39 protein-coding genes and 2 pseudogenes are annotated in these 44,596 nt (G+C 70.7%); 12 read left to right on the forward strand and 29 right to left on the reverse strand.

The genetic code is table 11. The features are described from left to right. Positions 1-360 precede the first annotated feature (360 nt). The 7 genes from CFP66_RS40475 to CFP66_RS40500 form a co-directional block, all read right to left on the reverse strand. Complete coding sequence (locus CFP66_RS40475) at positions 361-894, reverse strand: hypothetical protein (RefSeq protein ID WP_094930667.1); 534 nt, start codon at positions 892-894, stop codon at positions 361-363. A gap of 85 nt (positions 895-979) precedes the next feature. Then, positions 980-1,273: a hypothetical protein gene (locus tag CFP66_RS40480; protein ID WP_094930668.1), complete on the reverse strand. Its 294-nt coding sequence runs from the start codon at positions 1,271-1,273 to the stop codon at positions 980-982. A gap of 18 nt (positions 1,274-1,291) precedes the next feature. After that, positions 1,292-1,477: a hypothetical protein gene (locus tag CFP66_RS47575; RefSeq protein ID WP_143517543.1), complete on the reverse strand. Its 186-nt coding sequence runs from the start codon at positions 1,475-1,477 to the stop codon at positions 1,292-1,294. 91 nt (positions 1,478-1,568) lie between these two features. Continuing rightward, positions 1,569-1,940 carry a DUF6283 family protein gene (locus CFP66_RS48790; protein ID WP_198962007.1) on the reverse strand — a complete coding sequence of 124 codons (372 nt, stop codon included), beginning with the start codon at positions 1,938-1,940 and terminating at the stop codon, positions 1,569-1,571. Next, complete coding sequence (locus CFP66_RS40490) at positions 1,937-2,764, reverse strand: hypothetical protein (protein ID WP_094930669.1); 828 nt, start codon at positions 2,762-2,764, stop codon at positions 1,937-1,939. The genes CFP66_RS48790 and CFP66_RS40490 overlap by 4 nt, the downstream gene beginning before the upstream one ends. A 91-nt stretch (positions 2,765-2,855) precedes the next feature. Beyond that, positions 2,856-4,688 (reverse strand): VWA domain-containing protein, encoded by a 1,833-nt coding sequence (locus CFP66_RS40495; protein WP_094930670.1) that lies wholly within the window; start codon positions 4,686-4,688, stop codon positions 2,856-2,858. Between the two features lie 38 nt (positions 4,689-4,726). Further along, on the reverse strand, positions 4,727-5,962 hold the full coding sequence (locus CFP66_RS40500) for an AAA family ATPase (protein ID WP_094930671.1): 1,236 nt from the start codon (positions 5,960-5,962) through the stop codon (positions 4,727-4,729). An 810-nt stretch (positions 5,963-6,772) separates the two neighbouring features. Here CFP66_RS40500 and CFP66_RS40505 point away from each other — a divergent pair. Then, a complete protein-coding gene (locus CFP66_RS40505) occupies positions 6,773-7,222 on the forward strand; it encodes a helix-turn-helix domain-containing protein (RefSeq protein ID WP_094930672.1) in 450 nt (149 codons plus the stop codon). A gap of 26 nt (positions 7,223-7,248) precedes the next feature. On the opposite strand, the gene CFP66_RS40510 is transcribed toward CFP66_RS40505, so the two are convergent. The 12 genes from CFP66_RS40510 to CFP66_RS40560 all read right to left on the reverse strand — a co-directional run bounded on the left by CFP66_RS40510 (position 7,249) and on the right by CFP66_RS40560 (position 18,531). Next, positions 7,249-10,095 carry a transcriptional regulator gene (locus CFP66_RS40510; protein WP_143517544.1) on the reverse strand — a complete coding sequence of 949 codons (2,847 nt, stop codon included), beginning with the start codon at positions 10,093-10,095 and terminating at the stop codon, positions 7,249-7,251. 147 nt (positions 10,096-10,242) lie between these two features. Then, entirely contained in the window at positions 10,243-10,695 is a 453-nt protein-coding gene (locus tag CFP66_RS40515) for a pilus assembly protein TadG-related protein (protein WP_369805272.1), read from the reverse strand. Then, complete coding sequence (locus tag CFP66_RS40520) at positions 10,692-11,156, reverse strand: TadE/TadG family type IV pilus assembly protein (RefSeq protein WP_094930674.1); 465 nt, start codon at positions 11,154-11,156, stop codon at positions 10,692-10,694. Before CFP66_RS40520 ends, CFP66_RS40515 begins: the two co-directional genes overlap by 4 nt. Then, positions 11,153-11,590 (reverse strand): TadE/TadG family type IV pilus assembly protein, encoded by a 438-nt coding sequence (locus CFP66_RS40525; protein ID WP_094930675.1) that lies wholly within the window; start codon positions 11,588-11,590, stop codon positions 11,153-11,155. The genes CFP66_RS40520 and CFP66_RS40525 overlap by 4 nt, the downstream gene beginning before the upstream one ends. Further along, positions 11,587-11,835 (reverse strand): hypothetical protein, encoded by a 249-nt coding sequence (locus CFP66_RS47580; protein ID WP_143517545.1) that lies wholly within the window; start codon positions 11,833-11,835, stop codon positions 11,587-11,589. Before CFP66_RS47580 ends, CFP66_RS40525 begins: the two co-directional genes overlap by 4 nt. 33 nt (positions 11,836-11,868) lie before the next feature. After that, the gene (locus tag CFP66_RS40530) at positions 11,869-12,807 is read right to left on the reverse strand and encodes a type II secretion system F family protein (protein ID WP_094930676.1); all 939 of its coding nucleotides are present in this window, start codon (positions 12,805-12,807) and stop codon (positions 11,869-11,871) included. Continuing rightward, positions 12,804-13,814, reverse strand: coding sequence for a type II secretion system F family protein (locus CFP66_RS40535; protein ID WP_143517546.1), 1,011 nt, complete (start codon positions 13,812-13,814; stop codon positions 12,804-12,806). The genes CFP66_RS40530 and CFP66_RS40535 overlap by 4 nt, the downstream gene beginning before the upstream one ends. Next, positions 13,811-15,307: a CpaF family protein gene (locus tag CFP66_RS40540; protein ID WP_094930677.1), complete on the reverse strand. Its 1,497-nt coding sequence runs from the start codon at positions 15,305-15,307 to the stop codon at positions 13,811-13,813. Before CFP66_RS40540 ends, CFP66_RS40535 begins: the two co-directional genes overlap by 4 nt. Continuing rightward, entirely contained in the window at positions 15,304-16,185 is an 882-nt protein-coding gene (locus tag CFP66_RS40545; RefSeq protein ID WP_094930678.1) for a chromosome partitioning protein, read from the reverse strand. Before CFP66_RS40545 ends, CFP66_RS40540 begins: the two co-directional genes overlap by 4 nt. After that, positions 16,182-16,883: an SAF domain-containing protein gene (locus tag CFP66_RS40550; protein WP_094930679.1), complete on the reverse strand. Its 702-nt coding sequence runs from the start codon at positions 16,881-16,883 to the stop codon at positions 16,182-16,184. The genes CFP66_RS40545 and CFP66_RS40550 overlap by 4 nt, the downstream gene beginning before the upstream one ends. A 137-nt stretch (positions 16,884-17,020) precedes the next feature. After that, positions 17,021-17,776 carry a hypothetical protein gene (locus tag CFP66_RS40555; RefSeq protein ID WP_233160118.1) on the reverse strand — a complete coding sequence of 252 codons (756 nt, stop codon included), beginning with the start codon at positions 17,774-17,776 and terminating at the stop codon, positions 17,021-17,023. Between the two features lie 227 nt (positions 17,777-18,003). Next, complete coding sequence (locus CFP66_RS40560) at positions 18,004-18,531, reverse strand: hypothetical protein (protein WP_233160119.1); 528 nt, start codon at positions 18,529-18,531, stop codon at positions 18,004-18,006. A 184-nt stretch (positions 18,532-18,715) separates the two neighbouring features. On the opposite strand from CFP66_RS40560, the gene CFP66_RS40565 reads away from it, so the two are divergent. Continuing rightward, positions 18,716-19,402 carry a prepilin peptidase gene (locus tag CFP66_RS40565; RefSeq protein ID WP_094930680.1) on the forward strand — a complete coding sequence of 229 codons (687 nt, stop codon included), beginning with the start codon at positions 18,716-18,718 and terminating at the stop codon, positions 19,400-19,402. A gap of 177 nt (positions 19,403-19,579) precedes the next feature. Here CFP66_RS40565 and CFP66_RS49600 read toward each other — a convergent pair. Beyond that, positions 19,580-19,735, reverse strand: a pseudogene (locus tag CFP66_RS49600) (IS1634 family transposase); the annotation flags it as partial. Between the two features lie 290 nt (positions 19,736-20,025). Here CFP66_RS49600 and CFP66_RS40575 point away from each other — a divergent pair. The 4 genes from CFP66_RS40575 to CFP66_RS40590 all read left to right on the forward strand — a co-directional run bounded on the left by CFP66_RS40575 (position 20,026) and on the right by CFP66_RS40590 (position 23,345). Next, entirely contained in the window at positions 20,026-21,354 is a 1,329-nt protein-coding gene (locus CFP66_RS40575; RefSeq protein WP_198962008.1) for a radical SAM protein, read from the forward strand. Further along, complete coding sequence (locus tag CFP66_RS40580) at positions 21,351-22,067, forward strand: 3'-5' exonuclease (RefSeq protein ID WP_094930681.1); 717 nt, start codon at positions 21,351-21,353, stop codon at positions 22,065-22,067. Before CFP66_RS40575 ends, CFP66_RS40580 begins: the two co-directional genes overlap by 4 nt. Then, a complete protein-coding gene (locus CFP66_RS40585) occupies positions 22,064-22,678 on the forward strand; it encodes an AAA family ATPase (RefSeq protein ID WP_158228411.1) in 615 nt (204 codons plus the stop codon). Before CFP66_RS40580 ends, CFP66_RS40585 begins: the two co-directional genes overlap by 4 nt. A gap of 235 nt (positions 22,679-22,913) precedes the next feature. Beyond that, positions 22,914-23,345: a hypothetical protein gene (locus CFP66_RS40590; RefSeq protein ID WP_094930683.1), complete on the forward strand. Its 432-nt coding sequence runs from the start codon at positions 22,914-22,916 to the stop codon at positions 23,343-23,345. A gap of 417 nt (positions 23,346-23,762) precedes the next feature. On the opposite strand, the gene CFP66_RS40595 is transcribed toward CFP66_RS40590, so the two are convergent. From CFP66_RS40595 to CFP66_RS40610, 3 genes are all read right to left on the reverse strand, one after another. Beyond that, positions 23,763-24,191 carry an NADAR family protein gene (locus CFP66_RS40595; RefSeq protein ID WP_094930684.1) on the reverse strand — a complete coding sequence of 143 codons (429 nt, stop codon included), beginning with the start codon at positions 24,189-24,191 and terminating at the stop codon, positions 23,763-23,765. A gap of 3 nt (positions 24,192-24,194) precedes the next feature. Beyond that, positions 24,195-25,655 (reverse strand): helix-turn-helix transcriptional regulator, encoded by a 1,461-nt coding sequence (locus CFP66_RS40600; RefSeq protein ID WP_094930685.1) that lies wholly within the window; start codon positions 25,653-25,655, stop codon positions 24,195-24,197. A 716-nt stretch (positions 25,656-26,371) separates the two neighbouring features. After that, complete coding sequence (locus CFP66_RS40610) at positions 26,372-27,262, reverse strand: IS630 family transposase (protein ID WP_233160120.1); 891 nt, start codon at positions 27,260-27,262, stop codon at positions 26,372-26,374. A gap of 772 nt (positions 27,263-28,034) precedes the next feature. Between CFP66_RS40610 and cas7u the strand changes: the two genes are divergently transcribed. Continuing rightward, complete coding sequence (cas7u, locus tag CFP66_RS40615) at positions 28,035-29,249, forward strand: type I-U CRISPR-associated RAMP protein Csb1/Cas7u (RefSeq protein ID WP_094930687.1); 1,215 nt, start codon at positions 28,035-28,037, stop codon at positions 29,247-29,249. Between the two features lies 1 nt (position 29,250). Beyond that, the gene (gene csb2 / locus CFP66_RS48800) at positions 29,251-29,835 is read left to right on the forward strand and encodes a type I-U CRISPR-associated protein Csb2 (RefSeq protein WP_198962009.1); all 585 of its coding nucleotides are present in this window, start codon (positions 29,251-29,253) and stop codon (positions 29,833-29,835) included. 328 nt (positions 29,836-30,163) lie between these two features. Here the strand turns inward: csb2 and CFP66_RS40630 are convergent, their stop codons facing one another. Beyond that, positions 30,164-31,435, reverse strand: a complete 1,272-nt coding sequence (locus CFP66_RS40630; RefSeq protein ID WP_198962010.1) for an ISL3 family transposase — start codon at positions 31,433-31,435, stop codon at positions 30,164-30,166. Between the two features lie 300 nt (positions 31,436-31,735). Between CFP66_RS40630 and CFP66_RS47585 the strand changes: the two genes are divergently transcribed. Continuing rightward, positions 31,736-32,986: an IS4 family transposase gene (locus tag CFP66_RS47585; RefSeq protein WP_158228412.1), complete on the forward strand. Its 1,251-nt coding sequence runs from the start codon at positions 31,736-31,738 to the stop codon at positions 32,984-32,986. Between the two features lie 28 nt (positions 32,987-33,014). Here the strand turns inward: CFP66_RS47585 and CFP66_RS49605 are convergent. From CFP66_RS49605 to CFP66_RS40660, 4 genes and pseudogenes are all read right to left on the reverse strand, one after another. Further along, positions 33,015-33,962: pseudogene (locus CFP66_RS49605) on the reverse strand (acyltransferase family protein); the annotation flags it as partial. Between the two features lie 330 nt (positions 33,963-34,292). Beyond that, complete coding sequence (locus CFP66_RS40650; protein WP_094930690.1) at positions 34,293-34,535, reverse strand: hypothetical protein; 243 nt, start codon at positions 34,533-34,535, stop codon at positions 34,293-34,295. 71 nt (positions 34,536-34,606) lie between these two features. After that, the gene (locus tag CFP66_RS40655; protein ID WP_233160121.1) at positions 34,607-35,578 is read right to left on the reverse strand and encodes an ATP-dependent 6-phosphofructokinase; all 972 of its coding nucleotides are present in this window, start codon (positions 35,576-35,578) and stop codon (positions 34,607-34,609) included. Positions 35,579-35,697: 119 nt separating this feature from the next. Beyond that, positions 35,698-37,044 carry an IS110 family transposase gene (locus CFP66_RS40660; protein ID WP_233160122.1) on the reverse strand — a complete coding sequence of 449 codons (1,347 nt, stop codon included), beginning with the start codon at positions 37,042-37,044 and terminating at the stop codon, positions 35,698-35,700. Positions 37,045-37,336: 292 nt separating this feature from the next. On the opposite strand from CFP66_RS40660, the gene CFP66_RS40665 reads away from it, so the two are divergent. From CFP66_RS40665 to CFP66_RS50070, 3 genes are all read left to right on the forward strand, one after another. Continuing rightward, positions 37,337-40,783, forward strand: a complete 3,447-nt coding sequence (locus tag CFP66_RS40665) for an ATP-binding protein (RefSeq protein WP_094930691.1) — start codon at positions 37,337-37,339, stop codon at positions 40,781-40,783. Then, the gene (locus CFP66_RS40670; protein WP_143517548.1) at positions 40,783-41,994 is read left to right on the forward strand and encodes a Wadjet anti-phage system protein JetD domain-containing protein; all 1,212 of its coding nucleotides are present in this window, start codon (positions 40,783-40,785) and stop codon (positions 41,992-41,994) included. The genes CFP66_RS40665 and CFP66_RS40670 overlap by 1 nt, the downstream gene beginning before the upstream one ends. A 412-nt stretch (positions 41,995-42,406) precedes the next feature. Beyond that, entirely contained in the window at positions 42,407-42,541 is a 135-nt protein-coding gene (locus CFP66_RS50070; RefSeq protein WP_255413935.1) for a hypothetical protein, read from the forward strand. Positions 42,542-42,616: 75 nt separating this feature from the next. Here the strand turns inward: CFP66_RS50070 and CFP66_RS40675 are convergent, their stop codons facing one another. After that, complete coding sequence (locus CFP66_RS40675) at positions 42,617-44,392, reverse strand: DUF6119 family protein (protein ID WP_094930693.1); 1,776 nt, start codon at positions 44,390-44,392, stop codon at positions 42,617-42,619. Positions 44,393-44,596: the final 204 nt, after the last annotated feature.

Genomic DNA, 44,596 nt, shown 5'->3' on the forward strand with positions numbered 1-44,596 from the left:
CACCGGGGTGCTCGCCCGCCTCGCCGCGCGTCCACGACGTTCCGCGCCGCCACCCACGGCCTACCGTCCCTGACCGGACCGGTCGCACACGCCGCGCCGGGCTCGCGTGGCTCCACGCGCGCAGCGTCCTCCGCAACGCTTGGCCCGCCTCCCCACGCGAAGCAGCAGCGTGCCCAGCAGTCGCCACGGCCCCCGTGGCGTAGTCCATCGCCGGGAATCAGGAGCTGGCAGCCACGCCCGCACCAAGGGTCACGCCCACGTCGTCGACGTGCCCCGCTGCGGCGATCTGGAGAACGTGTCGATCCCCAGCTTCTCCGCGCGCACCGGCCGACCCGCGCCCTTGGAGGCGTCGTCGATCAACTACCGCAGTCGGGCGTCCCGCATTTCGTCGCGCCATGCCTCGATGACGCGGAATCCGTGCACATGGTTCAGGAGCACCTGCACCCGTCGGCCGTCGCGCGTCTCATAGAGTGCCGCACCCAGCCGGGGGTGGTCGCGGACCCGGGCGCCGAGCGGGATGCCCCATCGCCCGCTGTGCGGGTAGTACTCCCACGTCGCGGCGGCGTCGACCTCCCAGGCGTACCGCACGACGGTGCGCCCGCCCGGCTCCGGGATCCCTAGCAACAGCCGCCGGGGCACCGTGTCCGGATCGCGCAACCAGCCCGCCACTCGCGCGGCGGCGATCGGCCAGCACCTCCTGGCCCGGGCACGCGCCTCGGCGTCGGTCCACGGGTTGAGCGGGTCCCAGCCTCGCCGTACGGTCGAGTCAGGGTCCTCGTCGAGCAGTTCGATCGCCACGATCTGGTCCTCGTGGCCGGCGAGGGCCGCTGGGAGCGACGAGTTCCTGATCATCCGCTGGCCGGGCTCGACGAGTTCAGTCTCGGTGCCCTTCACCAGGATCTCGGTGTGGGACGCCGGCGACTCTCGGTGCGTCTCGGACTCGACGGTCTGATCCGTCCCACCCTGCGGGAGATCCTGCTCAGTCGTCTCGGTGAAGATTGAAATGCTCGCGCAGCCAGACGAATCCCGCGTACCGCCCCGGGGTGGCGTTGGTCAACGGCGGCCGCCCGGCGGCGGCGAGGGCCGCGTCAACCGCGTCGATCGCGAAGGCTTCGGCCTCGTAGGCGTCGTCTCCGTCCACGTAGCCGGCCGAAAGCCGAATCGCGGAGACCTGCTGGCCGCGGTCGAGGATCTTGCGGATCCGCTCGGCCTTGCTCGAGCGACGCTCGCGCCGCTCGAGCTCCTCCTGCTCGCGGACCAGGGCCGCGTGCACGTCCTTCTCGTGGAACGCCTACCGCGAGCCCTTCCCTTTCCCGACGTAGAAGATGCTCAGCAGCGGGTCGTCGCCGGTCTCGCGAAGTGCCCGTGGATCGACCAGGCCGTAGATGTAGTAGCCGTCCCGCACGCGCTCCTCGTGGCTACGCTTGCTACCTCGCCCGGAGGAAGCGTCGACGGCGTCCGTGGTGTCCCCGCTCACAACGAGTCACCGTAGCGGGCATACGCCCGGACCTGGGTCGACCCGGTGCTTCAGGGAAGAAGGGAACCGCTCGGCGGTCGCTCCGCATGGGCTACGGGTGCAGGTCGTCGCCGTTGGCGCGGAACATCTCGTCGAAGGACTCATACAGGTCGGGCCAACCCGGCGCCCGAGTCAGCGCGGCCGGGTCCAGCCGGTCGCCGACCACCGCCAGCCGCACCCCGACGTGCCCGGCGCCCTCCACGGCCAACCACCCTGCACACGCGCTCGGCGCCTCGGGTGGGGTGCGGTGGCAGGCGAACAGCGGGGCACCGATCGGCGCCGACCCGCCGGACCCCTCCACGGTGTCGCGCAACGACTCGAACCGGTCCGCCGTGAAGCGTCCGGTCGGCTGGTCACGTCGCCACGGGCACTCCGAGCACGGACGCCGCACCCGCGGCAGCGGCCCCGCCTCGCCGTACGTCACGTCCCCGCGCCGTCCGCGTCGGCACCGCAGCTTCCGGCCCGTGGCGGACGACCGCTGGCGACCTGGGGTGTCCACGTGGTCGCCCGCCATTGCCGCGCGGGGCGGGTCGCGACCAACTCGGCCTCGCCCCCGGCCCCGAGGGTCTCCAGTGCCTCGGCCACGACGTGCAGGGGCAGGTGCAGTTCGTGGGCGAGCCGGTCGGCCGTGTAGGCCTCCAGTGAGGGTGACGCCGCCAGGTACGCGGCGACCGCACGGAAGTCCTGCGCGTCCGGCCGAGCGGCGGGACCGCCGGACCCGCCCCCGGCGGCCCGGCCGGGCGCCGCCAGGACTCGGCCGATGGCGCAGTGCCCATGGTGTCCGGGGTCGCCGAAGAACTCCTCGGGCAGGTCGGGGCGGCCGTTCTCCTCGTCGTCGGGGTCAAGGGCGCCGCGCGGGACGGGTTGGGTCGCGGCCAGATAGCGACCGAGGTCCGCCAGCCCGGCCACCGTCGTCATGGGCACCCCGGGCGCTGTGCAGTCTGGGCACTCGTCGAGGAGGAGGTAGAGCCCGCCCAGCCCGACCTCGGGGACGAGCCGGTAGACCGGGGCGGGGTCGTCCGGGTCGTGCACGGTGATCAGGTGCCAGGCGTGCCCGCCGTAATAGCGGACGAGGTCGTCGGTGACGATCACGCGGGCGGCGGGCACGCCCAGCATGACCGCCACGTCCCGGGCCATCCGGGCCCGGAGGCGCCGCACGTGTGCGGCACCGCCTCCGGTGGCGGCCGGGTCGGCTGGTTCGGGATGGGCGTCGAGGGCGAGCGCTGCTGCTGCGGCGGCGGCGATCATGGTCGGCTCCGTTCAGGTCGGTGGTCGGAGGTCGGTGTGCCGGGCCGCCCGGGCGGCCCGGGCGGCCCGGGCGGCCCGGCGCCCGGGACGGTCAGCGGGTCGCGCGGAGGGCTGCGGTGGCCGCGCGGGCGATCTCCCGCGCGGTGGTGGCCGGGTCGGTCAGCGGGACGACGGTGGCGCCGTTCAGCGGCTCGACCGGGCCACGCGGGGCGAGCCACAGCACCCCGCACCCGGCCGCGCGGAGCCGGTCGACCCGGCCCTGCGCGGCCGCGCGGGGGGTCGGGCAGAAGATGCCGTCGGACACCACGACCAGCAGCCGCGCCGCGCCCGAGGCGGACAGTCCCAGGGCGCCATCGAGGGCGGCGATGGCCTCGTCGATGACCTCGTACCCGTCCGGGGCGCGGAACCGGGTCACCCGATCCGGCACCGCGCCGGGGCGGGTGATCGCATGCACCGCCTCGCCGAAGGCGACGGTGGCCGTGGTCGCCGGGACCCGGGTGTGGGCGGCAGCGTGCGCGAGGATCCACGCCGCCGAGGTGACCGGGCGCGCGAACTCGCGCATCGAGCTCGACACGTCGCACGCGATCCCGAGGCGCAGCGGTGGGGTCGGCACCGCGCGGCGGGTGGTGCGGGTGAACGGTTCCGCCGTCGGCATCGCCCCGGCCGCGCGCTGCGCGTCGGCGGCCAGCGCCCCGCGCATCCGCAGCCGCCCGGGCGGCAGCGCCGAGGTGGTGCGGGTCGCGACCCGGTCCCGGACCCCAGCGGTGTCCAGCGCGCGGCCGACCTGCCGCGCGGCGCGCCGCTCGTCGGCGGTGGGCGCGCGGGTGCCCGCGATGACGTCCCGGGCACCACCGCCGGGGGCGCCGGTGGTCGCCACCGCTCCCGTCCCGTCGTCGGTGGCGGGGCCGAACACCCGGGCTGCGGCGGCCCCGGCGGCCGGGTCACCGGCCGGGCCGGTGGCAGGGGCGGCTGCGGGGGCACCGTCGGCGGCACCGGGGACCGGCTCGTGCGCGACGGACGCATCGATCCGGCGCAGCGCGTCGGAGATCGCGCCGCTCATCGGCGACGGCCCGGCGGCCGGGCCCGAACCGTCACCGGGGCCGTCCCCGGTGCCGGGGGCACCGTCCGGCGTCCGGTGGGCCGTGTCGATCCCGGCGTCGGGGTCGACGCCGAGGGCGTCGCACCACCGGCGCCCGAGGTCGACCATCGCCTCGGCATCGTCGTCCGGGGTGGCGTGCGCGGCCGTCCAGATCTCCCGCAGCGCGGTCACGGTGTCCTCGCCGAGGACGTCGGTGACGACCCGGGCGACCGGCTCGACCTCGCACGCGTTGAGGATCCCGGCATCGACCCGGGCGAGCAGGAGCGCGGCGGCCCGTCCGGCGTCCGCGCGACTCACGCCGAGCGTGCGGGTGGGGTCGGTCAGACCGGACTCGTCGAGGATCAGGTGGGTGGCCGAGGCGCGCAACCAGCGCCGGTCGTCCGGGCGCCGTGCGACCTGCACGGCCTCGATACGGGACTCCTCGAGCTCCTCGGCCGCCGCGACCGCGCCCGGTGGCGCGCCCGGGGGTGGCTCCCAGACCGAGTGCGCGGCGTGCGCGCACTCGTGCACCAGGAGGCCCCACGCGGGCCCGTAGCGGGCCCGATCCCCGAGCCGGTGCGGGGTGACGGTGGCGGGGTCGACCCCGCCGAGGTGATAGCCGTTGACCTCGATCCGGGCCAGGGTCGGCAGGAAGCACGCAGGGGCACCACGCCCGGCACCGGGGGCGATGGTGACCAGCAGGTCGTCACGATCAGCGATGACCGGAACCTCGTCGGTCATCGCCGCCGACAGAGCGAGCCAGGCCGGGTCGGTCACGGTCACGGCCGGGGTGGTCGGGTCGGTGGTCGGGTCGGTGGTCGGCTCGGTGATCAGGTGGGTGCTCATGATGGGCTCCTCCGGGGGCGGGCGGGTTGGCGGGGTGATCAGATGCGGTTGCCGAGGGCGAGGGGCGCGTACTCGGCACCGAACGCGTCGCGGACCACGGTGGCGACGATCTCCCGGTCCTCCTCCGGGGCGACCCCGACGAGGTTCCCGGCGGCCGCCTCGACCCCGAGGACCTTCGCGATGCGGTCGAACGCGATCAGCTCCCGCAGTTGCGGGGCCCACCCGACCTCGCCGCGCCGCTGCCGGGTCGCGAGGTTCCGGGCCGCCCGCACCGCCCGCCGGTCGATCTTCAGCTGCACGGCGAGGTCGTAGTCCGACGACACCTGGATCTGCGCGGAGAACCGTGACGACAGGGCGTCGGTGAGGACCGCGCCGTGGACCCCCGGGTTGTGTCCGGCCACCACGTAGAACCCCTCGGCGGCGTCGACGACCTCGGCCCCGTTGGCCTTCACGATCACCTGACGGCGTCCGTCCATCGCGGGGTAGAGGGTGGCGAGGACGTTGGGCGGGATCAGGGTGGCGTCGTCGACGAACAGCGGGCGGCCCTCGCGCATGGCTCGGATCAGCGGGCCGTGCACGAACACGTAACGGCCATCCGGGGTCTGGGTGTACTCGCCCACGAGGTCCGCGACCGTGGTGTCGCCGTCACCCGGCACCGTGATCAGGTCACCGAAGGCCGCCTCGACCACCGAGGTCTTCCCCGTCCCGGGCGGGCCGTAGAGCAGGGCGGGCACCCCGGCCGCGCGCAACTTCCGCAGCGCCGTCACGTCCGGCACCCCCGCCACCGTCCGCGGGTGGTAGAGCTGCCCGTTCGGACGTGCTACCGGCCCCGTCACGGGCCCGTCGCCGGACGTCGTGACCGCCCCGGGGCTGGTTGCGGCGGGCCCCGCGGGCGGGAGGGCGGGCGGGCAGGACGGTTCCGGGGTCGGCGCCGGGGCCGGGGTCGACGGGCAGGCCGGGGCGGGGCGGGCCGGGGCGGGCGGCACGGAGGCGAGACGCCCGGTGCCCGGGGTGGCGCGGTAGCGGGCGGGCCGCTCGGAGACGAGCTCGGCCTCGCCGTGCAAGGCGAGCACGGCCAGCGCGTTGGCGACGGCACCGGACGACCGGCTCAACGCCCGGGCGATCTCCCCCGCGGTGAACGTGTCGGTGGGCGCCTCGTCGAGGTGGACCGCCACTTGACGGCGCAGCTCGCCATTGGGCAGGCGGCCGGGGCGCCCGGTCGGAGTGGTGGTCGGAGTGGTGGTCGGGGCGGGGGCTTCGGCGGGTGTGGGCACGGCACGAGTCCTTTCGCGTTTCCGGTGAGGCGCAGAAACCGAGGCGATCGGGTCGAAACTCGTCGACCCTACGACGGTTGACACATTCCCCGGGCCGGGGGTTGCCTCTGCGACGACCTAAATATAGCTCTGCCACAACCACTCCTCAACCCCTTTCCGACACCATTTCAGGGCCTCTTGACGACCCCTAGTTGATTGAAAGCCCAACGCGATAAGCGGCCGACGCGGCCCCGGTCGCCGGCAACCGAGCGGCCCTATTCGCCAAAAATCACCTGCGGCGACCCGAACGAACGACGAAAGGTGGCGATTGAAAAATAAGGGAGATGGCCGAAGGAGAGCATGAGGTAGAAATTTGAGACGGAAATGGAGAAAGAAGAAGTAAAAGCCTGGGAAAGATTGGATGGCGCGGACGAAAGTTGACGGCCGGCCCGACGTGAAGTTACTCCCGAGGGAAGGCAAGTCTGGGACACCAGGTGATCCGTCCGTGGACGTCGTGACCGGCGCCGTGTCCGCCCGAGGCAGGATCCGTCCTGGTCTGCACCACGACCTGATCCCTGAGCTGATCCCCGAGGTGCACCCCTACTTGCGGCCACGATCGCCCGTGTCGATCTTCGTAGACTCCGCGGTTCGCCACCTCAACACACCAGCTGACCCACACTGCTCTGTTCGAGTGAACCTTGCCCGTTCGCCCACGGCGACGCACCCCCGCCCTGAACGGTGATCCTTCGGCCCGCACGGGTCGACGCCTGTCCGGGCCGGTACTGAAGGACCCACGAGAGGGACGGCGGGGGCCGAACAAACGGAGGAGCGATGACACGCGACGACAGATTTTTCCTGCGGGACGTGCAGGACGTCAAGCACATCTTCGGCGACAAGTGGACGATACCGGTGATGGTGGCACTGGCCGGCGGACCCATGCGCAGATCGGAGATCCTCACGACGGTCGACTCCTACTCGATCAACGCGAACTGGCCCGGAAAGGCGACCGGCCTGCACGACAGCATTTTGACCAGAACACTTCGCAAGATGGTGGCCGAGGGACTCGTAACCCGACAGGAACTGCCGGACGCCTTTCCCCGACACGTGAGGTACGAGCTGCGCCCCGAGGCGTTGGACTTCCTCGGACGGGTTCGTCAGGTGGTGGGCTGGTCGAGCGACAACGCTCACGTGGTGGCGAACGCGCAGGAGTTTCATCGCCTCCACAACGGCGAGCAGGACGCCTGCGCCCACGAGGAGTGTGACCTCCCCGCGAGTCATTGATTGCCGGCTGGCCGAGGGGCCAGGCTTCAACCGGCACGAGCCGTACCGCCCGGGGGCACGTCGCCGTCGGTGCCCCGGAAGCCGTGCTCGTCGGCGGCGCCCCGCAGCTGAAGGCGCCGAGCAAGGTTGATCGTGTCGGCGTCGGGCTGGTCGCCGATCTCGCCGAGTCGGGCGGTCAGCAGCGCGAGGGTTCGGGAGATCGCATCCAGCCGGCCGAGTCTGCTCTGCAACCGCATGATATCGCGGTAGATCATCTCGTTGACGGGGTCGAAGGCCCTTGCGATCTCGAGGAGGTCGAGCGTTCGCTGCGGATCGCGCGGGACGAACGCCCGCGCGAGCGCCGCGGCGGAGTCGATGGCGTCGCGCCGCACCGCCTCACGGGCGATCTCGATCCATGCGTAGGGCGTTCCCTCGGCGAGTTCGCCGCCGTAGGCCTCGACGACAAGCTGGTCGGCGTCGATGCGCTCCTCGTCGGTGCCGGCGGCACGGCGGGCGGTCACCGCGGCATCGAAGCGCCAGTAGTCGACGTCGACCAGATCGGGGTCGAGGGAGAAGCGTCCGTCGCTGTTGCGGACGACGTCGCCGACCTCTCCGCCGGTGACCTCGGTCAAGGTCTGGCGCAGCCGGGTCAGCGCGGTATTGAGAGCGTTGGTGGTGCGGCCGGGCGGGCTGTCGGGCCACAGTGCGGCGACGACGGACTCTCGGCCGGCACCGTCGGGGTGCAGCGCCAGGTGGACGAGCAGCTCCCGTGCCCGGGGCTGCAGGCGACCGGTGATCTCGACCTCCGCCTCGATCTCGTGTGCGCCGTTCCCGGCTGAGCCCGAATTGTCCGGGTCGCGGCGGGGGTGCCACAGCAGCCGGGGTGGGCCGAGGACCACGAGCCGGAGCGGACGGACCGGCTGCGTCGTCGATCCGGCGATGGGGGCGAGATCCGAGGGCGACGGATGCGCGAGGGACGATGGCGGTTCGTCCTGCTCGTCGGTGGGGCGCGGACCGATCTCCACAGAGTCCGGCACGTCCGCGCCGATGGTGCTCGGGTCGGCCGAGGTCCCGTTCTGCGCGGCGGTGTCGGATGCGGCGTCATGCAGCAGCTCGAGGATGCGGCCTGCGGCATCGCGGTCGAGGGTGAGAATGCGGCTGCCGCGCAGCGCGGCACATGGGCCCGGGCCGGTTGCGGTGACGGTGCCGTCGCGCCGGACGTGCATCGTGGCGCCGGACCGCCACTGGCCCAGCAGCAGCGCAGTGATGCCGAACTCGGAGCCGTTGTCGAGGACGGCCTGCAGCCGGGCGTTGTCCCCGCCGATGCGCGCGACCAGAACGAGGACCGGCGCGGCGAGGTCCGTCGGCGGATGTGCGGAGCGGGCGATGGACTCCGACTCCAGGACATCGAGCGCGCTGTCGAGGGTGTCGTGAACCTCGACCGCGGCGGGAAGGTCCACGGTCATGCCCAGGACGCCGATGATGTCCTCGCGCGGAACGAGGAGACGGACGGTCGGGCTGCCTTCGACGTCCGCACGCTCACCCACCACATCGGCGAGCAGGGTCAGTAGCAGCGCGCGGAGCGCGTCGGGGGCACCTGGGCCGGTCAGGCCGAGGCCGCGGGCCCCCGCTGCTGCCAGGGCGATCCGCTGGGCGTCCTCGCCCGGCGTCGCTCCCCCGGCCGTGGGCGTGGCCGGACCGGACCGGGTGCCGGGGCCCGCGAGCTGGTCGTTCTCGTCGCGTCCGGGTTCCTGGTCGTCGTCGGGTCCGGGGTCATCTTCCGGGCCCGGTTCGTCAGGATCCGTTTGGTCAGCGCGGAGGTGGGCCAGCCGGAGCTGGTAGACGACCGGTGCGGCTGGGAGGTCGTCGCGCCGTCCGCTGCCCGGACGGTAGGTGCGGCGGTGTCGGCGCCGGACCGCCATCAGCGCCGCGCTGACCGCTGCGGCCAACCCGAGTCCCGCGAACGCCACGGGATCCCAGACCAGCACCGGAGCGCCGCCGCGGGGATCGGCGTGCTCGTCTCCGCCCGCCGACTCGGCCGCTGGCGGGCGCACAGGGCTCCCCGTCTCCGGGATCGACGGCTCGGTCGGCCGCGGTCGCATCGGTTCCTGGGACGGAGCCGGTGTCGTGGATGGAACATCCGGACCTGCCGGAGGCCGCTCTTCGGGAAGCCCGCCGGCCTCTCCGGACGGCAGGACGAGCTCCTCACCCGGGAAGATCAGGCTGGGACGAGTGAAGGTGCCACCGCCGGGCTGGGGTTTGTCGCGGTTGATCTCGAAGATCTCCGGCCACCGGGCACCGTCGCCCAGCGTGCGGTCGGCGATCCGCCACAGGGAGTCGTGGACGCCGGTGACGGGATCCGGGACGCGGACGACCACCGAGCGCGCCGATTCCGCCCCCGCGTCGATGTCGGAGGGCTCGGTGACGAGCCGTTGCGGCACCGCGAACGCGACCGGCACGAGCGACCCGGGACCCGGCTCGGCGGGTCCGGCCGTCAACGCGACGGGCCACGCGACGGCGGAGGAGCGGGCATCGCGTGAGGGAAGCCTGTTGCCGAGTATCGACAAAGCGACGGTGCCGACGAGCACAGCGGCCAGGGCGTGGGTGGGCGACAGTCGCCAGCGGACCGAGACCCCGACGTACCCGGCGCCCCGCACCAGCAACGCGACGGTGCAGCGGATCACGTCCAGGGTGAACGCCACCCACGCCACCCAGCAGGCGCACGCGAGGACGTCCAGGAGCAGACCGCTGCTCAGCGGGCCGAACAAGTGCAGTTCCAGCTCGGTGACGGTGGGCAGCCGCTCGGGCAACGGCCAGCCGACGTAGCGGGCAAGTGCCCACGGAACCCCGACGACCAGCGCGGCGAGTAGCAGGGCGGCCGACGATCCGCGCATCACGCGACCGGCGCGCCACCGTACGCCTCGCCGCATCCTGGGGCGGCCTGGCCGTGACGGGCGAAGCATCGTCTGCTCCTCTCGATGTAATCGGGTGTCGGTGCGGCGCGGAGATCGGGGCTGTTCGGTGATCAGGGCGTCCGGAGGTCATGGTTCGGCGGTGCCCACGCCGCCCTGCGGTACGGCACGGGCCTCGCCGCTCACGGTCATCTCGGTGATCCCGGCCAGTCCCAGCAGGCGTGGGACGTGGGTGGCGGTGACCCGGACGACCACCCCGCCGTCGCGCAGCCAGACCTTGCCATCCGCGCCGGCGGCAGCGAGCTGTGTCCGGGCGGCGGCGACCGCGAGGACCTCGTCGAGGACCAGTCGCCCAGTGGCGCGGTAGGCGTCGAGGTCGACGGCCTGGGCGCCTGCCCGTGCGGCGGCCTCGGCCTGCCCGACTGCGCGGACCTTGGCTGCGAGGGCGAGGCCGCCGTCGAGTCCGAGACCGGCCAGCGCGAGGATTCCGGTCATCAGCACCACGACGAACGCGGTGACGCGCCCGTCGTCCGCCCGCCACCACGCCGTGCCGCAGAGACGGAACCGCGACCTCGGGGTCACGGCACGACCACCGTGGATCGGAAGGTGTCAAGGGGCTCGGTGGCCGTCGCGGTGACCTCCGTGCGGCCGGGCACGCCGAGCAAGAGCCCGCCGGTGAGGTCGACCGAGCACGACACGGTGACGGTGACCGTGCCACCGGCGCGGAAGCCCGAGGTGTCGGTCGCGACGGCGAGGTCGGCGCAGCTCGGTCCGGCCGAGCCGAGCACGGTGGCCGCGAGCTCGTCGGCCGCCCGCTCGGCATCGGCCGCGCTCCGCTCGATGCTGGCCGCGCGGGCGGCCTGGTGCGCGGCGGAGTCCAGGCGCAGCCGAGCGTCGACGACCCGGTGGGCGACCACGGCGACGAGGACCAGCACCATGACCAGAACGGGGGCCAGCAGCGTCAACTCGGTGGCGGCCGAGCCACGCTCGGCTCGCCACCACCGCGTCCACGCGGATCCCCGGCGAGGCCCCGGCGATGTCATGCAACCGGCCGTTCGTCGGAGGTGAAGCGTTCGACCGGTCCGACGACGACCGCCCGGACGGGGAGGACGAGGAACGGCACGACCGGGGTGACCGTGCCGCTCACGGCGACGGTCACCGAGGTGGCGTCGCGGGTGGTCTCGACAACGGGGTCGGCCAGCGGCCCGCCGGCGAGCTGCGCGAGCAGTTCGTTCGCCTCCCGGGTCCCGTCCGCTCCGGTGCCCGCCACCGTGCGGGCCGCACCGAGCCCCTGTGCGGCGGCGGCCTGGGCGACGTGCGACGCGTGTGACCAGAGCGCGAACTGCACGATCAGCATCAACATCAGCAGGAGCAACGGCGTCGCCACGGCCAGCTCCGCAGTGGCCGAGCCCTGGTCGTCACGCAGGACCTGCCGGATTCGCTGCAGCAGTCCGCCTACCGGCTCCGCCGACGTCATCCGCCGACCAGGCTGATCCCGTTGGCCGCCTCGGTGACCTTGGCGACGATGATCGCGATGACGATCAGGGCCGCGACGACGAGTAGCCCGGTGACCACCACCGTCTCGGTCGAGTACCCGGCGTCGGGTTCTCGCCGCACCGTCGCCCAGCGCCCGCGCACGTCCACGAGCACCGCCTCCCACCAGCGAGCCGCTACTCCCTGCGCGGCCGCAAGTCGCGACTCCCGATCCGGTGGCTCGTCCATGGCCGTCCTCCTGTCGTCGTGCCGCGTCGCCGTTCAGAGCCCGTTGAGGATCTGGCCGATCGCCGGGTAGGTGATGAAGGTCAGGAAGCCGAGGAACAGCAGCATCACCGGCAGCGACATGCGCTCGGTCGCCGACTGCGCCCGGGCCTCCGCGTCGGTGATCTGGTGCGCCCGCAGTGAACCCGCCCGGGCGGCGAGGCTGGCCCGGACCCGGGCGCCCTCGGTCCCGGCGAGGCTCACCGAGCCGGCCAGCTCGGCGAGCTCGTCCACGCCGATCTCCTCGCCCAGGCGCCGCAATGCCGTCCACGCGGTCACACGGGTCAGGTGCGCGGTCGACAGCGCGCCGGCCAGCCGGTCGAAGGCCCAGCCCTGCCCAATTGTCACCGAGCCGGTGAGCGCGCTGTCGACCCCGGCGCCACCAGCCAGGGTGATCCACACGAGGTCGAGGTACGCGGACAGGGCGTGCCGGAAGTCCGCGCGCATCTCCGTGGCGCGTCCGCGGGCCCGCAGGTCCGGCCACAGGAACCCGACGGTGGCGAGCACCACTCCGCCGATCAGCGGCAGCTCGACCCCGAACGGGACACCCGCCACCGCGAGCAGCAGCTGGACGATCGTCGGGGTCACGAACCCGGCCAGCGCCAGGAGAGCCTTGCCCGCGAGGTGCTCCGCCGCGGGGGTGCCGGTGACCCGGAGATCCGCCACCGCACGCGGACCGGGCAGGCCCGCCCGACGTTGCACCGCGACCAACGGGCCCGTGAGACGGGCGAGGCGACCACTCGGCGACCCGATGTCCTCGGGCACGGCCGGGGCGTCGAGAGTGCGCGCCAGGAGCTGGCCCAACGTCGGCCGCGGCGGATGAGCCCAGACGGCGAGCGCCCACAGACCCGCGCCGAACCCGGCGCCCAGCAGGACCGCCCACAGCGTCGTCGAGCCCAGTGCCGTCGGACCCGTCGTGCTCGCCCAGCCGGTCATGATTCGGTCCCGGCGTCCGACCTACGCCGATCTGAGGCTCCGGACCGGACGGGTTCCCGCGGCGCGGGGCCGTTCGGTCCGTCGCCGTCGTCCGAGATCAGCCTGCCGGCCTCCGGGACGACAGCGATCGATCGGAGCCATCCAAACCCGGCCGCGAAGAGCAGGCCGACCCCGAGCAGGACTGTCTGGCCGGTCACCGAGTCGTAGGCGGCGAGGTAGGGCCGGTTGAGCAGCACGACGGCCACCGCGAATGCCGTCGTGGTGCCGACGACGACCCGGACCGACGTGCGGGACCGGGCCCGCCCGGCCTCCACCCGCATCCGCATCGACGCCCGCTCACGCGCGGTCGCCGCGAGCGCCCCGAGGAGGTCGGTGAGCTGGCGGGCCTGCTGCTCGGCGGCGATCACCAGTGCCGCGATGACGAGGTCGGCCGTCGGGTCGGCGAGGTCGCGGGCCAGCAGCCGCAACGCCGGCACGAGCCGCACGCCGCGGTCCAGGCGCGCCGCCAGCGCGGCGACCTCCTCACGGATCGGCGCGGGCGCGAGTGGGGCCGTCGCGAGGATTGCCTGTTCCAGCCCGGCCGCCGCCGACAGGGTGTCGCGGATCATCTCGGTCCAGGTGGCGACGGCCTCGATGCGGGCGACTCGCCGCGCGTGCCCGATGTCGGGCCCGAGTACCCGCGGCAGGAACCAGCAGCCTGCGGCGACGAGCACCGCCCCGACGACCCACCCCGTGGCCACTGCCGTGACGATCGCGGCGAGCGCCGTGCCCCCCGCCCGCGCGACCACCTCGCGGCGGTTCCACCCGCGGTCGCGCAGCCAGGTGGTGAACACGACCCCGGCGGGTGGGCCCGGCTCCCGCGGGATGAGACCGAGGACCACCAGGAATAGGCCCAGCCCGACCCCGGCGCCGAGCAGAGCGACCACCGCGGTCCGGCCCGGGTTCGCGACCACACCGGCGGTCGGGAGGTCGAGGGGCAGCAGCGCGAGCCGCGCCGGGGATGTCATGACGGCCACCCGTCCCGAACCCGGGTGAGCAGCACCGGGTCGAACCCGGCGTCGGCCAGGTCGTCGAGTGTGTCCGAGCGGATCGCCCCGGCCACCGGGCGGGCCCGCCGATCGGTATCCGGGCGGAAGATTTCGTTGGACACGACCTGCGGGCCGTCGGCGCCGACCACTTCGCGGATCGACGAGACCACCCGCGTGCCCCGGCTGCCGGGGACGCGGGCGAGGTGGACGACGAAGTGCACCGCTCCGGCGACGAGCAGGTTGGTCGCCTCCAGCGGCAACCTCTCCGGGCCCTGCGCGGCGTAGGAGGCGAGACGGGTGAACGCGATCGCCGAGCTGGAGGCGTGCAGCGTGGCCATGCTGCCGTCGTTGCCCTGGCTCATGGCGTTGCACATCGGGATGACCTCGGGTCCGCGGATCTCCCCGACGATGACCCGGTCCGGCGACATCCGCAGCGCCCACCGCACCAGGTCCGCCTGGGTCACCGCGCCCTCGCCCTCGACGTTGGCCTCTCGGGCCTGGAACGCGGTCACGTCGGCGTGCACGTCCGGGTCGGTCTCCAGGCCGAGTTCGAAGGCGTCCTCGATGGTCACGATGCGTTCCATCGGATCCATCTCCGCGGCCAGGGCGCGCAGCAGCGTGGTCTTGCCCTCGCCGGTGCCGCCGACGATCACCAGGTTCTTCCGCGCGCCCACACACGCCCGCAGGAACCGGATCAGGATGTCGTCGACGGTGCCGCGCAGACGCAGATCGTCGAGCGTGACGCGCGGGAAGCGGTGACGGCGGATCGACAGCGACGTCACCCCGCCCGCGGTCACCGCCATCACCGCGAACAGCCGCTCCCCGCCGGGAAGTTGCAGGTTGACCGACGGGCTGCCGTGGTCGAAGCGGCGTTCCTGGCTGGACGCGCGGGCCGCGAGCAGCCGCACGAGTTCGGTCAGCTCGTCGTTGGATCGCGCGATCGGGCCTACCCGCTTGCGCAGCCCGTCCGCGTACTGGACGAAGACGCGGTCGAACCGGTTCGCGTTGATCGTCTCGATCCGGGGGTCGTCGAGCAGCGGCTGCAGACCCGCCATCCCGAACAGCTCGTCGACCACCTCGGCGACCACGCGCCGCTCGCTCTCGGGCGGCACCAGGGGCCGGTTGGCGGTCAGCTCCCGCTCCGCGAACGCGTTCACCGCGCCGTCGACGATCTCCCGCGCGAGTGCCCGGTGCCCCTCCGGTGTGGTGCGGGCGCCGGTGCGCCGCCGCTGCTCCTCCACCCGGCCCGGGAGCTGGGCGGCCAGGACCGACCGGACATGGTCACGCAGCCGTCGTTCCGCCGCCTCGGCCGGCCCCCGCGGCTCCCGCGCATCATCGAGCGAGCCGTCAGCGAACGGCACCAGTCCGCCTCGTCGCGCGCCGCGATCGCGCAACGGCACCACGGCGCCCGGTTCCGCGTGCTCGCTGCGCCACGCCTGGTTCGACCGGCGGGTCCCGCCGCTGTCGGTCATGAGGCCCTCCCTGCCATATTTGGGTCGTTCGGCCCGTCGTCGCGGCGCGCGGTCGCACGCCGGCCCGCGCGCTTCGGGCGCCGGCCGGCGGGCGGAACGGGAGCGCGGGGCGCGAGCAGGTCCGCGATCTCCCGGGCGCACTGGCCCAGCAGGGACCGCCCGGGCCCGCTGTGGTGCCAGCGCAGCACGCTGCGCCGCCCGGACAGCACCGCCGCGCCCCGTGGGTCGAAGGGGACCCGGGCCAGCGGGGCGACGCCCAGCTCGCGGGCCACCGCGGCGATCGAGTGGCCGGCGCCCGCGAGGAGCAGGACCGGATTCCGCGACCACGCTCCGATCTCCGGGATCCGGCGCGCGAGGTGTGCCAGCTCGTCGGCATGCGCGCCGGTCAGCAGAACCATCACGTCCGCGGAGCGCAGCAGCGGCATCACCGGCGGCGACCCCGGGTCGACCCGGCCGCAGTCGGCCACCAGCACCGCGCCCGGGTGCGCGGCGGCGGCGAGCAGCGGGCCCAGGCCCAGGCCGCCCGTCAGGTCCGGGGCCGCGAGCACCGCGAGGGCACCACGGGCGCGCGCGGCGTCCGGCGGGGACGCGACCACCGGCAGGTTCCCGGACAGAGTCTGCGCGTGCCGCCAGAGCAGCCGAGCGTCCTCGGTGCCTCTTCCGTGTGGGGCCACCCCGCCGCGAGCGGCGGCAGCCAGGCTGAGCAGACCCGGCGACTGCGCCAGGCCGAAGCGCATCGCGATGTCACCCCCGGACGGATCGGCCTCGACGACGATCGCTCTCGCCGGCTCGGGCCAGCACGCTGCCAGCGCGAGGCACAGAGTCGTCACCCCGGGCGACCCCTTCACGCTCGCCACCGCGACCAGCACCGCGCTCACCCACTCGCGGCGATCATCACGACGGCCAGCTGGCCCGGCGGCATTGCGGCGACCTCGCGGGCGGGCCCCTCGGGTAGCTGCACCGACACGACGGTGAGCTGCCCGGTGGCCGACGGCTCGACGCTCGCGACCACCCCCGGCCACGAACGCGGCGCGGCACGCTCGGATTCAGTTCCACCGTTCGCCGGGGCCGGGGCGGCGACCACCGAGACCGGGTCACCGGGCGCGACCTCCAGTGGCAGCCGGCCGGGATCGAGCGCGACCGCCACGATTGCCTGGCCGGGCGGCAGCACACCGGCTCCGCCGAACGACTCGGGCGTCAGCAACGCTCCCGCGGGGAGCGACACCGCGACCGGTCGCCCGATCAGCGCCGGTGCGGAGTCCGCGTCGACCGCGCGAACGTCGGAGTCCACGGGCAGGGAGACCTGCCGGACGTCCGCAGCTGTCAGGACCTGCCCGACGGTGACCGCTCGTGCGGTGACGAGCACCGGCCGGCTGCCGCCGAACTGCAGTGTCAGGGCGAGCGCGCCGACCGCACAGGCCAGCACGAGCAGGATCCCGAGCAGCAGGTGCGGCACGCTGCGCCGACCGGCCGGCGCGGCCGGAGGGGATGTCGACGTCCAGGGGTCGGGCTCCGGGTAGTCGCCGGCGTGCGGCGCGTCCTCGCGGGGTTCGCGAGGAGGAAGGGTCGTGCGCATGTCCGGACCTCCTGACCGGTCGTGACGAGGGCGCGCCGGATCGCCGCACCACCCGTCAGTCCGGTGCGTCGTGTCGCCGCGATATGGCTACTGCTGTCGCTTGCCGTACTGCCGACCACATACCGTGCTGCCGGAGGTCAGCCGCCTCCGGTGACCAGGGCCTGGGACTCCGCGACTCGGAACGCGGCCCCACCGCTGGTCGTGAGGCCAGGGAACGTGCCGCCGTCCCCTGCGCCGGACCACGTGACCGTCCAGCTCACGGAGACCGACACCGTGAACACCTCGCCGGGCCGCCCCGCCGACGAGCGCCGGTAGGTGTGCCCGCAGTCAGGCGACGGTGCCGCCGGGTCGGCCCCCGCGGTGTAGGGGGTACCCGGGCCACGGCAGACGAGTTCACTGCCGTCCCCCATGACCCAGGTCGCCGACTCCGGGATCGCCCGCGCCGTCACGGACACCCCCGGGACCGACGCCGTCGCCTCGACCGGCGCCCAGTCGCCGTCGAGCCACAGCCACGTCGGCAGGTTCACCAGCTGGTCGCCCACCGGACTCGCCGCGACGGCGGGATCGGGCAACCGCAGACGCTCCCGGGCCTGCGCGGCCAGCTCGGCAGGTGACGGCCCCGCCGCATCCGTCGCCTGCTCACCGTCCGGGATCCACACCGGCGGCCGGTAAAGCGAGTCCCGGAACCCGTCCCCCGAACACCGCCACAGATACCAGGCGCCGTCCTCACCGGGGTCGGGCTGCTGCTCGCGCACCACTGCGACGACCGGGACGACGACCACTGCGGCCGGGCGTGGCTCCGATGTGCCGAACGACGCGGGCACCAGCCCGCCACCGGGCGGCTGGTAGTCGCTGATCACGTAGGAGCAACGCACCCCGTCGACGGGCTCCACGGCCTCGTCTGAACTCCCGCCCTCGCGCGGACCGGAGGCGCCGGGACCCGCCCGATCGCGCTCCGGCGTGGAACCCCCGCCAGAGCCCGCACCGAGATCGCACGCCGGTGACGGCGTCTCCGAGCATGACACCGAACCCCAGCCGTCGCCCGGCGGCGGCGGTTGCTGCGCGGGTTGAGCGAGCGCGCCGACCACCGCGACCAGTGCGGCGATCGCCGTCGGGGCCGTCAGCATGAGCCAAGTTCCTGGACGCCGTAGTCGGAGACCTTCCACGAACCGTCCGACTGCCGCTCCACCACGGCATTGATCAGCCTTCGCCCACCGGGACCGTCCGTGGCGAGCGAGTCGTCCTCCTCCCGGTACTTCAGCCAGTTCGTCGAGTCGCCGCAGTCGGTCACGACTACCCGGGCCGGCGCACCAGCTGGTTCGACCGACAACACCTCCGGGGACAGGACCGGTGCTCCGCGAGTCACCAGACCGTTCGCGCTGTCCGCGTAGAGACCGCGCGAGAGGTTCGTCAGCGCGACGCCAGTGGCGTGCCGCCCCAGGTCCGGGGACTGCCAATCCGAAGTGGTTCCGGCGGCGACGAAGTCCGCCCACATCCCGCGGTACGCCGCGAGTGCCTCCTGTCCCGCGAGTTCCTCGGCCGACGGCGCGGGAGACGCCTGTTGAGAAGGCGCGACCGACGCCGAAGGCGGAGCGGTGTCGTCCGGCGGCGTGCTCGCCGAGCACCCGGCGACCAGCACGAGGACCACGACCAGGCCGGGCCTGGATCTGCCGACCATCGCCATCGAACACCTCCTCGCAGGCGACCTCGGACACCGATCATCGGGCGATACTGATCACATGTACACCCACGCCCTGCACGGACAACGAAGTGCGTGAGCACGGACTTCACGATGCGGAAGGCGATCGCGACGATGTTCACCCGTTCGGACCATGAGCGAGGTGGGCAGCTGCTCGCTCGTCTGCGTCGAGGAGGCGGTGCCCCTCGCATCACGGGGCACTGCGGGCTTGGCCCTTGCCGGCGCGCTGCTCGGCGGCACGCTCATCGCGGTGACGCTCCCACGCCTGCTCGTGCACCGCGATTCGCTTCCCCGCCGTCGGTTGGTGATCGGTTGTTGCGCGGCGGCGGCGACCGGACTCTCGGTGGGGCTCCTCGCCATGCGCTTCGACGGGATCGAACTCGTGGCGTTCGGCTTCCTCGCCTGCGTCGGCGTCGTCCTGGCCGCGATCGACCTCGTCGAGCACCGGCTGCCCGGGTCCCTCGTCGTTCCGAGCTACGGCGTGCTGGGCGGCCTGCTCGCTCTTGAGGCGGTCAACACCGAACGCTGGGGGAACCTCGTCACCGCGCTCGCCGCCGCAATTTTGGTGGCGCTGGCCTACCTCCTCGTCGCTCTCGCGTCGAGCGGCGGTCTCGGCTCGGGGGACGTCAAGTTCGGCGGACTGCTCAGCATGGCGATGGGTTGGCAGGGATGGTCCGCGGTCGTGACCGGCACCGCGGTCGCGTGGCTGGGAGCTGCCGTCGTCCTGCTGGCCCTCCGCTGCGTCGGACGACGTCCCGGCGCGATGCCCATGGGGCCGCTCCTGCTCGTCGGCGCCTTGGTCGCTCTGGTGTGCGGCTGAGCCGGGAGCAAATCGGCGCATCGCTGTTGCCCTCTGTTGACTCCGACATGGATCTGTCGCATGACAGCGATCCTTGGCTCACCGGACCGGTGGGCGTCGGGACCCGGCGGCCACGACCCCCGCACACACGACCGAGTTCGCCCTCGTCCACGGCGTCGCGGTGCTCGTCGACGGTCGGTGGGCCTCGATCGCGTCGCGCTGGCGGTGAAAGATCGGCCGGGCACGCAGGTCGGACTTGGCCATGCGAAAGCTCTTCTCGACCTGCCACAGGTCGTGGTAGGCGTCGATCACCGCCTGCCCGCTCATCGTCGAGGTGGGCAGGTTGGTGACGTAGACCAGCTGCCTTACGGCGTTGCCGGATCTCCTCGGCCAAGTGCGCGGCCGCCAGCTCGGTGTCCCCCGCTGCCGGCCGCGTCCCTGACCGCTCCGATCGTCGCGGGAGACGCCGAGTCATCGCTGGACGCTGCGGTCCCCGTCAAGTCAGCAGTCGTCCACGCCGCTTCGCGGCTCGACACCCGCCGAGTGAGCGCCGCCGCTTCCGGAGCGACGGAGGACACGTCGCCAGTGACGGCGGACGGGTCTCGCTCACCGCTGGCTCCCGGGGGTCGATCGTCCAGTGGGGGGTGCAACAACAGGGCCGCGGGTTGTTGCCCCGTGTCGAGATCGTAGCTCGACTGATCACATGTAGTTCGCGGTTCTCCACGATCCGCGACCACATTGCCAGGTACAGACTGGAGGGCCACGACGTGACGCTCCACACCGGGGTCGGCCGGGTCCGACCACTCGCCTACCACGACCGGGCCGCAGTCGATCCGGCGCTGCTAGACGTGGTGGAGTACCGCAAGTCCGGGCTGAGCCTGAACTGGATCATCGGCTGCCCGCTGGACTGCGGCTACTGCGTGCGGCACCTGTTCGGCAACTTCGCCATGAAGGTCCCCCGCGCGCTCACCACGGACCGGGCGGCGTTCGAGTTGCTGGTCGCCCACCGGTTCTTCCAGCCGCACGTCACCCCGATCCAACTGCTCAACCGGGCCACCGACCCGATGCTGCCCGCGGTGAAGCCGCACCTGTTCACGATGCTGCGGATGCTCGACGACGCCGGCCTGACCAACCACGTCCTGATCATCACCCGCTGGCGGGTCGACGCGGCCGACTGCGCCGCGCTGAACGCGTTGCAGAACCTGCGGGTGACGTTACTGGTCACCTACTCCGGCATCGACGACGACCGGATCGAACCGGTCGACTCTCAGATCGCCGGCGCCTCGCTGCGCACCGCCCATGCTCACGCCGGCCGGTTGCGGGTGGTGCTGTACTGGCGCCCGCTCGTGCCCGGCCTCAACGACACCGACGCCCACCTCGCCGCCGCGATGGAGCTGTCGCGGCACGCGCAGGCGACGGTGTTCACCGGCTTGTTCTTCCGTGACGAGATCCGGGCCTACTACCGCGATCACGGCCTGCCCGAACCCTATGAGCACACCGCGCGTCGCAAGGTGTTCCCCGAACACCTCGAGCAACGCGTTCTGGCCGCCGCCGCGGCCCGCATGCCGGGTGGGTCGCCGGTGTTCCGCAAGACCAGCTGCGCGGTCAGCTACGCCCACGGTCTACCGGACTACAACGGTCACGTCGGGATCCGCGAGCTGTGCGATATCTGCCCCACCGCCCAGCTCGCCCGCTGCACCGACGCCGCGACCGTCCCGGCTGCCGCGGATGTGGCGGTGATGGCCGCCGGGCTCGGGGGTGCGCTGGTCGAGGTGGCCGACCGGGCGGTGATCGTGTCCGGGCTCGACGAGCAGCGCCGCTACCTGATGCAACACACCCTGCGCCACCAGGTCCACGACATCGCCAAGCCTCACCACCCTCGCCGGCACGGCCGCGCCGACCTTGGCTGGCCCACCGCCACGCCCATCCCGGCGGCCGAGACCGCCACCGTTCAGGAGGTGAACACGCGATGAGCGAGGTCCCCGGCCTGGCCTTTCCCTGGCGAGCCGACATCACCGGCCGCGACGTCGTGGTCGTCGACGTGGAAGGCAACGGTCAACAACCCCCGGAGATCGTCGAGATCGCCATCCTCTCCCTGGGCAGTAACCGTGACGTGTCCACCTCAGACCTGCGGACCTGGCTGGTCCGGCCCACCCGCCCGATCACCGGACTGGTCACTGGGAGGGTCCACGGCATCACCAACGCCGACGTCGCCATCGCACCCCGCTGGACCGACATCGCCACCGAGGTCGCGGCCGTGCTCGGTGACCGGGTCGTCATCGCCCACAACGCCACCGTCGAACGCCGCGTCCTGGCCGACCACCTGCCCTCCTGGCGCCCGCCGCTGATGCTCGACACCCTGCGCCTGGCCAAGACGGTCTGGCCCGCACTCCCGGGTGGCTACGGCCTGGACAACCTCATCCGTCACGCCGCCCTCACCCCACCCAACATCACCGGCGCCCTCGGCGCCGCATCGACCCAGGGCCGACGTCACCGTGCCGGATACGACACCTGGATGACGGCCGCCCTGCTCATCACCCTGGTCCGCGGCGGCGGCCTCACCTGGGATCAACTCCTCACCGCCGCCTGCCTCCCCGACCCGGCACCCCCGCAACCACCGGGCACCTCCGGGTCGGCGGGCGCTGCAGGGCAGTCAGGAAACGGGGAGACGGAGGGGCTGTGGTGAGCGGCGTGGAACGGCCGCTGACCATTGCGGTCACCGGCGCGCACTCGACCGGGAAGTCCACTTTCCTCGCCCGACTCGCCCACCGACTCCGCCAGCACGACCTCGAAGTCGCCACCGTCGCCGACCTCGGCGAACAGGCCCAACAGATCGGGCTCCCGATCCTGCACTCCCACACCTACACCTCCACTTTGTGGATCATGACGCGGGGAATCAGCAATGAGCTCGCCACCTGGCCTCACGCCGACGTCCTGCTCGTCGACCGCCCCGTTCCCGACGCACTGGGCTACTACCTTGCCGCCCTGATCTACCGCGGCGAGACCCCCGACCCGACCCTGCTCGGTCATCTGCGCACCCTCGCTGCACAGCACTCCATGCACTACGACCTGATCTTCCGCACCGAGCTCGACCACACCGTCCCGCTCGGCACCAACAAGGCCCGCGACGACAACATCCGCTACCGACGCCTCGCCGACCACCACATCGCGACCGTGCTGCACGACCTGGGAATCGGCTACGAACTCCTCGCGATCGACGGTCACGACACCGCCATCACCCGCGCCACCGCATTCACGCTCACCCAGCACACCGGCGATGACCTCGCCACCATCTGACACCAAATTCCTAGCCACTCGGTGGCCCGAATCCCGGAGCCATTCATCGAGCAATTCATTATTTCGGAGCCGAACCGCAGTGGGGGGCAACCCCGGAAAACGCACAGTTGCCCCGTTGCCACTCGTACCTATCCGCCGTTCTGATGGATCACATGAACCCGGCAACAATGCCCCACGAACAGCCTTCCCCCACGCATTCATTCCTCGGATGGTTCCCAGCTGCGGGAGGAACACGATGAACACCTCCTGCCCCGCCGGCACCGATAGCGCGCCCCGCTACCCCGGCAGCGTCCGCGCCAGGTTCTCCGCCGCGCGACTCCATCTACCCCCCGGCACCACCGCCGCCGTCCGCACCAGCGCCAACGGCAACGCCGCCACCTACCTGCGCTCCCCCGACGGCGGCTGGGCCGAGATCAACCACGACACCGAGCGCCACGGCCAACACGATGCCCGCGTCGCCGGCCCCACCAACCTCCTCGCCCCCCTGCGCACCGCCCACGACACCCACCACGACCTCGACCGACCCGACTTGACCGACTTCGGCGTCACCGCCACGGCACGCGGCCCCGCCGAAACGACGGCGACGGTCGTTTGGCACCGCAATCCCGACACCGGCTACCGCCGGGAGGTCCATCCCGCCCCGGTCCGGCTCGGAGCACTGACGTGATCCGGCTCCTGCGCCGCCGCACCCCACTCCCAGCAGCGACAACGACCCAGGAGGCGCCAATCCCGCTGACCAGCGCCACGGACAGCCGCACCCATCTCATCAGCACCGCCGACCTCGATCGGACCATCGCCGAGCACGGCAGCCGCTACCCCACCTTCTGCGGCCGTGCCATCCTCGCCGCCGCCCTCGCCGCACCCCCCGGGCCTCGTTGCCGCGACTGCTATGCACGTAGGGGCGGACCCGCAGCCGCCCAGCCCGGCGATAGCGACCCCAGCGCGGCCAGGTCAGCCATGTGCCGCGGCCAGCCCGCCATGAGTTAGCGCTGCAAACCCCGGTCGCGCAGAAGCCCTGACGCGCCCGATGACGGGTACCACGGGAGCGCATCGGACCATCCTCGCGCGGCCGCCGTGCTATGGATCAAGTGGCCGCCTCGCGGATCTTCATCCATGTCTTGCCTAGCAGGTTTTGTCCGGAGCCGTCGGCGCCAGCACCCCAGAAGTAGTCGGTCGGCGAGTCCTCGACTATTTCTTCGCCGCTGCTCTTGATTAGGGCTTCTCGTGCTTCGGCGTGTTGCGCCAACTTGACCCGCAGGATCTCCTCTACTACGGCCAGCTTCTTGCTGTCCCAGTCGGGATCCCTGGCACCCCTGTACTTTTCGTTGGCCAAACTCTTGGCCAGCAAGGGGCTGCGGGCATTGCGGATCTCCTCTTTGCCTTGCGGGTCGGCGCACTTCGTGGCCTGGTAGGCATGCTCGGCAGTTGGGTAGAGCTTTCCACGGAACTCAACGGCATGCGCGGAGAAGTTGTTGAACACGTAGAAGGTCGGCGTGTAGAAGTTGATGGCCATTGTTTATGGCCTCTCATCTGTTAGGTCACCCAGTAGAGCGGCTACCGCGTGGAGCTGCCGGTATGGTGCCAAGTCCCTGCCGACGCTCTTGAGCTCGTCGATGATGCGCATAGAGCCGCCGCTTCGGGCGACCGGCAATGCCGTACGAGCAGCGCTGGCGGCTTGTTCGAGCTGCCCGTCCGCGATGTAGGCCATTGCGAGCCGACTCAATGCAGCAGCGCGGCTTCGCTGATAGACCACTGGCAGCCTGCCAAGAGATACCTCGTACAGCGCGATCGCCTTCTTCGGCTTACCGGTCGTTAGCCAGCAGTTCGCACGCTGGATCTCGATGTAGCTCGGTGTGCAGTACGACCCGTGCCCCTCGTGCGCATCACCCTTGGTATCACTCGCAGCCCACGTGTGGGCCTCGTCAAGGAGCGTTTGCGCGGTGTGCTCATCCCCGTCGAGCGCGTGACCATAGGCTTCCTGGACGCGGATCGCCGCTCGGGTCGGTGTCGCCAGTCTCTCCTCATGCCGACGCGCAGCCTGGGCAAACCCGATCGCTCGAGCAACGTCGAGCGCGGCGGCGGCCTGCTGCGAGCGCCGAAACATCGTCCAGGCAACCATGCGGCCGTCGTCGCCTTCGTGTGCGAACTCCATCGCCCGACTGGTCCAGTCGCGGGCCTTCGCGACGTAGCCCGCGTCCTCGTACAACCAGGCCGCGGACTCCGCATATTGCGCGCCAAGCCGGACGACCGCAAGTCGCTGCTGGCCGCGCAAACTGGAGCACAGCTCCTCGATCGCCGCGATCTGGTTCAGGACGCCCGCGATCGCAAAACGTGGGCCGAGTAGATTGTCAGTCCGTACCAGCGCATGCCACTGATCCCGGAGATGCGCCATGATCTCGTCCAAATGAGCGGGCGAACTCGCGACGAGACGTCGGTGCCGCCCGGCCGACCACTCCTGGGTCATGACGGCATCCACGAGTTGCTCATCGGTGGGCATCTGCTCCACCAACTCTTCGCGGCCCCCGGTGGTTGGATGGCGCGGCAGCCGCGGTGCTGCAGGCATCGGTGGCGTCGCCACCTCCGTGGCCGCATCGCGGCCGCGCCGCACCTGCCGGGCGCGTTCGGCCAGCTCGCGGAGGGCCGACAGGGCACCCCCGGCGGCCAGGGCACGGTCCAGGGCACGCACCAGATCAACCGACGGTAGACCTTTACGGGGACGCTCGGCCAATGACACGTACTGCCGCGTGTAGCCCGTCTTGACAGCCAGCTGGGCGTGGCTCAGACCAGCAGCTTTCCGGCGGCGTCGGATCTCCTCGGCCAGCCGAGCAGCCGCCGGCTCGACGTCCTCGCTGCCACCCGCGTGCGGGATCAGCCCGCTGGTCGTCTCGGTGGTGTCGGTACCGACAGCTCCTCCGGGTGAGGGGCTCGTGCCTGCACGCCCAGCCTCGGCGGGATCGTCGTCCACGTCGTCGATCAACCGATGCGCCCCCGGTCCCGATCATCGCTCATGGGGGCAACAACGTCCGCAATGGTGTTGCCCCGTCCCGAATTGTAGCCCGGCCTGGTGACATCAGGTCAGCGATCACACACAACGGGCCAACAGGCGGCATGAACCCACCAGCTACCGGCCGGGGCGGCACGGCGACCGCGCCACCGCTCCGGCCGGCCATCACCACCCCGACCGACACCAAACGGGAGAGACAGCGTCATGACCACGATCGGCGGGGCGCCGCTCCGGCACGGACCATGAGCGAGCCGACGGCGAGCGAACGCTACGAGATCCAAGCACGCCGGCTGACGCGCCGCGACGGCGCCGTCGTGCACGACGAATCTCGGCTGGCGCGCGCGGACAGTCTCGATGACGCGAAATGCGCGGCGAACGCCTGGGCCGCTGACGGGTTCACCGTGTGGATCTACCTCGTCGGGGCCGGAAACGGTGTCCGCCCGACCTACCAAGCGGTGCGAACCTTCCCACCCGTGCCGGCCCCGCCACGCAACACACGGCGTCACGCCCCCGGAGCGCCATGACGGCTCGACGACCAGCGGAGCGGCGCAGATGCCACCGACCGCGCAGGACCTCCATCAGCTCGATCCGCCCCACCTCCCGCACATCGAAGGGAAGCCCGTGTCGGACGACATTTCTACCCATGAATCTTCGCTAGTGCGTTGACCACATACGTTCGCCGGGTTCGATCATGCGGCGGCTCGGGGGCGGCCCCAGCGTTGCTGGCGTTCGCTGCGGACGCGGGCGCGTTCTCGGCGTTGCGCGGCCAGGACGTTCGGGTGGCGGGCGTTGGCGTTGCGCCAGCGCAGGTAGGCCTGCAGCCGTCTGGCCAGGACGGGGTGGTTGGGGTGGTTCGAGGCGCCCATGACGAAGGTGCGCAACGGCCCGAACTGGGCCTCGATCGGGTTTGCCCAGGAGGCGTAGGTCGGGGTGAAACACAGCTCGACCTTGTTGCGGGTGGCCCATGCCCGGACCGCGGGGGTCTTGTTCGCCGACAGGTTGTCCATGATCACGTAGATGGGAGCGCCGTCCGGGCGGGCGGCCCGGATGGACTTGAGCGCGGCCAGGGTGTGGTCACCGCCTTTGCGGCGGCGGACAACGCCCCACAGTTGGTCATCGCCCAGGCTGTAGCAGCCGTGGAAGTAGCGGATCCCGTGCGTGCGGGTGTAGGTCGCGGGCAGCCGGGTCGGCTTCTTCTCCGGTGCCCAGGTGCAGCCGTGACACGGACGGATCGACAGCGGCCCGAACTGGTCGAACGCGAAGCACCGGTCGAGATACCGGCTGGTCACCTCCTCGATCCGATCCAGCTTGACGTCCTTGTCCGGATCCTTGGACTCCTTCCAGGTGCGGGTTCGCTGGAACGACACCCCAGCCTCACGCAGGACCAGCCGCAGCCGTTCACGGCTGATCACGACCCGTCGTTCGCGGCAGCGGCTCAGGTGCGCAGCGAGCTTGCGGATGCTCCAGCGCGTGAAGGGGCACCCGAGCTTGTCTGGTCGGGTGGTGGCCGTCGTGACGAGGAACGCGATGTCCTCGTCACTGATCAGGCGGGGACGGCCTCCCGCCCACTGAGGGTCCAACGCGGCAAGCCCCCGCCCGTTGACGCGTGGATCACATCGCGCACGGTGTCCTCGTCGGCCGCGATCAGGCGAGCGATCGCCGGCACCGGCGTCCCAGAGGACGAGGCCATGATGATCGTCGCGCGGCGGACTCGGATCGGGTTTCCTCGCCCGCGTCGCACGATCTGTGTCAGTCGGGGGCCTTCCTCGTCGGTCAACCGTCGCGCTCTGACCGGTTCTGTCATCTCCTACCGCTCCCGCCGCCGCCGACTCGATGTCGGCGCCGAGAGTGGAAGCAGCCGCCCCGCCGGTCGGGGATGCTGCCCGGCGTGTCGCCAACCCGGTGAACGTTCGTGGTCAACGCACTAGATCATCGACCGCGTCGTCGCCGAGGGGTCTCCGGCAAGTAACAACGTGATCGCTCGGAGCGACTAGTCGTGAACCAAGCCGCCGGCGCGGCCGACGTTCATGGCCTGGACCAGGCGACAAAAGCAATGCACCCAGCCAGTTCCCCACTCCGACGAGGATCGCGGTGCCCATCACCGGGCCATACCAGCGCCGCGACCATCGCGAGCCCGCAAGCGAGGGAGGCGAGGACCGTGTCGGCGCTGACGTAACGCTCAATCAAGGCGTCCCCCGGGCTCGACCTAGTCCACAGCGCGGCCCTCTTGCGTTGAGAGGGCAAGCGAGGTTCAGCGATGCGATACGAGCGCTGAGTCCCGGCGGTGCATGCCCGATAGCTCCTTGAAGCTCGATTTATCCAACTATCAGACCTCTGCCAGGACGGAGCACCATGAGCGAGCAGCTCACCCTGAATGACCTTCTTGAGTCCGTTGGGCGAGCGAACGCCAGCTGCCTCACTTCGGTCACCGAGCTCCAACCGGCCGCCGGCCCTCACGCCTCGGTCGCCCCGGCGAAGTTCGCCGCTGACGGGTCCAAGGTGGGCGCCTACGCTTACGAGACGCGCTACGAGGACGACAAGCCGCACGACGTCGTACTGATCGATTCCAAGCAGTCACAGAACAACCGTGTCGAGGATGGGTTGCGGGCTGCGATCATCGACGGGCACGAGGTGCTGCAGCGTCTCCCCCGCATCCTCGTCACCTACCCGAACGGCGACCAGGCGGTCGAGTACTCCGACCTGGACCTGCCACACCGCGTCTTCGACGGTCACATCCGCGCCGGGACGATCGACGGCACGCCGACCACCCAGACCGAGGCCTATCGGCGGGTGCGGGACGCGCACCCGAGCAACGCGCTGGCGCTGCTGGAGACCAGCCCGGTGAGCCTCGTGTTGGGATCCTGGGACTCCAGTCGGGCGGCGCGCCAGGGGCGGTGGCGCAGCATCCTGGTCGGCGAGATCATCGGGTACTGCGAGCGTCCGGGTGCGCCCGTGCTCAAGGGGGGCGCGCGGGTCGACCCGCACGGGATGCGCATCGAGCTGAACGGGGCCGCGCTGAAGGCGCTCGCGGAGCGTCAGCGCGATGAGCTGACCGCGAAGACCTTCGACAAGGCGGTAAAGGAAGGCAACAGCGCCAAGGCGGACAAGCGCATCACCTCGTCCATGGTCGGGCTCGGTGGGATCCCGCCGACGCTGGAGGCGCTGGCCGGGGTGGCCTGCCGGCGAATCGTCCGGTCGCACGTGCTCAGCTTCGCCGCGCTGCGCCAGATCCGGTTCGGCAAGGGCACTGATGGCGATGCTGCCTGCCGAGCGCTGTTGGCCGCGCTCGCGCTGGCCGGGTTGGCCCGCTCCGACGCCGAGCTGGTGCTGCGGGCGAATTGCGACCTGGTCGAGGCCGGCCCGACGGTGCTGACCTTGCACGAGCGCGCCGGCCGATCCCGAACGTTCGAGCCCCTGTCTGCGGACGAGGCCGACGCGCTACTCGCCGCGGCCCTCGACCATGCCGAGCAGCAGGCGGGGATCGCCTGGAACGGGGTGGCGCTGCGGGTGACCGGCGACCCGGCGATCGGCACCGGCGCGGTCGACGACGAGTCCGCGGCGAGCTGACGTGCCGTTCTCACTGGTGGCGACGATGCTGCTGAACACCTACAAGGGCCACCGGCCCGACGGCACCGCAGAGCCGTTCCCCTCGGTGGCTCGGCTGCACGCGGCGCTGCTGGCCGCGGCAGGCTTCGGTACTCGCGCGGTGGAGCGTGGCGGCGACGTCGGGCCGTGCGCCGAGGACGTGGCCGCGCTGCGCTGGCTGGAGGACAACCCACCGTCGCAGGTGTCCATCCCCGCGCTCTCGGCCAGTCGAGGAACGGCGATCGCGTACCGCGCCGACGGCACGATCGTCACCCGCATCATGACCCTCACCGTCGACGACATCGTCATCGACGACGACGGCTCGATGGTCCTCCAGCTCGGCAACCCTCCCGCGCCGGTCCCCGAGCCGTTCGCCACGCTCGTGATGCAGCTGCTCGCCCAGCGCCCCACCGACGCCACCAGCCGCTGGCTGTTCGCCGGCCGCCGCCCGGACAACCGCTCAACTACGTCAGCCTCAGCCAGGGCCTGCGCGATATCGGACTGCCGCTACGGCTCGCACGCGTCGCCGCCCTACGGCAGCTCGCACTGCAGGCGCCCGCCCCGGTAATCGCCGAGGCGCTCGGGTTCCACCACACCACCACCCAGCGCCAGACCATCCACGCCGGCGGGATCTGGAACCGCTACGCCGCGCCCGACGGACCAACTCAGCGAGCCGAGCCCCGAACACGCGGCAGATGAATACGCGTGCCTGCCAGTATCGATACTCGCTCCTCGGAGTAGATCGCACTGATCCAGAGCGAGGCGCTCATCGAGTGTCGGCTGAAGCGAGGCCGACGTCGGCCTTGTCGTCATGAACGCTCCGTCGACGACCGAGATAAGATTGTATCCACCCCAATGCCGCTTAGTTAGCATGCGGGCAAACCGGCTCTTCGATCTTAAGCGGGCACCGTCGGTTTCCTCGCTGACAATCGGCGGGTGTGCCGGGTGCAGTGCAACCGTACCCGGCGTCGGTAGTTCTCCCGGTTCCGGAACCCGCATGCGGCGCGTTTCACCTGCTTGATCAACCGGTTGGTGCCCTCGGTGCGGGCGTTCGTGAGACCGGTCGTGAGGAACACCTCGATGGCCGGCCACCAGGTCTCGATCGTCTCGGCGAGCGTGGCCAGCTCGGGGATCTGCGCGTCGGCGCACCAGCGGTAGAACCGCCAGAGGCGGTCGCGGATGTCGTGGCGGTGCCCGCCGCGAGCGGCGACCGCGCACAGCGCGCGTAGTTCCTCCTTCGCGATCCACGCCGTGAGGATCTGCCCGGACAGGTCGTGATCGACGCAGCCGTTCCACATCCGCGCCAACGCCGCTTGCGAGAGCCGTTCGCGCCCGCGCAGCAGCAGGCGGCGGTTGGCCCATGCCGGATCGAGTTTGCGGCCGCGGCGCCCGAGCAGGTCGCGGGTGACGCGCTGGCGTACTGCGGTGACGGTCTTGTTCGCGAGCATGATCAGGTGGAAGTGGTCCACCGCGATCTGCGCGTCGGGCAGAGCGGCGCGCACGGCGGCGGCGTAGCCGGCGTGCGGGTCGATCACCACCACCTCGATAGCGGCCCGGAACTGCGGTGTGCGGGCGGCGAGCCAGGCCTGGACCGCGGCGCTGGTCCGGCCGTCGACCTGCCCCAACAGGGACTGGGCGCCGGTGATGTCGACGAACCCGGTCTCCCACGGATCGGTGCGCCGCCACCGAACCCGCCCGTCGTCGTGGACGCCGTCGGGCAGCCAGCGGGGGCGTCCGAACCGGGTCTCGTCCATCCCCAACACCGGTGTGGGCTCCGGCTCGACGAGCTCCGCCGCACCCAGGGCGATCACCGCGCGTTGCACCGTCGGCCACGACACCCGATGCGCCGCGGCGACCTCGGACTGATCCCGGCCGTCCTCGACCGCCACCGCCAGCGCCGCGCGCAGCCGAGTCGTCGTGCGCATCCCGGCCGGCACCGCGGCGACCTGCTCGGTGAACGACCCCCTCGGACACCCGACGGTGCGGCAGCGCCAGCGCCGCTTGCGCCACTGCGCCACCGCGAACTCGCCCCCGCACGGCAGGTCCCGCGGCCGGGTCAGGACCCAGTCCTTGCCCGACGTCGACACCGTCGCGCACGACGGGCACCGAGCCGCGTCCGGATCATCGGTCACCAACTGCACGACCTTGACCCCAAGCACGGTGCGCACGACACGCTCCACCGCCAGACCCTCGAGTCCCAACAAGCACGACGCATCATCGCTACGGTCAACCACGGCCCGCGGCTCTCCTCTCGCTGCTCCAGAACACAGCGAGGATCAAGGAGCCGCGGGCCGCCCACGTTCAGGCGCGCCGCACGGGTCCAACCTCAGGTTGCCCGGTCAACATCGAAGAGCCGGCAAACCCCCTATATTAGAGCCTTTCCGGCGGTCAATCCGGGCGACTCGCTGAGGCGGCGTACAATTCTGGGGCACTTCAGGTGGGTGTCGAGGCCGGGCTACTTTGACGTCGTGGCTGTGGCAGATTCGAGGCGTGAGCGCCGGTTCTCTGATGGCATCAGCATCGGCGTCCTGACTCGGCTCTTTCACCGCGATCTTGTTGATGAGGTACTGCGGGACACGAGATCTGTCGAGCAACGGTCTCGACTGCTCCCGGCGCGAGTGGTCGTGTACTACGTCCTGGCGCTATGCCTGTTCTGCGAGGACTCCTATGAAGAGGTCATGCGGAAGTTGGTTAATGGGCTGCGGTTCATCGGCACCTGGGCCGACGACTGGCGGGTGCCCACGACCGGCGCGATCTCCCAGGCTCGGCAGCGCCTCGGTGAGGCTCCGCTGGCTGCGCTGTTCGACAGGGTCGCTGTGCCGATCGCTCGGCCCGGAACCCGCGGTGGCTGGTTTCACGGGTGGCGGGTCATGGCCATCGACGGCCTCGTGCTCGACGTCGCGGACACTCCGGCCAACCTCGCGGAGTTCGGCAAGAGCGGGGGCGGGAAGTCCACCAGTCCGTTCCCGCAAGTCCGCCTCGTCGGACTGGCCGAATGTGGAACACATGCGATCGTGGCTGCGGCATTCGACTCCTGGAAGGTCTACGAACGAGAACTGCTAGCACGCATCCTGAGCTTCTTCGAAGAGGGCATGCTCGTGCTTGCTGATCGCGGGTTCTTCAGCTACGAACTGTGGAAGGAGGCGACGGTGACCGGTGCCGAGCTGGTGTGGCGGATCAACGACAACGTCGAGGTGCCCCACCTAGAGCGATGGCCCGACGGGTCCTACCGATCCGAACTTCTGCCCAAGCAACTCAAGACCGATGTCCGCCGCGGGATGAATCGCAGAGTGCGTGACGAGGACCGGATCTCGATCCGAGTCGTCGAGTACATGGTGACCAACCGCGACGAATCGACCGAGACAATCCGACTGATCACCTCGGTCCTCGACCCGGCCGAAGCATCCGCTGCCGAGCTAGCCGCCCTCTACCACGAACGCTGGGAGTTTGAGCTCACCCTCGACGAGATCGAGGCCCACCAGATGGCCCACTCCAAGCTCCTGCGGTCACGAAAACCCGAACTGGTCCGCCAAGAGCTTTGGGCGCTGCTGCTCGTTCACTACGCAGTCCGCAGTTTCATGCGAGAAGCCGCCGACGATCTCGATCTCGACGTCGATCGCCGGCCAGCCGCGGCGGCAGCTCGAACAGACAGCGGCCACCCACTGTCACTAGCACACGATGTGTCAGCAGCGAGAGTGCCGCAAGCACCGGCACCATGACCACAGGAAGCGCGTACGCAGCGCCCGAAGCGAGATCCAGCTGTCCGATCCCGGTCATCATCGCCGCAAGCCACAGCATGTGGATCAGGTAGATCGGCAGCGTCTGTCGTCCCAACGCAACCAACAGCGTCCCGATGCGGTACCGGCAGATCCACGCCGCGAACAGTACCCCGAATCCGACCGCCAGACATTGCAGGATCAGCGCCACCGGCGGAATCGAACGCAAGTTCAACATCACCGCCGCACCGGCGGCACCGACACAGACCGCCGTCGCCATGATGACCCGCAGCAGGCTGGTGGCGTCGGCGAGCCGCTCGATCAGGCGCCGAGCGTGGCACCCGAGAAGGAAGAAGAACAGGAACCGCGCCATATAGGCCCATCGGGTGTCACCGAACTCGAGCATCCCGGCGCCGACCAGTGCCGACAGTACGGCGGCGGCCCCCAGTTGCAGGGCAACCGGGACGGGGCGGAGAAGCTTCGCGACCACGGCGAACACGGCGAGCGCGTAGAGGAACCACGTGCTCGGCCCAGGAAGCAGCAACGCCCACGCCAGCGAGACCGGGTTCGCGGAATCGTCCGGGTCCACCGCCGGTGGCACGAGCGCGGCGAAGAACGTGAATCGGATGATCGTCCAGATCGCGTAGAGATAGAGGAAGAGCGCCACGCGCTTGTGCAGCACCGTACGCCAGGTGGCCGCCAGCGGCCCGGCGACGAACAGGCCGGACGCCAGGAAGAACAGCGGCATGCGCAGCGACGCGAGCGCCTCGTTGGCCGCGAGCAGCGGCGTCGGCGCCTGCCCGGAGCGTTGCATGAACCACACCACGTGGTGGGCAACGACCAGGAGGATCGAGATGCCCTTCGCCGCGTCGACCCAATCCAGTCGACCGGCCCTGCCACTCGGCGTCGCGCCGGCCGTCGGACTGGTCACGTCCGCTCCCAACGGCTGCTCGCCAGAGCGCCCGCGTCCACTCCTCATCGCGTCTCCTCTGCGTCAAGCACCAGCCGTCCGGGTGATTGGCGTTGGCGCTGGATCAGGATCGCGGGTCGTCGCTGTGACGACGCTGAGGCCGATCTTCGCTGATACTGTGATCAGGACGACGACCGCTGACCCGCCAGCTCAGCGGGCTTCACAATCGCCGACGAACGGACGCGGTTCCGCGCTGTCCTCGAGCGGATCTGCAGCCGGGTTGCGCGCGCGAGCCTCCCAAGAGCTCATTGACCACTTCCTCGCCGCCGCGTCTAGGATCCGGCAGAGAGTTCGTGTTCGAAGGCCACGTCGATTCAACGGATCCGGCACTGGTGCGCCTTACTCAATCGGAACGTCGGGGAGATCCTTCCACAGGTTGCGGACGGTTGCGCACCGGCCGGCCTCGTCCAGTCGGGCGAGAACTTCGATCAGCGCCGGCCGAGCGCCGTAACACTCGGCGCGGTCGATGATGTCGGCCTTCGCCGCTCCCGACGGCCCGAACACGTCTTCGACGGCGTCGAGGATCTCCATCCGGGTGACGCGGTCGGTGTTGACGATGCGCTCTTCATTCACGTAGAACACCTACTTTCACGCTAGGGTAGAGAGTTGTGGCCCCGCTCACCCCGATGCTTGAAGCGAGACCGGTGTGAACGTCACTCGAAATGAACCGGCTGCCCCGTCGACTCCAGGACGGCCAGCCACAGGTCGCCGTGCGGGTCGACCTGGTTGCGCCGGCTCACCGCCACGCTCATCGGGATGTGCACGAACCGGCGCCGGTAGCGGCCCACCACCATCTCGGTGCGTCCCGACATGGCCGCGTGCACCGCCGCCTGCGACAGCCGCGTGCAGTACACCGAGTCGTAGGGGTTGGCCGGCACGCTGCGGATCGCGTAGCTCGGGTCGATGTAGCGGATCGAGGTCTCGATCCCCGCGTCGGAGAAGTGGTCGCCGATGCGGCGGCGCAGCCACGTCCCGATGTCGCGCAGCTTCGCGTTGCCCGACGCGTCACGCGCGTCGTCGTCGGCGTCGCCGATGAGCTCCTGACCCGCCCCCTCGGCCACGACCACCACCGCGTGCCCGCGCTCGGACACCCGCCTGCGCAGGTGCGAGAGCAGGCCCTCCTCGCCGTCGAGCGAGAACGGGACCTCGGGGATCAGCACCGCGTCGGCCCCGCTGCGGGCGAGCGCGGCGTAGCAGGCGATGAAGCCCGAGTGCCGGCCCATGAGCTTGACCAGGCCGATCCCGTTGGCCGTGGACTTGGCCTCCACCTGCGCCGCCCGGATGGCGTCGCTGGCCAGGCTGAACGCGGTCTGGAAGCCGAAGCTCTGGTCGATGTAGGGGATGTCGTTGTCGATGGTCTTCGGGATGCCGACCACCGCGATCCGCAGCCCGCGCTCCTCGAGCGTCCGCGCGATCTTCATCGCGCCCCGCATCGAGCCGTCGCCGCCCACCACGAACAGCACGTTGACGTGCAGCTGCTCCAGGCAGTCGACGATCTCCTCGGGGTCCTGGGGGCCCCGGGAGGTGCCGGCTCGGCCGCCGCGAAAGGACCATGCCGCGCTCGAGTCCCTGCAGGCGGAGCCTGCCCGGAGGACCCGGTACCTCGCCGAGCTCCGGGTGATCATCACCGAGTCGTCGGCCGCGTCGGAGTACGCGTGCTCCTTGCGCAGGTGGATCAGAGTTGCCCTGTGTCAACCCCTCGGCTGTTTCCCCGCTGTCGAGGGTGCGCCGCCGCTTGTCGGTGTCAACGTCGTTCGTCCTCGCTGCGCTGCGGGCGCTCCATGTTGACGCCTCCGGCGCGACGGCGTTGTGCGGCCGGGACGGGGAACGGCCGGGTCGGGTCAGGCCGCCTGGTCGGTGGCCTGTCCCTCGGCTGCGAGCAGGGCTTGGAGGGCGCGGTGTTTGGCCGGGTCGTAGGGGACGTGGTCCTGCCAGCACCGCCAGATGATGTCGAGCCAGGCGCGGGCCAGGATCCGGGTGGCGTGTGGGTGGTCCTTGCCGCGGGCGATGGCGTCGTTGTAGAGCTTCGCGGCCCAGGGGTTGGCGTGGCGGGAGTCGCCGGCGAGTCGCAGACCGCGTCGCGCAGTTGTTTGTCCGCGCCCCAGCGGAAGCTGACGATCTTGGTTTTGCCGGACTGGCGGGTCGAGGGCGCCGCCCCGGCCAGGCAATGCAGGGCCTGTGCGGTGGGGAAGCGGGCGCGGCAGTCCCCGACCTCGGACAGCAGCCGGGCGGCACGGACCCGTCCGGCCTTGGGCAGGCTGGTGAAGATCGGCGCGTCGGGATGCAGGTCGAGCTGTTCGGCGATCTGGGCCTCCAGCGCGGTGATCTGTGCGCGCAGCCCGCGCAGCGCGCCCACCAACGCCGTGGTCACGTGGCTGCGGGCAAGCCCGTCGTGGCCGGTCGCGCCGCGGGGCGCGGCGGCCAGACGTTCGTGCAGGACGGTGGCGGGTTTGCGCCCGGAGTAGCGGGCGGCGCGCAGCCAGGCCTGCAACCGCCGCGGCGTGAGCCAGTCGGCGGCCTGTTGGTGGCCGAACCGGGTCAGGAACGCGAGGCTGATCGGCGAGTCGATCTCGAAGAACAGCCCGACCGCGCCGGGGAACACCAGCTGCAGGTGCGCGCGCAGCCGGTTGGCCATCGCGACCCGCGCCGCGACCAGGTCCCGACGCGCCCGGCACGTCATCCGCAGGGTCACCGTCTGCGCGGTGTCCGATTCCAGGGGGCGCAGCCGGGCCCGGTCGGTGCGCAGCGTGTCGGCCAGCACGAACGCGTCGAACCGGTCGTCCTTGTTCCCGGCCGAGCCGTAGCGGCTACGCAGGTTCTTCAGCTGTTGCGGCGCGATCACATAGGCGATCAGCCCGGCCTGGCGCAGCGCCTCGACCACCGGCCCATCGCCCCGTTCGATCCCGACATCGTCCACGCCGGCGGCGTGCAACCGCCGGACCAGGGCCCGCAGCCCGGCCACGGTGTGCTCGACGGTGAACCGCTCGCACACCTTCCCGTCCGGGCCGACCACCGCCACGGCGTGGTTATCCCACGCCCAGTCCACCCCACCGGTCGGTCGCGGCGGCGTGGGTATCTCGGTCACACTCATGACCGCCTCCTCGCTGTTGCCTCAGCAGGTAGGCACCCGGTGGTCCCCGGGCATGGCAGCCGGTCGCTCACTGATCGGCGCTCATCGGCGCGTAGCTCTGTCGCCGGTCGGCATGTCCGGGACCACCGGACCCCGCAGAACTCACAATGGACCTCGAAGGTCGAGCGAGCCGGGCGGTGGTCCGGCGGCCACCAGCGGTGCACCCGAGAACTGTCACCTACGAACCCGGGCACCGAAAGGGTGGACCAGTGAGCGACGCTCCCACCGGCGATGAGGCAGTCGAGGAGCTCGCGTGACCGTCGTGCCGGCCGCAGCAACGCCGACCGACCAAAGCGGCTCGCTTCCGGTCCACCCGGACGGGCACGCTGCGGCACAGTTCCGCATCAGCACGGTGCAGATCCTGAACTGGGGCGCCTATTCGGGTCTGCAGATCATGACCGCGGCGCGGTCGGGCACCGCGATCGTCGGCCCGTCCGGACGCGGCAAGTCCACATTGCTCGACGCCATGGCCTCGGTGATCCTGCCCAATCCGCAGGAGTTCAACCAGGCGGCCCGCGACGATCGTGGCAAGAAGCGGGAGCGCACCGTCTACTCCTACGCGCGCGGTCACACCGACCAGAGACAGGACGAGAACGGACGATCCGCGACGACGAACTACCTTCGCCCGCCGGGCGGGCCAGGATTCCCCAGCGGTACGGCGATCACATGGGAAACCCGAGACGGGCGATGTACGACCGCGTTCCGGCTGGCGTGGGTCGGCCCGGACACCGATGGACCGGAGACGATCAACGGCGCCACCGTCTACGGATTCGTCAACGACCACTTCGACCTGGCACAACTCAACGGAATCACCGCCGTCCGCCAGGGCGCCTCCCCGCTGTCGAAGAGCTCGCTGGAACGGCACATCGACCAGAGCCGGGGCGACGTGGTGGACTCATCGCAGGCGCGGGTGCACGCGAAGATGCGCTCCGTCATGGGCATGGGCTCCACCGACGAGTCCCAACGTCTCGCGATGCAACTTCTGCGGCGCGCACAGGCGTCCAAGGGCATCTTCTCGATCAACGCCCTGTTCAAGGAGTTCGTGCTCACCGAGCCGCTCGCGCTGACCCGGTGGGACATCGCCCTCGAGGCGTACCGGGAGGCGTCACGGCTCTACAAGGAGTTCGAGACCGCGCGTCGCCGCACCGAGACGCTGGCTCCCCTTCCCGTGATCGCCGAGAAGTACCGTGCTGCCGGCGCTGACTACCTCACGAAGAACGGCCTGCTGACCGGGGACCATGACGACCCCACACCTATTCGCATCTGGCACGCGGAGAAGATCACCGAATGGGCTCGGAGCGCCATCGACGACAATCGCCTCGCTAAGGCCGAGACGGACGAGGTGCACGCCACCGCCGTCACGGTTGCCAACGCCGCTGAACGGAGCGAGCAGGACACGATCACGCAGCTCACCGCGGCCGGCGGAGACCGTTCCGCGGTCATCACCGAGCAACTCAAGGGCGCGAGAAAGGACCAGGAACAGGTCGAGAAGGACCGCCGGCAGTTCGAGACCCGCCTCTCGGTGTTCGAGTTGACACTGCCCACATCGTCGGGCGATGTGACGCTCACGCATGCCAGCCTGGTCGAGCTCACCGCACAAGAACAGACGCTGCTGCGGGACACGTCCGAACAGGCCAGTAAGGCAGCGGGCAGGCTCTGGCAACTCCGCCAGAACGTCACGGCGACGGAGCGCGAGATCACCGGGTTGCGGGCACGACGCAGCCTCATCCCCGAGGACGCTGACGGACGCCGCAACCGGATCGCTTCCGCGCTCGACATCGACACCGATCGGCTCCGGTACGCCGGCGAGCTGCTCCAGCTCAAGCCCGAGCATCGTCGGTGGGAGAAGGCGGTCATCAGCCTGCTGCTGCCGTTGTCGAGCACCCTGCTGGTCGACAGCCACGACTTCGCGCGGGTACGCCAGTACGTGCACGACCACGACATGCACGGTTCGATCACCATCACCCCCGCCCGTCCTGGCTCACCCCGGCCCGCCCCGATGGACGGCGGGATCCCTGCGCTGCTCGATATCGCCGACCATCCGTTTCAGGGATGGCTGGCCGCCGAGCTGAACGAGACCGCGAACTACTTCTGCGTGGACACAGATGCCGATCTCGACGACCGGCACCCCGCATGGGCGCGCGGGTCGATCACCCCGGTCGGCATGCGCACCGGTTCCCGGAACCGGCTCACCAAGGACGACCGCCGCCTGCGGTATCCCTGGATCGGATGGGACACCCGCCGGTTGCTCCAGGAACTGGACGACGAGCTTGAGTCGATCCAGCGGGAGCTGGAGGGCGCCAAATCGGTGGCCGACCAGGCCGACCTGCGACGCGAGTCGGCTCGAGCCCGACTCGACGAGCTGCGAGCGCTCAACACTGACCTGACCTGGGACCGGATAGACACCTCAGCCACCGTTCAGCGCATCGGAGAGCTGGAAGCACAGCTCGTCCTGGCCAACTCGCCCGAGGTCGCGCACCTGGTGACGCTGTTGCGCACCCAACGGGAGACGGCCGTCGTAGCGAGGGGCAAGGTGCAGCAGCTCGAGGAGCGACAGGAGGGGCTGGACGAGCAATGGCACGCCCTCACCTCGACCCTCGAGGATGCGGAGGATCGCATCGACGGCGCGCCACCACTGACCGACGACGAGCGTGCGGCGCTCGTCGCCACCCCCTTCGCCGCGCCGACCGACGTAGCACGGGTCACGGTGAGCCTTGGCGAGGCGATCGAGAACCTGCGTGCGCAGATCGAACGCCACCGGGAAGACCGGGAGAAGCTCGAGCATGCGGTGGTGGGTCACCTCGCCGCCTATCGGAACCTGGACGAACGAACCGCCCGCGAGACCGACGGCACTATCGAGTCATTGCCGTCGGTGCTGGCGATCTACGAACAGCTCGTGACTGACGACCTGCCCCGCGCGAAGGATGCCTGGCTCGCGAAGGTCGACGAGGACATGAACCGGCAGCTACGCGGGCTGCTCGTGCAGATCGACGACGATGCTCGGGCCATCAAGCGGGGGTTGGCCCCGATCAACCAGGTGCTGTGCCACGTGCGGTTCCGACAGAACGCGACGCTGAGCATCGAACCGGTAGAGCGACCAAGCAGCGATCTCAAGGACTTCCGTCAGATCATCACCCGCTACACCAGTAATACCGTCGGCGTGGACGCAGGACGAGACGCCGACCAGGTGGAGAAGGCTTTCACTCGCCTCCGCACCCACTTGGCCAAGCTCGACGACCAGTCACGATCCGGGGACGTGTGGCGGCGGCGAGTGTTCGACGCCCGCGAGCACGTCGAGTTCCGCGCCATCGAGACCCGTCTCGACGGGGTGAAGGTCGTCCACGACGGCGTCTCGGGTATGAGTGGCGGCGAAGGGCAGGAGCTGATCGCGTTCATCCTCGGAGCAGCACTCCGGTTCCGCCTCGGCGAGGGCCGGGACGGTCCGCCCAGCTACGCGTCGGTCATCCTCGACGAAGGGTTCGTTAAGGCCGATAGCGACTACACCGGCCGCGCGCTGGCCGCATTGCAGGCTCTGGGCTTCCAGCTGATCGTGGGCGCACCCCGGGAGAAGGCGACCGCCTTCGAGGACTACGTGGAGTCCGTCGCGTACATCAACGTCGACGTGGACCATCCCGCCCGCGTGCGCATCTACCCGATGACGATGACGGAGGCACTGCGGCTCGAGGGCGAACGCGAGTGATGCGCGATCCCGATCACGTCATGGGCCAGGTTGGTGTCCGGTACGACAAGAACTGGCGCGACTGGCTGCTCAGCGGAACCGGAACGCAGTTCTCCTTTGCACTCGGGGCGCCGTCGGCGCAGGTGATCGGCCGCGACTTCGAGTCTGTCAGCCGGTGGGTACACACCTGGCGCAGCTGGGCAGAAGCTCATCCGGCCGCCCGGTTGCGCAGCACCAAACGCCGTACCGTCGTGGGCTCCCAGGAGGTGCCCACCCACCTCGACGTACCGACGCTGGATGACCTCGTCACTCTCGATCCGGTACTCGCCAACCATTGGCGGCGGGCCAACGAACGGTGGTCACGGATACGCGCTCTGCGCACCGATGTGCTCGTGCCGCGGCTGCGTCCCTGGCTGCAACAGATCCTCGACCTCGCCGACGTCGACTTCGAGGTTCTCCTCGAGGCCGTCAGATGGTTCGTCGAGAACCCGCGTTCCGGACTGACCACCCGGCAGGTGCCCGTCACTGGGATGCACACGAAGTGGCTCGCCCGGAATCGGAGGCTCGTCCTGGCCTGCCTGAACAGTCGCGAACAGCCCTCTTCGGATGACCACCAAACCGACGACGAACTCGAACAGGCCGCCCTTGACCCGCTCGGGCTGACGGCCCTTCCGGTCCACGTCGACGTGATCATCGCCGACCCGGTCGAGCGCGCCCGGATTGGTGGCCTTCGGCACATTAGCGCGCCCCTGCCCGAGGTCGCCACGCTGCCCGTCCAGCCCGACACGGTCCTGATCGTAGAGAACAAGGAGTCTGCCTACCTGGCTCCCGACCGACCCCGGACGGTGATCGTCCATTCGCTCGGCAACCATCTCAACGTCCTGGACCGGATCGGCTGGCTGGCCACCGCCGCAGACCAGCTGTACTGGGGAGACCTCGACCGGGCCGGATTCACCTTGCTGTCACGGGCGCGCGCCCGGCTGCCGCACCTGGTCTCGGTCCTCATGGACCCCGTAACTCTGCACCAGCACAGAGTTCTCGCCGTCGCGGACGACACCCGAGTCGACCCGCCAGAACCCAACCTCACCGACACCGAAGCCGCGGCGCTCGCCGCACTCACCACTGAGCACCGCACCTACCTGCGCCTGGAGCAGGAACGACTACCAGCGCCGTTCGCTCTCAACCAGCTGTTCCGCGCTTTGGAACGACACAGGTGCGACGGAGCGCGATAGCTGCGGCCCTGGCCTTGTCGGCGAGTTGCAACGGCAGATGTCTGCAGGGCGCGACGGGATATGCGGCGAGCGTGGTGCTGCGCCAGCCTCACAGCCGATGGCGGCGAGGCGCACTACTTGGTGCAGCTGCGCCGCACGGACGGAGCCGATCCGGATGTGCTGGTCGTCGTGGCCAGCGAGCTGCGCGACAACCCGCGCGGGCTGGATGTGACCGCCGACGTGCCCGGGTGGGCCGGCGCGGTGCTTGACCACCTCGGTGCCCCGTTCGGTCGCGCCCGAAGCGGCCGATCGACGTCGTGGCAGTGCGCACGCTGCTCGACGCCCGGTTCGGCTACGGCAGCTCGGACGTCCCCCACGAAGATCCGTTCGCATGAGTGGGGCGCAACGGAGTCGTTCCGGGACGGTTCAACGGATGATCCAGAACGCCAAGTCGATGACCGTCGTGTCGATCAGCTCGGCCCACCCCACCATGGCGGCCCCAGCACAGCAAGCGACGCTGGCCCGCTACGGCGCGAAACGCGCTTCGACCATCCAGCTTCCGGCATGAAACCGCTGTTCAGACCAGATCCCATCCTCAGGTAACCCTGCCACGGTAGCGGCGGGCACCGACGTTCTCGGTCCGTCACCGATTCTCGGTCGCCGGCACCGCCACCTCGAACCGATACCCGAGGTTCGTGATGCGCAGAGCGGCGCGGCGCAACCGCACGCGGGACACCAGCGGGAGGGTGGTGAGGTCGAGTCGGCGCCAGGGGCCGAGGAGCAGCAGCGTCACGGTCACAGTATCCGGGCTCCGGCGCTCCAGTGCTGTCGCCACAGCCAGCGCACTGTCCTCCATCGTGACCGACTTCGCGCGGTCCGCGATGCGAGTCAAAAGTTCGTCCCGCGCCGGCCCGTGCTGCAGGAACATCTCGGCCGCGACCTCGGCCTGAGTGCACAGGTGACTGAACGTCGACGAGCGGCCCTTCTGCTTCGCGAACACGAGACGCCCGTCGTCGGCAAACAGGTCACACGCCTCGAACGGTGTCTCGCCGCGGAGCTGGACGGGCCGATCGTCCAGCATCACGAGCCTGTCGACGGATCGGGTCGGAGCGGTCTGGACGTACTCCGGTTCCGTACCGCCCCGGTAGGTGGGGAAGGGGAACGTGCTCAGTGGCACGGCAGACACCGCGGCGTCGAGGCGCTGGAGGAAGTCGGCCTTCACCTCCAGCAGCTCCCCGTCCCCGAGGACGTACTGGCGTTCCTCCGCGCGGAACTCCCCGACGAGCAGATCCCGCAACGGGAACTCCTGAACCGGGGCCGAGCCGGCCTTGATGCGGACCTTGCGATGCAGGGGTGCCGCCGGGCCGGGTGCGGCCTGCAGTAGCCGGGCACGGAGGTGCCGCCACTCGATGGGCCGGTGCCAGACGGACTCGTTGCCGATCCGGAACGACAGCTCGGCAGCCGGGACGTCGCCCCCTTCCAGCTCCGGCAGCACGATGTCGACGGTCGCGTCCGGATCGTCGACGACCATCCGGCCGAGTTCGGTCAGCAGTCGCTCCGCCTCGGCGCGCGGAGCGACGGGAACGACGTGATCCACCCAGTCCCAGTCGTCGCGGTAGTCGGTGCGCTCCCGAAGTGCCGCGAGGTGGTCGGCGAGGGCGGCGAGATCCGACCACCCGTCGAGGTAGGTGGCGAGCTTGAGGCCGCGGCCACCTTCCAGGTCGGGCATCAGCTCGTCCTCCGTGCGCACGACCACCCCCCGGAGGTAGTCCGACATGGAGTCGAACCGCAGCCCCTCGACCGGAGCGGCAGCGACGCCCTTCGCCACGACCGAGTGGCGGTAGCCGTCACGCACCGTCGAGGAGAGCTGCCGAACCTGGGCGCGCGGGTCGGCGCGCTGCAGACGTCTGCGGGTTCCCTCCGGCAGGTGTCTCCACGCCTCGATCGCCGCGCCCGCGGTGTGCTTGTTGAGTGCAACGATCAGACCGAAGCGGCTGTCCACCAGCTCGTTCGGCACGACGAGCGATGCCGAGCCGAAGCACCAGACCACCGTCCGGAACGGATCCGTAGCGGTGCGGACGATCACCAGCACTGACTCGGTCTCCGTATCGGTCACAGCGTTGAGCGGCACCCCGAGTCCGCGGAGGAACGGCTTCCAGCGAGCCGTGCCCACCGGCCTGCGTCGCACCATGACAGAGAGCCGGTCGTCGGGTGTCGGTCCGGCCGCGCGCAGCGATCCGTCGGCGGTTTCGACGATCGACCAGGAACAGCCATCATCAGCGCCAAGTGCTGCATGCAGATCTCGGACGTCGGCATCGGGAAGCATCAGCTTGGCGTGCAGGTCGACGAGTACGAGCCCGACCTGCGCAGCGGTGATCGCTGACTCCCCCGACGCCTCCACAACGACCGATCGTGCCATCACCGCGCACTTGTGGTGAAGACTTCGTTGCCATGCGTGACCGCGGGGGCAAGTTCGTGCTCGTTCGAGTCCTGCCGGGGGCACAGGTTCGAGTCCTGCCGGGGGCACAGGTTCGAGTCCCGCCGGGGGCACAGGTTCGAGTCCCGCCGGGGGCACAGGTTCGAGTCCCGCCGGGGGCACAGGTTCGAGTCCCGCCGGGGGCAC

This window comes from Pseudonocardia sp. MH-G8 (assembly GCF_002262885.1).
GTDB lineage: Bacteria > Actinomycetota > Actinomycetes > Mycobacteriales > Pseudonocardiaceae > Pseudonocardia.

Bases quoted from the DNA above. Each gene is read 5' to 3' on its own strand.
- CFP66_RS40675 (WP_094930693.1), bottom strand. From the start codon at position 44,392: ATGGCACGATCGGTCGTTGTGGAGGCGTCGGGGGAGTCAGCGATCACC.
- CFP66_RS40490 (WP_094930669.1), bottom strand. From the start codon at position 2,764: ATGATCGCCGCCGCCGCAGCAGCAGCGCTCGCCCTCGACGCCCATCCC.
- CFP66_RS40520 (WP_094930674.1), bottom strand. From the start codon at position 11,156: ATGACATCGCCGGGGCCTCGCCGGGGATCCGCGTGGACGCGGTGGTGG.
- CFP66_RS50070 (WP_255413935.1), top strand. From the start codon at position 42,407: ATGATCCAGAACGCCAAGTCGATGACCGTCGTGTCGATCAGCTCGGCC.
- CFP66_RS40550 (WP_094930679.1), bottom strand. From the start codon at position 16,883: ATGCGCACGACCCTTCCTCCTCGCGAACCCCGCGAGGACGCGCCGCAC.
- CFP66_RS40540 (WP_094930677.1), bottom strand. From the start codon at position 15,307: ATGACCGACAGCGGCGGGACCCGCCGGTCGAACCAGGCGTGGCGCAGC.
- CFP66_RS40530 (WP_094930676.1), bottom strand. From the start codon at position 12,807: ATGACCGGCTGGGCGAGCACGACGGGTCCGACGGCACTGGGCTCGACG.
- CFP66_RS40495 (WP_094930670.1), bottom strand. From the start codon at position 4,688: ATGAGCACCCACCTGATCACCGAGCCGACCACCGACCCGACCACCGAC.
- CFP66_RS40525 (WP_094930675.1), bottom strand. From the start codon at position 11,590: ATGACGTCGGCGGAGCCGGTAGGCGGACTGCTGCAGCGAATCCGGCAG.
- CFP66_RS40655 (WP_233160121.1), bottom strand. From the start codon at position 35,578: ATGATCACCCGGAGCTCGGCGAGGTACCGGGTCCTCCGGGCAGGCTCC.
- CFP66_RS40580 (WP_094930681.1), top strand. From the start codon at position 21,351: ATGAGCGAGGTCCCCGGCCTGGCCTTTCCCTGGCGAGCCGACATCACC.
- CFP66_RS40660 (WP_233160122.1), bottom strand. From the start codon at position 37,044: ATGAGTGTGACCGAGATACCCACGCCGCCGCGACCGACCGGTGGGGTG.
- CFP66_RS40510 (WP_143517544.1), bottom strand. From the start codon at position 10,095: ATGCGCGGATCGTCGGCCGCCCTGCTACTCGCCGCGCTGGTCGTCGGG.
- CFP66_RS47580 (WP_143517545.1), bottom strand. From the start codon at position 11,835: ATGGACGAGCCACCGGATCGGGAGTCGCGACTTGCGGCCGCGCAGGGA.
- CFP66_RS40670 (WP_143517548.1), top strand. From the start codon at position 40,783: ATGCGCGATCCCGATCACGTCATGGGCCAGGTTGGTGTCCGGTACGAC.
- CFP66_RS40565 (WP_094930680.1), top strand. From the start codon at position 18,716: ATGAGCGAGGTGGGCAGCTGCTCGCTCGTCTGCGTCGAGGAGGCGGTG.
- CFP66_RS40595 (WP_094930684.1), bottom strand. From the start codon at position 24,191: ATGGCCATCAACTTCTACACGCCGACCTTCTACGTGTTCAACAACTTC.
- cas7u (WP_094930687.1), top strand. From the start codon at position 28,035: ATGAGCGAGCAGCTCACCCTGAATGACCTTCTTGAGTCCGTTGGGCGA.
- CFP66_RS40535 (WP_143517546.1), bottom strand. From the start codon at position 13,814: ATGACATCCCCGGCGCGGCTCGCGCTGCTGCCCCTCGACCTCCCGACC.
- CFP66_RS40590 (WP_094930683.1), top strand. From the start codon at position 22,914: ATGAACACCTCCTGCCCCGCCGGCACCGATAGCGCGCCCCGCTACCCC.
- CFP66_RS40505 (WP_094930672.1), top strand. From the start codon at position 6,773: ATGACACGCGACGACAGATTTTTCCTGCGGGACGTGCAGGACGTCAAG.